Annotated in this window: 57 protein-coding genes, 2 tRNA genes and 1 other RNA gene (2 of these 60 cut by a window edge); 28 read left to right on the top strand and 32 right to left on the bottom strand. The window is 67.7% G+C overall.

Features of this window, described 5'->3' with window-relative positions:
- On the bottom strand, positions 1–950 hold part of the coding region annotated (locus ACWDMM_RS11055) for a DNA polymerase III subunit gamma and tau (RefSeq protein WP_449937112.1) (this coding region is incomplete at its 3' end). 1,072 nt of the annotated region lie to the left of the window's left edge; 950 of 2,022 annotated nt are visible.
- A gap of 453 nt (positions 951–1,403) precedes the next feature.
- On the opposite strand from ACWDMM_RS11055, the gene ACWDMM_RS11050 reads away from it, so the two are divergent.
- The 4 genes from ACWDMM_RS11050 to ACWDMM_RS11035 all read left to right on the top strand — a co-directional run bounded on the left by ACWDMM_RS11050 (position 1,404) and on the right by ACWDMM_RS11035 (position 6,622).
- Positions 1,404–2,222 (top strand): hypothetical protein, encoded by an 819-nt coding sequence (locus ACWDMM_RS11050; protein ID WP_195079904.1) that lies wholly within the window; start codon positions 1,404–1,406, stop codon positions 2,220–2,222.
- A gap of 79 nt (positions 2,223–2,301) precedes the next feature.
- Positions 2,302–4,548, top strand: coding sequence for an MMPL family transporter (locus tag ACWDMM_RS11045; protein ID WP_449937109.1), 2,247 nt, complete (start codon positions 2,302–2,304; stop codon positions 4,546–4,548).
- Positions 4,545–5,234, top strand: coding sequence for a TetR/AcrR family transcriptional regulator (locus tag ACWDMM_RS11040; RefSeq protein ID WP_195079792.1), 690 nt, complete (start codon positions 4,545–4,547; stop codon positions 5,232–5,234). Before ACWDMM_RS11045 ends, ACWDMM_RS11040 begins: the two co-directional genes overlap by 4 nt.
- A gap of 71 nt (positions 5,235–5,305) precedes the next feature.
- Entirely contained in the window at positions 5,306–6,622 is a 1,317-nt protein-coding gene (locus ACWDMM_RS11035; protein ID WP_195079791.1) for an ammonium transporter, read from the top strand.
- 345 nt (positions 6,623–6,967) lie between these two features.
- Here the strand turns inward: ACWDMM_RS11035 and ACWDMM_RS11030 are convergent, their stop codons facing one another.
- Positions 6,968–7,888, bottom strand: a complete 921-nt coding sequence (locus ACWDMM_RS11030) for a neutral zinc metallopeptidase (RefSeq protein WP_195079790.1) — start codon at positions 7,886–7,888, stop codon at positions 6,968–6,970.
- A 286-nt stretch (positions 7,889–8,174) separates the two neighbouring features.
- Between ACWDMM_RS11030 and ACWDMM_RS11025 the strand changes: the two genes are divergently transcribed.
- On the top strand, positions 8,175–9,806 hold the full coding sequence (locus ACWDMM_RS11025; RefSeq protein ID WP_449937107.1) for a DUF2207 family protein: 1,632 nt from the start codon (positions 8,175–8,177) through the stop codon (positions 9,804–9,806).
- Between the two features lie 62 nt (positions 9,807–9,868).
- Here ACWDMM_RS11025 and ACWDMM_RS11020 read toward each other — a convergent pair whose 3' ends face one another.
- From ACWDMM_RS11020 to ACWDMM_RS11010, 3 genes are all read right to left on the bottom strand, one after another.
- The gene (locus tag ACWDMM_RS11020) at positions 9,869–11,143 is read right to left on the bottom strand and encodes an ROK family protein (protein WP_449937105.1); all 1,275 of its coding nucleotides are present in this window, start codon (positions 11,141–11,143) and stop codon (positions 9,869–9,871) included.
- Positions 11,144–11,484: 341 nt separating this feature from the next.
- Positions 11,485–12,195 (bottom strand): hypothetical protein, encoded by a 711-nt coding sequence (locus ACWDMM_RS11015; protein ID WP_195079787.1) that lies wholly within the window; start codon positions 12,193–12,195, stop codon positions 11,485–11,487.
- A 125-nt stretch (positions 12,196–12,320) separates the two neighbouring features.
- Positions 12,321–12,896 carry an HhH-GPD-type base excision DNA repair protein gene (locus tag ACWDMM_RS11010; protein ID WP_195079786.1) on the bottom strand — a complete coding sequence of 192 codons (576 nt, stop codon included), beginning with the start codon at positions 12,894–12,896 and terminating at the stop codon, positions 12,321–12,323.
- 217 nt (positions 12,897–13,113) lie between these two features.
- On the opposite strand from ACWDMM_RS11010, the gene ACWDMM_RS11005 reads away from it, so the two are divergent.
- Positions 13,114–13,920, top strand: a complete 807-nt coding sequence (locus ACWDMM_RS11005; protein ID WP_449937176.1) for a methyltransferase domain-containing protein — start codon at positions 13,114–13,116, stop codon at positions 13,918–13,920.
- 8 nt (positions 13,921–13,928) lie between these two features.
- Complete coding sequence (locus tag ACWDMM_RS11000) at positions 13,929–14,369, top strand: SRPBCC family protein (RefSeq protein WP_195079785.1); 441 nt, start codon at positions 13,929–13,931, stop codon at positions 14,367–14,369.
- A gap of 87 nt (positions 14,370–14,456) precedes the next feature.
- Here ACWDMM_RS11000 and ACWDMM_RS10995 read toward each other — a convergent pair whose 3' ends face one another.
- Positions 14,457–15,746, bottom strand: a complete 1,290-nt coding sequence (locus ACWDMM_RS10995; protein WP_195079784.1) for an aminotransferase class I/II-fold pyridoxal phosphate-dependent enzyme — start codon at positions 15,744–15,746, stop codon at positions 14,457–14,459.
- Between the two features lie 215 nt (positions 15,747–15,961).
- An RNA gene (gene ffs, locus ACWDMM_RS10990) (signal recognition particle sRNA small type) lies at positions 15,962–16,056 on the bottom strand.
- 128 nt (positions 16,057–16,184) lie between these two features.
- Here ffs and ACWDMM_RS10985 point away from each other — a divergent pair.
- A tRNA-Ser gene (locus tag ACWDMM_RS10985) sits at positions 16,185–16,272 on the top strand.
- 304 nt (positions 16,273–16,576) lie between these two features.
- Here the strand turns inward: ACWDMM_RS10985 and ACWDMM_RS10980 are convergent.
- Positions 16,577–16,783 carry a hypothetical protein gene (locus tag ACWDMM_RS10980; protein WP_449937101.1) on the bottom strand — a complete coding sequence of 69 codons (207 nt, stop codon included), beginning with the start codon at positions 16,781–16,783 and terminating at the stop codon, positions 16,577–16,579.
- Positions 16,784–16,946: 163 nt separating this feature from the next.
- Between ACWDMM_RS10980 and ACWDMM_RS10975 the strand changes: the two genes are divergently transcribed.
- Together ACWDMM_RS10975 and ACWDMM_RS10970 are read left to right on the top strand one after the other, a co-directional pair.
- A complete protein-coding gene (locus ACWDMM_RS10975; protein ID WP_449937100.1) occupies positions 16,947–17,426 on the top strand; it encodes a hypothetical protein in 480 nt (159 codons plus the stop codon).
- Positions 17,427–17,525: 99 nt separating this feature from the next.
- Positions 17,526–18,164: a hypothetical protein gene (locus ACWDMM_RS10970; protein WP_195079782.1), complete on the top strand. Its 639-nt coding sequence runs from the start codon at positions 17,526–17,528 to the stop codon at positions 18,162–18,164.
- Positions 18,165–18,176: 12 nt separating this feature from the next.
- Here the strand turns inward: ACWDMM_RS10970 and ACWDMM_RS10965 are convergent, their stop codons facing one another.
- A complete protein-coding gene (locus ACWDMM_RS10965) occupies positions 18,177–19,652 on the bottom strand; it encodes a WS/DGAT domain-containing protein (protein WP_449937173.1) in 1,476 nt (491 codons plus the stop codon).
- 174 nt (positions 19,653–19,826) lie between these two features.
- Here ACWDMM_RS10965 and qcrB point away from each other — a divergent pair, with 174 nt between their 5' ends.
- Entirely contained in the window at positions 19,827–21,470 is a 1,644-nt protein-coding gene (qcrB, locus tag ACWDMM_RS10960) for a cytochrome bc1 complex cytochrome b subunit (protein WP_195079780.1), read from the top strand.
- Positions 21,471–21,578: 108 nt separating this feature from the next.
- On the opposite strand, the gene ACWDMM_RS10955 is transcribed toward qcrB, so the two are convergent.
- A complete protein-coding gene (locus tag ACWDMM_RS10955; protein WP_435406541.1) occupies positions 21,579–21,764 on the bottom strand; it encodes a DUF397 domain-containing protein in 186 nt (61 codons plus the stop codon).
- Between the two features lie 447 nt (positions 21,765–22,211).
- On the opposite strand from ACWDMM_RS10955, the gene ACWDMM_RS10950 reads away from it, so the two are divergent.
- From ACWDMM_RS10950 to ACWDMM_RS10940, 3 genes are read left to right on the top strand one after another with little or no spacing between them, the layout of a single operon-like run.
- Entirely contained in the window at positions 22,212–22,694 is a 483-nt protein-coding gene (locus tag ACWDMM_RS10950) for a DUF309 domain-containing protein (RefSeq protein WP_195079778.1), read from the top strand.
- A 57-nt stretch (positions 22,695–22,751) separates the two neighbouring features.
- Positions 22,752–23,669 (top strand): tRNA glutamyl-Q(34) synthetase GluQRS, encoded by a 918-nt coding sequence (gluQRS, locus tag ACWDMM_RS10945; RefSeq protein ID WP_449937096.1) that lies wholly within the window; start codon positions 22,752–22,754, stop codon positions 23,667–23,669.
- Between the two features lie 46 nt (positions 23,670–23,715).
- Positions 23,716–24,429, top strand: coding sequence for an RDD family protein (locus ACWDMM_RS10940; RefSeq protein WP_357108636.1), 714 nt, complete (start codon positions 23,716–23,718; stop codon positions 24,427–24,429).
- 77 nt (positions 24,430–24,506) lie between these two features.
- On the opposite strand, the gene ACWDMM_RS10935 is transcribed toward ACWDMM_RS10940, so the two are convergent.
- The gene (locus tag ACWDMM_RS10935) at positions 24,507–25,028 is read right to left on the bottom strand and encodes a DUF4190 domain-containing protein (RefSeq protein WP_195079775.1); all 522 of its coding nucleotides are present in this window, start codon (positions 25,026–25,028) and stop codon (positions 24,507–24,509) included.
- Between the two features lie 29 nt (positions 25,029–25,057).
- On the opposite strand from ACWDMM_RS10935, the gene ACWDMM_RS10930 reads away from it, so the two are divergent.
- A complete protein-coding gene (locus tag ACWDMM_RS10930; RefSeq protein ID WP_195079774.1) occupies positions 25,058–25,837 on the top strand; it encodes a queuosine precursor transporter in 780 nt (259 codons plus the stop codon).
- A gap of 54 nt (positions 25,838–25,891) precedes the next feature.
- Here ACWDMM_RS10930 and tgt read toward each other — a convergent pair whose 3' ends face one another.
- Positions 25,892–27,151, bottom strand: a complete 1,260-nt coding sequence (gene tgt, locus ACWDMM_RS10925; protein ID WP_449937093.1) for a tRNA guanosine(34) transglycosylase Tgt — start codon at positions 27,149–27,151, stop codon at positions 25,892–25,894.
- A gap of 60 nt (positions 27,152–27,211) precedes the next feature.
- A complete protein-coding gene (locus tag ACWDMM_RS10920; RefSeq protein ID WP_195079772.1) occupies positions 27,212–27,679 on the bottom strand; it encodes a MarR family winged helix-turn-helix transcriptional regulator in 468 nt (155 codons plus the stop codon).
- Between the two features lie 60 nt (positions 27,680–27,739).
- Between ACWDMM_RS10920 and ACWDMM_RS10915 the strand changes: the two genes are divergently transcribed.
- On the top strand, positions 27,740–28,240 hold the full coding sequence (locus tag ACWDMM_RS10915) for an SgcJ/EcaC family oxidoreductase (RefSeq protein WP_195079771.1): 501 nt from the start codon (positions 27,740–27,742) through the stop codon (positions 28,238–28,240).
- Positions 28,241–28,472: 232 nt separating this feature from the next.
- Here the strand turns inward: ACWDMM_RS10915 and ACWDMM_RS10910 are convergent, their stop codons facing one another.
- From ACWDMM_RS10910 to ACWDMM_RS10895, 4 genes are all read right to left on the bottom strand, one after another.
- Complete coding sequence (locus ACWDMM_RS10910; RefSeq protein WP_195079770.1) at positions 28,473–30,377, bottom strand: ABC transporter ATP-binding protein; 1,905 nt, start codon at positions 30,375–30,377, stop codon at positions 28,473–28,475.
- Entirely contained in the window at positions 30,374–32,107 is a 1,734-nt protein-coding gene (locus tag ACWDMM_RS10905; protein WP_195079769.1) for an ABC transporter ATP-binding protein, read from the bottom strand. Before ACWDMM_RS10905 ends, ACWDMM_RS10910 begins: the two co-directional genes overlap by 4 nt.
- An 87-nt stretch (positions 32,108–32,194) precedes the next feature.
- Positions 32,195–32,698, bottom strand: coding sequence for an RrF2 family transcriptional regulator (locus tag ACWDMM_RS10900; RefSeq protein WP_195079768.1), 504 nt, complete (start codon positions 32,696–32,698; stop codon positions 32,195–32,197).
- A gap of 36 nt (positions 32,699–32,734) precedes the next feature.
- Entirely contained in the window at positions 32,735–33,328 is a 594-nt protein-coding gene (locus tag ACWDMM_RS10895; protein ID WP_195079767.1) for a TetR/AcrR family transcriptional regulator, read from the bottom strand.
- A 203-nt stretch (positions 33,329–33,531) separates the two neighbouring features.
- Between ACWDMM_RS10895 and ACWDMM_RS10890 the strand changes: the two genes are divergently transcribed.
- Positions 33,532–35,826 carry an MMPL family transporter gene (locus ACWDMM_RS10890; RefSeq protein ID WP_449937087.1) on the top strand — a complete coding sequence of 765 codons (2,295 nt, stop codon included), beginning with the start codon at positions 33,532–33,534 and terminating at the stop codon, positions 35,824–35,826.
- Positions 35,827–35,883: 57 nt separating this feature from the next.
- On the opposite strand, the gene ACWDMM_RS10885 is transcribed toward ACWDMM_RS10890, so the two are convergent.
- The gene (locus ACWDMM_RS10885) at positions 35,884–36,159 is read right to left on the bottom strand and encodes a hypothetical protein (RefSeq protein ID WP_323124468.1); all 276 of its coding nucleotides are present in this window, start codon (positions 36,157–36,159) and stop codon (positions 35,884–35,886) included.
- Positions 36,160–36,344: 185 nt separating this feature from the next.
- The gene (locus tag ACWDMM_RS10880) at positions 36,345–36,545 is read right to left on the bottom strand and encodes a hypothetical protein (RefSeq protein WP_039794406.1); all 201 of its coding nucleotides are present in this window, start codon (positions 36,543–36,545) and stop codon (positions 36,345–36,347) included.
- A gap of 169 nt (positions 36,546–36,714) precedes the next feature.
- Here ACWDMM_RS10880 and ACWDMM_RS10875 point away from each other — a divergent pair, with 169 nt between their 5' ends.
- From ACWDMM_RS10875 to ACWDMM_RS10855, 5 genes are all read left to right on the top strand, one after another.
- On the top strand, positions 36,715–37,008 hold the full coding sequence (locus tag ACWDMM_RS10875) for a DUF6191 domain-containing protein (RefSeq protein WP_195079765.1): 294 nt from the start codon (positions 36,715–36,717) through the stop codon (positions 37,006–37,008).
- 63 nt (positions 37,009–37,071) lie between these two features.
- Positions 37,072–37,383 (top strand): carboxymuconolactone decarboxylase family protein, encoded by a 312-nt coding sequence (locus ACWDMM_RS10870; protein ID WP_357108655.1) that lies wholly within the window; start codon positions 37,072–37,074, stop codon positions 37,381–37,383.
- Position 37,384: 1 nt separating this feature from the next.
- Positions 37,385–38,002 (top strand): carboxymuconolactone decarboxylase family protein, encoded by a 618-nt coding sequence (locus ACWDMM_RS10865; RefSeq protein WP_357108658.1) that lies wholly within the window; start codon positions 37,385–37,387, stop codon positions 38,000–38,002.
- Between the two features lie 55 nt (positions 38,003–38,057).
- Positions 38,058–39,461, top strand: a complete 1,404-nt coding sequence (locus ACWDMM_RS10860; RefSeq protein ID WP_195079762.1) for an amidohydrolase family protein — start codon at positions 38,058–38,060, stop codon at positions 39,459–39,461.
- Between the two features lie 115 nt (positions 39,462–39,576).
- Positions 39,577–40,413: an antibiotic biosynthesis monooxygenase gene (locus ACWDMM_RS10855; RefSeq protein WP_357108662.1), complete on the top strand. Its 837-nt coding sequence runs from the start codon at positions 39,577–39,579 to the stop codon at positions 40,411–40,413.
- Here the strand turns inward: ACWDMM_RS10855 and ACWDMM_RS10850 are convergent, their stop codons facing one another.
- The 6 genes from ACWDMM_RS10850 to ACWDMM_RS10825 form a co-directional block, all read right to left on the bottom strand.
- The gene (locus ACWDMM_RS10850; RefSeq protein WP_357108665.1) at positions 40,414–40,869 is read right to left on the bottom strand and encodes a deaminase; all 456 of its coding nucleotides are present in this window, start codon (positions 40,867–40,869) and stop codon (positions 40,414–40,416) included.
- A gap of 403 nt (positions 40,870–41,272) precedes the next feature.
- A complete protein-coding gene (locus ACWDMM_RS10845) occupies positions 41,273–42,082 on the bottom strand; it encodes a hypothetical protein (protein WP_357108669.1) in 810 nt (269 codons plus the stop codon).
- A 50-nt stretch (positions 42,083–42,132) separates the two neighbouring features.
- Positions 42,133–42,699 (bottom strand): hypothetical protein, encoded by a 567-nt coding sequence (locus tag ACWDMM_RS10840; RefSeq protein ID WP_449937082.1) that lies wholly within the window; start codon positions 42,697–42,699, stop codon positions 42,133–42,135.
- 72 nt (positions 42,700–42,771) lie between these two features.
- A complete protein-coding gene (locus ACWDMM_RS10835; RefSeq protein ID WP_195079758.1) occupies positions 42,772–42,981 on the bottom strand; it encodes a hypothetical protein in 210 nt (69 codons plus the stop codon).
- Complete coding sequence (locus ACWDMM_RS10830; protein WP_195079757.1) at positions 42,981–43,250, bottom strand: hypothetical protein; 270 nt, start codon at positions 43,248–43,250, stop codon at positions 42,981–42,983. Before ACWDMM_RS10830 ends, ACWDMM_RS10835 begins: the two co-directional genes overlap by 1 nt.
- Positions 43,237–43,674 (bottom strand): DNA-directed RNA polymerase subunit beta, encoded by a 438-nt coding sequence (locus tag ACWDMM_RS10825; protein WP_323124464.1) that lies wholly within the window; start codon positions 43,672–43,674, stop codon positions 43,237–43,239. Before ACWDMM_RS10825 ends, ACWDMM_RS10830 begins: the two co-directional genes overlap by 14 nt.
- Positions 43,675–44,005: 331 nt before the next feature.
- Between ACWDMM_RS10825 and ACWDMM_RS10820 the strand changes: the two genes are divergently transcribed.
- From ACWDMM_RS10820 to ACWDMM_RS10805, 4 genes are all read left to right on the top strand, one after another.
- Complete coding sequence (locus tag ACWDMM_RS10820; protein ID WP_195079755.1) at positions 44,006–45,187, top strand: helix-turn-helix domain-containing protein; 1,182 nt, start codon at positions 44,006–44,008, stop codon at positions 45,185–45,187.
- 211 nt (positions 45,188–45,398) lie between these two features.
- Entirely contained in the window at positions 45,399–45,869 is a 471-nt protein-coding gene (locus tag ACWDMM_RS10815) for an SAM-dependent methyltransferase (protein ID WP_357108677.1), read from the top strand.
- A 44-nt stretch (positions 45,870–45,913) separates the two neighbouring features.
- On the top strand, positions 45,914–46,678 hold the full coding sequence (locus ACWDMM_RS10810) for a helix-turn-helix domain-containing protein (RefSeq protein WP_357108680.1): 765 nt from the start codon (positions 45,914–45,916) through the stop codon (positions 46,676–46,678).
- Positions 46,679–46,725: 47 nt separating this feature from the next.
- Positions 46,726–47,136, top strand: coding sequence for a VOC family protein (locus tag ACWDMM_RS10805; protein WP_195079752.1), 411 nt, complete (start codon positions 46,726–46,728; stop codon positions 47,134–47,136).
- Between the two features lie 152 nt (positions 47,137–47,288).
- On the opposite strand, the gene ACWDMM_RS10800 is transcribed toward ACWDMM_RS10805, so the two are convergent.
- The 3 genes from ACWDMM_RS10800 to ACWDMM_RS10790 all read right to left on the bottom strand — a co-directional run bounded on the left by ACWDMM_RS10800 (position 47,289) and on the right by ACWDMM_RS10790 (position 48,453).
- Positions 47,289–47,376, bottom strand: a tRNA-Ser gene (locus tag ACWDMM_RS10800).
- A gap of 59 nt (positions 47,377–47,435) precedes the next feature.
- Positions 47,436–47,870 carry a nucleoside deaminase gene (locus tag ACWDMM_RS10795; protein WP_195079899.1) on the bottom strand — a complete coding sequence of 145 codons (435 nt, stop codon included), beginning with the start codon at positions 47,868–47,870 and terminating at the stop codon, positions 47,436–47,438.
- Between the two features lie 43 nt (positions 47,871–47,913).
- On the bottom strand, positions 47,914–48,453 hold the full coding sequence (locus ACWDMM_RS10790; protein ID WP_195079751.1) for a tRNA adenosine deaminase-associated protein: 540 nt from the start codon (positions 48,451–48,453) through the stop codon (positions 47,914–47,916).
- A 58-nt stretch (positions 48,454–48,511) separates the two neighbouring features.
- On the opposite strand from ACWDMM_RS10790, the gene ACWDMM_RS10785 reads away from it, so the two are divergent.
- Positions 48,512–49,462 carry a prephenate dehydrogenase gene (locus ACWDMM_RS10785; protein WP_435406538.1) on the top strand — a complete coding sequence of 317 codons (951 nt, stop codon included), beginning with the start codon at positions 48,512–48,514 and terminating at the stop codon, positions 49,460–49,462.
- Positions 49,463–49,505: 43 nt separating this feature from the next.
- Here ACWDMM_RS10785 and ACWDMM_RS10780 read toward each other — a convergent pair whose 3' ends face one another.
- Genes ACWDMM_RS10780 through ACWDMM_RS10770 form a run of 3 tightly spaced genes read right to left on the bottom strand, consistent with a single transcriptional unit; the run spans position 49,506 to position 54,204 of the window.
- On the bottom strand, positions 49,506–50,120 hold the full coding sequence (locus ACWDMM_RS10780; RefSeq protein ID WP_280516576.1) for a putative glycolipid-binding domain-containing protein: 615 nt from the start codon (positions 50,118–50,120) through the stop codon (positions 49,506–49,508).
- A gap of 50 nt (positions 50,121–50,170) precedes the next feature.
- Complete coding sequence (locus ACWDMM_RS10775; RefSeq protein WP_449937077.1) at positions 50,171–52,390, bottom strand: ABC transporter ATP-binding protein; 2,220 nt, start codon at positions 52,388–52,390, stop codon at positions 50,171–50,173.
- 2 nt (positions 52,391–52,392) lie between these two features.
- A complete protein-coding gene (locus ACWDMM_RS10770) occupies positions 52,393–54,204 on the bottom strand; it encodes an ABC transporter ATP-binding protein (RefSeq protein ID WP_357207052.1) in 1,812 nt (603 codons plus the stop codon).
- 221 nt (positions 54,205–54,425) lie between these two features.
- Here ACWDMM_RS10770 and ACWDMM_RS10765 point away from each other — a divergent pair, with 221 nt between their 5' ends.
- Positions 54,426–54,704 (top strand): putative quinol monooxygenase, encoded by a 279-nt coding sequence (locus tag ACWDMM_RS10765; RefSeq protein ID WP_449937074.1) that lies wholly within the window; start codon positions 54,426–54,428, stop codon positions 54,702–54,704.
- Here ACWDMM_RS10765 and fadD32 read toward each other — a convergent pair.
- On the bottom strand, positions 54,701–55,472 hold the end of the coding sequence (gene fadD32 / locus ACWDMM_RS10760; protein ID WP_195079747.1) for a long-chain-fatty-acid--AMP ligase FadD32. The gene runs 1,157 nt beyond the window's last position; 772 of the gene's 1,929 nt are visible here — the last part of the coding sequence; its start codon lies beyond the right edge, outside the window; it ends in the stop codon at positions 54,701–54,703. The two genes, ACWDMM_RS10765 and fadD32, sit on opposite strands and share 4 nt — an antisense overlap.

Genomic DNA, 55,472 nt, shown 5'->3' with positions numbered 1-55,472 from the left:
ATCCGGTCGAGCACGTCGCCGGGGCCGGTGACCAGGCCGCGTTCGGTGGCGTCGGGCACCGCTCGCAGCAGGATCAGGTCGCGGAAGCGGTCGAGCAGGTCGGCGGCGAAACGGCGCGGATCGTGACCCGCCTCCATCACCCGGTCGACGGTGCCGAACAGCGCGGCGCCGTCGTCGGCGGCCAGCGCCTCGACCGCGTCGTCGATCAGCGCCACGTCGGTGACGCCGAGCAGCGAGACCGCGCGGGCGTACGTGACGCCCTCGGGGCCCGCGCCCGCGAGCAGCTGGTCCAGCACGCTCAGGCTGTCGCGCGGCGAACCGCCGCCCGCGCGAATCACCAAGGGGTACACCGCTTCTTCGACCGGCACGTGCTCCTGCTCGCAGATCCGCCCGAGCAGCCCGCGCATGGTGGCGGGCGGCAGCAGCCGGAACGGATAGTGGTGCGTGCGCGAACGGATGGTCGGCAGCACCTTGTCCGGCTCGGTGGTCGCGAAGATGAAGATCAGGTGGGCCGGCGGCTCCTCGACGATTTTGAGCAGCGCGTTGAATCCCGCCGTGGTCACCATGTGCGCCTCGTCGACGATGAACACGCGGTACCTGGACTCGGCGGGCGCGTAGAAGGCGCGATCGCGCAATTCCCTGGTGTCGTCGACGCCGCCGTGGCTCGCGGCGTCGAGTTCGATGACGTCCAGGTTGCCCGGGCCGCCCGGCCCGAGCGCCACACACGACGGGCAGGTGCCGCACGGCGTCGAAGTGGGCCCATCCACGCAGTTCAACGAGCGGGCGAGAATGCGCGCGGAGGACGTCTTGCCGCAGCCGCGCGGACCGGAGAACAGATAGGCATGACTGATCCGCCCCGTGTCGAGCGCGGTACTCAGCGGGTCGGTGACGTGCTCCTGACCCACCACCTCAGCGAACGTTGCCGGTCGGTACTTCCGGTACAGAGCCACGGCCAGAGGTTACCGGCGACCACCGACAATGCACATTCCCGCCTACCGCCCCGGTCAGCGGCCCACCGGATCCCAGGAATGTGATGCATGTCACAACAGACGCACTGTCTTCTTCAGTGACCGACCGGGATATGCATAACAGCAACCTCAGAGCTATCGCTCATGCTGCACGGGCGAATACCGGACGCACCCGCCGCAGCATCCCGGCTGGGCCGGAAAAGATGGACTCACACCCCGATTTACCTCGACTTTTTGGAAATAACGAAACCGTCACCATGGGTGACATAGACGCAATCGTCTGGCTAACGTGGCAGACGGCAACTTCGGTAGCCAAACCTTCATCAGGTTGGTGACCCCGGCCGGTCCCTCATCCCGACCGGGGCACAACCAACAAAGCTCGGCCCACGGGTGACCAGCGCCAATTCCCCCACTTCCACCGGAGGATTGTCCACCGTGTCGTGTGACGACATCGCCGCTGCCTGGCTGTCCAGCACCGATTTCGCCGGCGACCGCTCCGCCGTCGCCCTCTTGAGCCGCGCCATCAGTCCCCAGGAGTTCGCGATCAAGCGCGACTCGCTGCCGGTAACCGCGGCCGCCGATCCCGCCACCGCCGCCGCCATCCTCGAACTCCTCGAACGCGGCCAAGTGCCCACCATGGCGGCGATCCGCACGCTGACCGCGCAGAACGAGATGCGCCGCGAGGCCGAGCGCATCGAACGTCTCGGCCGCCGCGCCCAGCGCAGCATCGACGACTTCGGCCGGGTGCTCGCCAAACTCGCCGACGCGCACTGGACCGCGCACGGCTACGGCCCCACCCGCCGCGACGTGCTGTGCACCGAGCAGATCATGACGCTGATCCGCACCCGCGTCGGCAATATCGCGCCGTCGGCGGTCAAACACCTCTGGCTCATCGAGCGGGCCCAGCGCGCGGGGTGGATCGCCTCCAACGCCAATCCCCGGTCCCTGTGCGCCGGGCGGCGCTTCTACGCCGCCCAGTACGGCAATCGGGTCTCGCTGCGTCCCGTGAACACCATCGGCACGGCGATCGCCACCTATCTCGCGGACTACCAGGCCGAACACGGCCGTCCGCCGCGCTGGTCGGTGGTCGCCCAAGAACTGCGGGACGACCGGGGCCGCCGGATCTTCCACAACACCGCCGACGCTCGTGCGCAGCAACTGTGGCTGACCACCGCGGAGTGGGTGGAGATGCGCGACGACCTTCCCGTGCCCGGCCGAAGAGGTCTGCGGGCGATCCGCAAGTCCCGCGGCTGACCTCGGGCGCACCGTGGCAGTCGACACCATAGGTTAACGGCGTTACTCTAACGCCGTTAACCTAGCGAGCGGAGCCGCGATGCTGACCCGGATAGCCCGATTCATCACCCGATCTCCGCGCGCCGTGCTGGCCGCCGCGCTCGCCGTCGCCGTGCTGTGCGGCGTCTTCGGCGCCACCGCGCCCGCGCACTTGAAATCCGGCGGGTTCACCTCCGAGGACGCCGAGTCCGCCCGTGTCGCCCGGCTGATCGCGGACAACTTCGCCGGCGCGGCGCCCAACTTCGTCCTGCTGGTCAGCTCGGACGCCGGTGCGGACGATCCGGCCACGAAGGCGGTCGGCGCCGGCCTGGCCGACGCGCTGAAATCCCGCGCGGATGTGCAAGGCGTCCAGTCGTACTGGACCACGCCGCAGCCGCTGGCGAACGCGTTGCGCAGCACCGACGGCAAGAGCGCCCTGGTGGTCGCCTACATCGACGGCGACGAGACCCAGGTGCAACAGACCGCGAGCGAACTGGAACGGCAATTCGCCGGCGACGCGAACGGCATCACGGTGCGGCAGGGCGGCATCGCCGCGATCTATCACGACGTCACCGAGCAGACCACCCGCGACCTCGCCCTCGCCGAGGGCGTCGCGGTGCCGCTGTCGATGATCGTGCTGGTCCTGGTGTTCGGCAGCCTGGTCGCCGCGTCCCTACCGCTGGCCATCGGGGTGTTCGCCATCCTGGCGACGCTGGCGCTGCTGCGCATGTTCACACTGTTCACCGACGTCTCGATCTACGCGCTGAACATGACCACGGCGATGGGCCTCGCGCTGGCCATCGACTCCAGCCTGTTCATCGTCAGCCGCTTCCGGGAGGAACTCGCCAACGGCCTGGATCCGGCCGCGGCCACCGTCCGGTCCGTGCAGACCGCGGGGCGCACCGTGCTGTTCTCCGCGCTCACCGTCGCGCTGTCGATGGCCGTGCTGAGCGTGTTCGACCTGTACTTCCTCAAGAGCTTCGCCTACGCGGGCGTCGCGGTGGTCGCCGCCGCCGCGCTCGCGTCGATCGTGGTGCTGCCCGCGGCGCTGGTGCTGCTCGGCCATCGGGTGAACTCACTCGACCTGCGCGCTCCGTTGCGTCGCCTGTTCGGTCGCGGCGCGCCCGCGCCCGGCCCGCAGGCGCCGGAGGACACCGGCTGGTACCGGCTGGCCGAATGGGTGATGCGGCACGCGGCGCCGGTCGCGGTCGCGATCATCGCGCTGCTGCTCGCGCTCGGCGCGCCGTTCCTTTCGGTGAAGTTCGGCTACCCCGACGACCGGGTGCTGCCGGACTCCGCCGCGAGCCGCCAGGTCGGCGACGCCCTGCGGACCGAGTTCCCGCAGGCCGATCCGGTCGCCAGCACCACGATCGTGCTGGACGGTTATCGCGGCGACAGCGCGGCTCTGGGCGGATACGCCGCGGAACTGTCCAAGGTGCAGGGCGTGCCTGCGGTGCTGTCCGCCGCGGGCGTCTACGTGACCGGCGCGCGAGTCGCGCCGCCGCCGCCCGGAATGAGCAACGACACCGGCACCTACCTGAGCGTCGCGACCAAGCTCGATCCCTTCTCGCCCGCCGGTGACCGGCAGCTGAAAGCGATCCGGGCGATCCCCGCTCCGGGCGAGGCGCTCTACGGCGGCGCCGCGGCCGCCAACGCCGACTCGCTGGAGGCACTGGCCGCCCGGCTACCGCTCGCCGCAGCCTTGATCGCGCTGGCGACGTTCGTCGTGTTGTTCCTGTTCACCGGCAGCGTCGTGCTGCCGATCAAAGCGCTCGTGCTGAACACGCTGTCGCTGGCCGCCGCGTTCGGCGCGATGGTGTGGGTGTTCCAGGAAGGCCACCTGTCCGGCCTGCTGGGCTTCACCGCGGTCGGCTACTTGGTGCCGACCATGCCGATCCTGATGTTCTGCCTGGCCTTCGGCCTGTCCATGGACTACGAGGTGTTCCTGCTGTCGCGGGTGCGCGAGGAGTGGCTGGCCACGCACGACAACACCCGCGCGGTCGCGATCGGCCTTGCCCGCACCGGCCGCATCTTCACCGCCGCCGCCGTGCTGATGGCCATCGTGCTCGGCGCCCTGGTGACGGCGAAGGTGTCGTTCATGCAGCTGCTCGGCCTCGGCCTCACGCTGACCGTGCTGGCCGACGCCACGCTCATCCGCGGCCTGCTCGCGCCCGCGCTCATGCGCCTGCTCGGACCGGCCAACTGGTGGGCGCCCGCCCCGCTGGCCCGGCTGCACGCCAAGATCGGGCTGACCGAAGGCGAGGAGGACGCCGCCGCACGCCCGCTGGAAACCGCGGGCCGCGCATGATCGGTGGCAGGCGACCGCGCTCGCCCCGCGGTTCCGGAGCCCAGCTGCGCGAGGAGATCCTGCGGGCCACCGCCGAGTTGCTCACCAGGACCGGGCACGCCGAAGCCGTCTCGATCCGGGCGGTGAGCAAGCTGGTCGGGGTGAGCGCGCCGTCGATCTACCGGCACTTCGCCGACAAGGACGAGCTCATCGAGGCGGTGGTCGCCCAGGTCTTCGAAGACCTCGCCGACGCGATGCGGGCCGCCACCGACACCTCGACCTCCCCGCTGACCCAGCTGCACGACCAAGGCATGGCGTATATCCGCTTCGCCCTCGAGCATCCCGAGCAGTACCGGCTGGCGACCGCGCCCACCGAGACCGGAGGCGCGGTGGACCAGGTCCTCACCAGCGGGGCTTTCCAGCATTTCGCGGCCACGGTGCGCAAATGCATGGACGAGGGGACGATCGCGCCGCGCGACCCGCTGCCGATCGTGCTGGAACTGTGGTCGGTGGGCCACGGCATCGCCTCCCTGCTGCTCGCCAAACCCTTCCTGCCCTGGGGTGACGCGGAAGCGACCGCGTCACGTGTGATGGGCGCGGCATGCATCGGCTACACCGTGCTCGACCTGGTCGGCGCGGATCCGCCCACACCGGACGCCGTGGCGGCGTGGCTGCGGGGTATTCGCGAGGACCGACCCTCCCCTTGACCGATCGGCCGTCGGCCCGCGAGCGACCATTCGGTAACCTCGCAGCGCACGCGCGCCGAAGGAGTAACCCCGTGTCATCGACCATCGACCCCGCGGCCACCGCCTGGCTGCTGATCAGCACGGCGCTCGTCCTGCTGATGACCCCCGGCCTTGCCATCTTCTACGGCGGGATGGTGCGTTCGACCGGGGTGCTGAACATGCTGATGATGAACTTCATCGCGATTCCGCTGGTCACCGTGATCTGGCTACTTTTCGGCTACAGCCTGGCGTTCGGCGCCGACGCCGGTGGCGGCCTGATCGGCGGCCTCGATCACCTGGGCATGGCGGGCATCGATCCGGGTTCGGTGCACGGCTCGGTACCCGAGCTGTTGTTCGTCACCTTCCAACTCGCCTTCGCCGTCCTGACCGCCGCGCTGATCAGCGGCGCCATCGCCGACCGCGCCAAGTTCTCCGCGTGGATGATCTTCGTACCGGTGTGGGCGCTGGCGGTGTACGCGCCGATCGCCCACTGGGTGTGGGGCCCGGACGGCTGGCTCGCCCGCTTCGGCGCGCTGGACTATGCGGGCGGCCTCGTGGTGGAGATCGCCTCCGGCGCGTCGGCCCTGGCCTTGGCGCTGGTGCTCGGCCCCCGCATCGGGTTCCGCACCGATGCCATGCGTCCGCACAATCTGCCCTTCGTGCTGCTCGGCGCGGGCCTGCTGTGGTTCGGCTGGTTCGGCTTCAACGCCGGTTCGGCGCTGGCGGCCAACGGTCTCGCCGCGGCCGTCTTCCTGAACACACTGGTGGCGGGCTGCCTCGGCATGCTCGGCTGGCTGGCGGTCGAGCAGATCCGCGACGGCAGGCCCACGACCTTCGGCGCCGCCTCCGGCGTGGTGGCCGGGCTGGTCGCCATCACTCCCTCCTGCGGGTCGGTCAACACCCTCGGTGCGGTGCTGGTCGGGCTGGCCGCGGGCGTGGTCTGCTCGTTCGCGGTGGGCTGGAAGTTCAGGGCGGGCTACGACGATTCGCTCGACGTGGTCGGCGTGCACTTCGCCGGTGGTGTGGTCGGCACCGTGCTGATCGGCTTGCTCGCCACCGCGGTGATGACCGGCGGCGTCGACGGCCTGTTCTTCGGCGGTGGACTCGCCCAGCTCGGCAAGCAACTGGTGGCGGTGCTGGTCGTCGCGGCCTACGCCTTCGGCGTCTCGTTCGCGCTCGGCAAGGGCATCGACCGGCTCGTCGGCTTCCGGGTCAGCAAAGAGGACGAGACCGCCGGGATCGACTTCGCCCTGCACGCCGAGACGGCGTACGCCGAAGGAGTGCACGGGCACGCGCCCCGCCGCCTCGGCGAAGGTCACCTCGGGCGTCCGCACACCGATCGCGCGGTGGAGGACGATCCGAAGTCCTGACTGGCGGTCAGTACCCGAACCGGCGGCGCGATCACCTGTTCGCAGTGTGCCGCCTGGTTTCGCCGAAACGGTTGCCGATCCTCACTCGCCGTTGTGGTTTCGTCGATCCGAGATGGTTCGTTCGGCCGCCACGGGCTTCCGCCCTCAGCGAGCCGTAGCGATGGGCGGGGGCGTCGACGTGGGCGCTCTACCGCCTCGGCAAGCCATCACCAGCGTCGATGCTCGCGCTGGAGACCGTCTCCCGGAACGAAGGACGGGTGCGGGTGCGGAATCCTCGCGCCGGGGCAGCAGCAACGGGCTGGCGAGGATCACGGCATGGCCCGGCCGCACACCGCGCGGCCCATGTCAGCTCACCGAACTCGCCGACGCGGTGAACGTATTGCACTGCGCCGCACGGTTCTTGTCCAAGCCCGTCTCGAACCACTGACCGCCGTTCTCGGCGGTCCCGTGGTCGCGCATGTCCCCGGCCTGGTCGCCGCGCCCATAGGCGTCCTTGCGGGCCACGGTGAGCTGCGGATCGGTCAGCGAGCCGCCTCTCGACGACGATGAGAGGTACATGCCGTCGAAACAATTGGCCTGCAATTCGACTCGACGGGACAATTCCAGTCCCTTGGCGGTGCGCGGCCCGGCGTCGGCCCGCTCGCTGTTGGCCTTGCGCAAGATGCCGGACATCGCCTGCACGTGGTGTCCGTACTCGTGCGCGAACACCGAGAGGTAGACCACCCAGTTGTCCTTGAAGTACTCCGTCTGCAACTGGCTGATCGGCATGTAGATGGTCTTGTTCGCCGGGCAGTAGAACGCGGCGAAATTGCTGGTCGAGCCGGTGCACGGTGTGGTGATGCCCGCCGTGGTCGCGCTGACGTTCAGCGCCGGAGGCTGGAACGGCAGGTTCGCCTTGCGCAGCACGGGTTTCCATGCCGACTCCAGGCACGACGCGGCGCTTTCGAAGAACTTGCGGGCGGCGTCGACCTGGGTGCCCCACGGCGAGTAATCGCACCGCGCCGGAACGAGTGTCGCGCTCGGATCGGTGAGCAGCGGGTTGGCACCGGTCTCCGAGGGACCGGTCGCGCCGTCCGGCTGGGCGTCGAACGTGAAGCTCGGACGCGGGCCGGACGCGTCGCTGTCGCCGCGCCCCACCGAGATCGCGTTGCGCACCAGCCCCGCCGCGACCAGGAAAACGACGACGACCAGCAGCGCCACCCATCCGCCGCCACCGCGTTTGCGCTGCGGCGGGTAGGGAGGCCGACCGGGCGGCCCATAGGGCATCGGCGGCGGGACCGGAGGGCTGTAACCGGGTGGCGGACCGTAACCGGGCTGGGCATATCCCGGCGGCGGACGGTAACCGGGAGGCGGGCCGTATCCAGGTGGCGGACCGTAACCGGGACGCGGTCCATGGGGCGCACCGTAGCCGGGCGGCGGAGGAACCGGACGCCCCTGGTGCGGGACCGGTCCGTGTCCGTACGGTGGTTGTGTCACGCCCCCGTACCCCCTCGTCTCAGTGATCGCCGACAGCCGCTGACGCAGGATAGCAAGCTGTCTAGAGTAGGCAGCCATGCTGACTTTTCGGGGGGCCGCCCTAGGCGCGCTGCTTCTCGCCGTCGCGGCAATGTTCGCGGCGGCCCCGGTCGCCGAGGCCGAGCCCGCGCCCGACGGCGTGACCATCACCGCCGATCTGAAGCTGAATCGCGAGGGTGTCCTCGAAGTCGTCGAACAGATCTCGGTGCCGCCGGACGGATCGTTCCGGATGTCGCTTCCACTGCGGCTGAAGGTGAGCGACGACGCCGAGCGCGTCTTCCGGGTCACCGATGTGAACACCGAGGGCGCCGGGACCGCGACCGTCGCGAACGACCAGTTCACCATCGAGGCGCGGCCGGGCGAGTCCACCTTCCAGTACTCCGTGCGGAACACCGTCAGCGACGCGCCGGGCACTCAGGTGTTCCATTGGCTCGGCGTGCTCGGCGCCGACATCGCGTCCATCAGCGCCTCGCTGATCAGCCCGAGCTTCGAAATGGGCATCGTGGACTGCAAACTCGGCCCGCCCGGCAACACCAGGCCGTGTGCCGACGTCAAGATCGAGTCCGACGGCGTCCTCTTCCTCGAGCAGACCGACCTGCACAAGGGCGACGCGATCGACCTGACGCTGCAGCTGCCGCCCGGCACCGTGCCGAGCAACGCCGACGTGCGCGGCGGCGACGACGCGGGCGCGTTCGCGATCACCGCCCCGGTGCTCGTCGCGTTCGGCGTGCTGCTGCTCGCGCTGGCGGGGCTCGTCGCCTTCGCACTGCGCGCCCGCCGCAACGACTCGACCGTGGGCGGTGGTTCGGAGACGATCGACCCGCTGCTGCGCGAAGGCGATCGAGTGCAGTTCACCTCCCCCGATGGGGCGCTGCCCGGCGAGGCCGGTCTGCTGCTGGACGGATTTGTCGATCCGGTCGACATCGCCGCAACGGTGGTGGATCTCGCGGTGCGCCGGTACATCCGGATCGCGCCGCTCAGCGACAGCGACTGGCGGATCACCCGGGTGAATACGCCCGACGATCAGCTGCGCGACTACGAGAAGGCGGTCTACCAGGCCTTGCTGCCCTCCGGCGCCGACGCGGTGACACTGGGCGAGCTACGCAAGCCGGGGCGCGTTGCCTCCGGTCCGGTCCGCGCCGCCATGATCGCCGACGCCGTCGCCCGCGGCAATTTCCTCGATCGCCGCCGTCCCGGGCTCGCGGTGTGGCTCGGTGGGGCGCTGGTGGCCGCCGGCGTCGCGGTGACCGTGGCGCTCGCCCTCACTTCCGGACACGCCTTGGTCGGTGTCGCCATCGCGCTCGGCGGTGTCGCGACCCTGCTCGCACCGAAGTACCTGCCGGTGCGGACGGCCAGAGGCCGGGAACTCGCCCGGCAGATCCGCGCGTTGCAGCGTGGCTTGGAAAACATTCGGCGCGAACAGATCCCGCCGATCGACCAGGAGACGGTGTTCTCCCGCGCCCTGCCGTTCACGGTGCTCGGCGCGCGTGCCGACAATTGGATCCGCGTCTTCCGCGACCTCGATCCCTCGGCCGACGCGCAACCCGGCCTCTACTGGTTCGGCGGCTTCGAACGCGACCGCAACTTGCAACGCTTCGCAAGCCACTTCCCGTTCTTCATCACGGCGTTGGAGGGCCTGTTCGCGACCGCGGGCGACCCGCATCGATAGACGCCGTAGACGCACGAAAAGGGCGACCGGACAGGGTGTCGGCCGCCCTTTCGTCGTATTGCTCAGTCGATCGCCGCGGTGCGCCGGATCGCGGCCAGCGGATCGGCGTAGAGGACGCTGAGCGAGGTCACCACGGCGGCGTATTCCTGAACCTTGCCGCCGAATCCGCTGATCCGGATATCGGTGGGCGGCAGCGTCGAACCCTGGTTGAACGCCCGCGCCACATGCGCGACCGCGGGGCGGTAGCCGGTGAACGCCTGGCCACCGAGGATGACCCGATCGGGGTTGAGCATGTCGCGCACCATCGCCACGGTGTGGCCGAGGATGGTGGCCCGCTCGGCGAGCAGCTCGCGCGCGGATTCCGAACCGGCCTCCGCGGCGCGGTACAGATCCGCGATGGTCGAGCCCGCGGTCCCGTTGTGCGCCGGGATGATGCCGCGGCCGACGGCCCTGGAGTGCAGCGACCGATCACCGACAGTCACCTCCAAGCAGCCACGCCGCCCGCAGGCGCATTCCACGTCCGAACCCGTCGGCAGGTGCGCGATCGAGCCGGGGCCGTTGCTCGGCGTGTGCACGCGACCGTCCAAAGTCACTGCGATACCGGCGGTCTCACGCACGTAGAAGTACAGGCTGCTGCCGCGCTCGACGCGGGCGTGGTCCTTCGGCTCGACTGTGGGCAGCAACAGCTCCGAGCCCGCCATCGCCTCGACGTGCGGCGCCACCGAGACGGGCAACTCCAGCACCTCGCCGAGCACCGAACCGACCTGCGCGCCACGCCATTCCAGCTTCGGGTGGTCGACGACGCCGGTCAGCGGGTCGACCCGGCCACCGATCGCCACGCCGGCCCACAGCGCCTTGCGCCGGTGCCAGCGCTGCAGGAACGCCTTCGCGCTGCGGGCGACGGTGACGGTGGCGAATTCCTGGCCGGTCTGCGGGGTGGCGATGGCAAGGCCGCCGAGGATGCGGCCGCGCAGATCGGCGGCGACGATCTTGGTGACCGCGGCGCCGATGTGGATGCCGATGGTCAGGTACGCCTCGTGATCGATTTCGAAGGGGACGCGGGGGCGTCCTACCGCACCCGAGGCCGTCAGGTCGGGGCGCTCCCGCAGCAGGCCGGCCGCGAGCAGGGCGGAGACCTGGCGGTTGACCGTGGCGATGCTCAAACCCGTTGTGCGGGCGGCGTTGTCGCGGGAGACGGGGCCACCGGTCGCGGCGCGCAGCACCGCGGCCGCCGGGTTGTCGCCGATGCGCAGTTCGGGGGCGACAACGGGGCGCTGGACGCGGGTACGGCTGCCCGCAACCCTGGAGACGGATCGTTCGAGGGTGGGAAGGGACATTGTGCAGATCCTTGCTGAAGTCCCGTAATCGAACGGGACGTGCCTACATGGGCGGCGAGGCAGCAAACGAGCAGGAAAAACAGCTCAGCTGCAGCAAGAGAGACGACACAGTTCGCGTGTCAACGGCAGCCGCAGACCCAGCGCGGCGGTCACGTAAGTGACGCGCAGGAGGTTCGATCGGCCGGCAGACATGTCATTTAAATTAACACCGATATCCATGACACACCAACCCTCGACGCGCCGTTGTGTGCACCCGCACATTGTTTCCCCAGGTCGCGAGCACACAAAAAGACCCCGCTCCCCGGAACCCGGACGGAGCGGAGTCTTTTCACGCGGAAGGATTACTTCGGAGCGACGAACGGCTGATTGATCGTCGCGAAGTACTGGATCGCGGCGGCGACCGCCACCGGAGCGGTGACCAGGATCTGGCCCGCCAGCGTGCCGAGCGCGCCGACGGCGATGATGCCGCCGAGGCAGCCGATGGCCGCGGCAGGGATGAACGCGCCGAACAGTCCGACGATCGCTGCGGAGGCGACGGTCGCGCCCGCGATGCCGCCGAGCACGCAGCCGATGGCGCCGCCGGCCAGGCCGCCGACGAGCGTTCCGATGGTGGCTCCGGCGGAGATCGTGCTGGTCAGGCGAGTCCAAGCGGCGACCTCACGGTCGTACTCGGTCTTCCACGGCGCCTTGTCCTCGTACGGGAGGGCCACCGGCTTGTAGACCGCGTGTTCCCGGTCGAACACGGGCGTCAGCGTGGCGGTGCGGCCGGAAACCGCTGCCGCGATAGGGAATTCGAAGTCCTCGAGCTGAAACCTCAGCGGCTGCGCCGCGAGGACGGTACCGTTGGAGGCCTTGACCTCCAGCACCTCGTTCTCGACCACCAGCGAGCCCGCGTCGATTTCGATGATCGACTGGGTATCGGTCGCGTGCGCGGTGAAATTGATCGCGCTTTCCGTACTTTCTTCCGCCGGGGCAGCGCCGGATGTACCAGCGGCCACTCCGGTCGCAATGGTCACCAGCGCCGCCACCACGGCGAGCTTCCTCATCCTCATGTCCTGCAATCCCTCATCTCAGGTGGAGCCGTACCAGCCAAAAGCATCGGGCAACGGCTCTGCGAGAACGAGGAAAAAACGCAGGGCGATTTCAAATAGGCAACCGGGGAGTTACGAGCACGGAACTACTTCGCTTTGGCCGCCGCTTTCGCCTGCTTCTTGAATTCCCTTACCTGCGCCAGGGATTCGGCGTCGGTGACGTCGGCAACCGAACGGCGCGAGCCCTCGTCGCCGTACGCGCCCGCCGCGGCGCGCCAGCCCTCCGGCCGCACGCCCCGCTGCTTACCCAGGAGGGCCAGGAAGATCTTCGCCTTCTGCTCGCCGTAGCCGGGGAGTTCGCGCAGCCGCCGCAGCACCTCCTTGCCGTCGGGGTCGCCCGCGGTCCAGATGTTCTCGGTCTTGCCGTCGTAGTGCTCGATGACGTAGCGAGCCAGCTCCTGCGCACGCCTGGCCATGGACCGGCCGTAGCGGTGGATCGCGGGCGGGGTCGCGGCGAGTTCCTCGAACTCCTGCGGATCGGCCTCGGCGATGCGCTGGATGTCGAACCCGCCCATCCGGTCGGCGATCTTCTTCGGGCCCCGGAAGGCGTGCTCCATCGGGTACTGCTGATCCAGCAGCATGCCGAGCAGCGTGGCGAAATGGTCCTCGGTCAGTAGCCGGTCCGCTTCGGCGTCCTGCGCCAAGCACAGCGTGCGCGTCATGCCCTACCTCCTGCTCGGTGTGCTGGGACGGGTCGATCATCTCACCGGAGCCGACGGTGCGGCAGCACCCGGGTCGCCGCCGCCGGGCCTGCATAGTGACTCAACTCACAATGCCTACGCGCGGGTAGACGACCTGCCGCGTAGGCTCCAGGCCATGCCTCAGACGACGGCGACCCCCACCAAGACGACGCCAACGGCCAGGGATGGACACGGGCCCATGAACACCTACGCATTGCGCCCCGATCGATTCGACCGAGCAGGTCAGGACCAACTCGTCGACGTGCGCGACCTCCAGGCCGCGCTGCCGGGCATCCGCCGCTTGCGCACCTGGGCGCACGAAGCGCTCGCGCTGCGGCCCGGCGAACACGCCGTCGACATCGGCTCCGGTACCGGATCGGAGGTCATCACCTTCGCCGAGGCGGTCGGCCCGGACGGCAGCGCGGTCGGCGTCGAACCTGACCCGCAGCTGCTGGCCTCCGCCGAGCGCCGCGCCGCCCAGGCCGGCTCCACGGCCAGATTCCACTCCGGAGATGCCTACGGCGTGCCGTTCGGCGCGGACAGCTTCGACGCCGTCCTGTGCGAGCGCGTCTTCCAGCACCTCACCGCCCCGGCCCGCGCGGCCAACGAGATCGCGCGCGTGCTGCGTCCGGGTGGCCGCGTGGTCGTGGTGGACAGCGATTGGGACACCGCGATCGTGCACCCCGGTGACCGGCGGGTCGTCCGCGAGGTGATCGACACGCTCGTGTCGGCCACCACCAATCCGCTGTCGGGCCGTCGTCTGCCCGGTCTGCTCACCAAAGCGGGCTTGGTGGTCGACGACATCGGCTCGGAGGCTCTGGTGCAGGACCGCCGCGTCGGCGCGGGCTCGCTGATCACCAGGATCTCCGCGATGGCGGTCGCGCGCGGCGCGATCACCGAGGCCGAGCGGGAGCAACTGCTCGCCGACCTCGCGGCGGGCGCCGCCAGCGGCGACATCCACCTCTCGGTGACCATGTTCGCCGTCCTCGCGCACAAACCGCGCTGACCCGGCCGATGGCCGTCGATGTGGTGACCGACGTCGTGATCGACCGATCACGCGAGCTGGTCGCCGCGTATTCGGCCGATCCGGCGCACGCGCCCGCGTGGTACTCGCGCATCCACAGCGTCACCTGGGAAACGGAACCTCCGCTGCGCGTCGGCTCGCGGATGACGTTCGTCGCCCACTTCCTGGGCGGCAGGCTGACCTATACCTACGAGGTGGTCGACTACACGCCCTGCGTCCTGCTGGTGATGCGCACCGCACAGGGGCCGTTTCCGATGGAGACGACCTACACCTGGGCCGATACGCCGGAAGGCGGCACCAGGATGACGCTGCGCAACCGCGGCGAGCCGAAGGGTTTCCGGAAGCTGACCGCGCCTGTGCTGGAAGCGGCCATCCGGCGGGCCAACCGCGCGGATCTGGCGCGGCTGAAGGAACTGCTGGAAACCGGATAGGCCGCGTGCCGACGCCGCCACCGGCTTTCGACACAGATGACAGCGCCCGGCACGGAAGCCGTGCCGGGCGGTCAGTCGTTCGCGGTCCTACTTGCCGAGCAGCTTCTCGGTGGCGGCCAGCAGCACGCAGGTGGCCAGGCCGTCCATCGCCTTCTCGAGCTCGGGCAGCTTCGGGAAGCTGGGCGCGATGCGGATGTTCTTGTCCTCCGGATCGTTGCGGTACGGGAAGGCCGAACCGGCCGCGGTGAGCGCGATACCCGCCTCCTTGGCGAGGGCGATCACCCGCGCCGCGGTGCCCTCCAGCACGTCCAGGCTGATGAAATAGCCGCCCTTGGGTTCGGTCCAGGAGGCCACCTTGGACGCGCCGAGGCGGTCCTCGAGGATCTTCAGCACCAAGGCGAACTTCGGCTCCAGGATGGCGCGGTGCTTCTGCATGTGCGCGCGCACGCCGTCGGCATCGCCGAAGAAGCGCAGGTGGCGCAGCTGGTTGATCTTGTCCGGGCCGATGCTCTTCTTCGAGGCGTGGCTCAGATACCAGTCCAGATTCGCGGTGGAACCACCGATGAAGCTCACGCCCGCGCCCGCGAAGGTGATCTTCGAGGTGGAGGCGAACACCAACGGACGGTTCGGGTTTCCGGCGGCGGCGGCCAAGCCGAGCACGTCGATCACCGGGGCCGCCGTGTCGGTGAGCGGATGCACCGCGTACGCGTTGTCCCAGAACAGCCGGAAGTCGGGCGCCGCCGCCGGCATCGAGACGAGTTCGCGGACAACGTCTTCGGAGAAGACGACGCCGGTCGGGTTGGAGTAGTTCGGCACCGCCCACAGGCCCTTGATCTGCGGGTCGCTCGCCAGCAGCTCGGCGATGGCGTGGGTGTCGGGGCCGTCGTGGCGCATCGGGATCGGGATCATCTCGAAGCCGAGCGCCTCGGTGATCGCGAAGTGCCGGTCGTAGCCCGGGGCCGGGCACAGGAACTTCAGAGTGTCCTCGGCGGCCCAGCGACGCTCGGAATCATTGGTGCCGTACAGCATCGCGTAAGTGATCACGTCGTGCATCAGCTCGAGACTGGCGTTGTTGCCCGCGAGCAGATTGTCCACCGGGATGTTGAGCAGCTCGCCGAAGATGGCGCGCAGTTCCGGGAGACCGTGCAGGCCACCGTAGTTACGGCAGTCGGTGCCGGTGCCGTCGCGGAAATCGCCGTCGCCGGGCAGGTTCAGCAGTCCGGCGGACAGGTCGAGTTGCTCCGGCGAAGGTTTCCCCCTGGTCAGGTCCAGCGTGAGCTTCTCGGTCTTGAGCGTCGCGTAGTTCGCGGTCTGGGTGTCGTGCTCGAGCACGAGCTCCTCATGGCTCATCAAACCGATCTGCGTTTGCCGGGGCATCCTGGGCAGCCTTTCAAGCAGCGAAGGGACGATGGGTTGGCCGGACCGATGTGCGGCGGCGACCGAACAGGTTGTCCGTGCAGACGCACGTGCATCCGCGGACGGTGTTCACGTTACCCGTGCGGCGCCCGGAATTGGAGGCGTTATCCGGGGATGGAATGCGGGGACCGCTGCCCCACCGGCTCGACGCAGGCGAGCCGCCCCGCAAGCCCTTCGAAAGGGGACCCCGCGCACCCGGCAGAGCCCGTTGACCCTTGCTGCCTTCCGGCCCTGGGGGGGTTCACAGGATGCGCGCCGCGCGGGATCCGTCGGCCAGTGTAGCGCCTCCGGCCCACAAACCCATCCTCCGGGTCCACCACCCCCGGCCGACCAGGCACTTCACCCACGTCACCCCACCTATTTGGCGACCGGCCGGGGGCTACCGGTATGCTGCTCCACGGAGGATTCGCCTAGTGGCCTATGGCGCTCGCCTGGAACGCGGGTTGGGTTAACGCCCTCAGGGGTTCAAATCCCCTATCCTCCGCCAGAGAAGGGCCTGGTCAGGACGGTTTACCTCGTTCCGACCAGGCCTTTTCTCATCGGGGGCCGAACGCACTGAGAAGATGCCCGGGCGAAGCCCGTTCCCCACCATCCAGGGCCACCGATGCAAGCATCCGTGAGCGCAGCGCCCCAATGGCAACGTCTACGAGCAGGCCGCCACGCTGCATTGTCATCGGTGGGCCGCTGAAGGCCGACATGCGAGGGCCGCGTCCCCCCTGCGCAACAGAAACCAGCGAGTCGACCACGTAGCAGGGCCGCTACTGACAACAAGCAGCTTCATCGGAGCGAACTTAGCACTGGAGTATGGCGGGCCCGCTTTCTTTGCGTCCCTCGCTCGTACCGGTGTCCCAGGTGGCCCGCATGACGATCTTGGCCTGCCACACGCCCGGCAGGCAGTCCAGCGCCATCGCGGCCGTGTGGACGCTGGGGTCGGGGATCTGCGTGACTATGCCGACTCTCCCTTCGGCCGCGGGTTGCTGGTGCCCGACCGATGCCACAGCTGCAACAGTGCCGAGCCTCGACGCGGTTCGGCATCAGCGCCAACCATGTCGCGAGGAGATCAGCGAAGGTATACAACCACACGGGCGGTTCGGCGCGGTCGTCGAACCGCGGAGCGGATGCGCCCGCTGGTTGCCGCGACAGCATAGGAGAGCACATCGCATGGTGCGGATCGGTGTCACCGGGCATATGAACATCACCGCGGCTACTGAACCGTTGGTGTACGACGCGGTGCGTTCGCTGCTGGACAAGCACGATCCGAGCGAGCTGATCGGAGTGAGTTGCCTTGCGCGCGGTGCCGATTCGGTGTTCGCGCGGGCGGTACTCGATGCGGGTGGTCGGCTCGAAGTCGTGTTGCCGTCCCGCGATTACCGGGAGCGGAAGGTGAAGCCGGATCACGCCGAGCTGTTCGACGAGCTGGTGCGGCGCGCGGCCCAGGTGCGGGTGATGGATTTCGACAACGCGGGTCGTGAAGCGTACGAAGCAGCCAACGATGCGGTGGTCGGGTCGGTCGACCGGCTGGTCGCCGTGTGGGATGGCGATGCCGGGCAGAAGGCGGGCACGGGGACGGTGGTGGAACTCGCGCGTCAGCGTGGCGTGCCGGTCGACGTCGTGTGGCCGGACGGCGCCGCGCGCGGCTGACGCCGGTCCACCGTCGGATTTCCTCCCGAGTTGCCGGACGAGCCGGATTCGCCCGATCTGGGCTGTGCGACTTCCCATTCCGATGGAATGATCTTCTCCGTGACTCAGTGGCTTCCGCTCTTCGGTTCTCTCATCGTTGCCATTGCGGCATTGGTCGGCGTGCTGGTCAACAACCGCACGAACCGGGCGGCGCTCACCGCCGCGGACGAGCGGAACCGGGTCACGCTGGACGCGGCGCAGCGCACCGTGGAGGCGACCAACGCGGCGGCCGAGCGGCGTGAGCACGACAAGTGGCGGCGGGAATCGGTGCTGACCGCGGTGTCGTCCGTGCTGTCCATCTCGAGCGATGTCCGCCAGCAGTTGCTGCACTGCGAGCACTGGGAGGCCGACGAACTCGATGACGTCGACGCGGAGATCCGGCAGCTCATCACCGGCTCGCGCGGCTACATCAGCAACCTGCGCGTGCTGTCGCATCGCAAGATCCCCAATCGCTGCGAGGACCTGATGCGCACGCTCACCGCGGCGCTGAACATCAGTTCACAGCGCCGCCGGATCGAACTCGACGGCGAGGCCACCGCCGAAGAGATCACCGAGATCCAGGCGCTGTGGTCGCGGGCGATCGAGAACACTGTCGAGGAAGAACGCTCGGTCATCAACGCCACCCGGCTCGAACTGGACATCAAGATCTCCGCCGAGGTGCACCAGGCCGCGGCGCAGCCCGCCCTCGCCCGTTCCTGACCGGCGGGCTCGTCACACCGATGGCGACGCCGCGACCCGCGTGCGGTGGGCTTCGCGCAGCGCGGCACCGAGGTGGGCGGCGTAGGCGTCCAGGTCGGGCAGCACGGCCGGGTCGGCGTGCAGCGAGATGGTGACGGTGTCGCCGAGGCCGTGCACGCCGTGGGTGAGATGCATGACGGAGCCGAGGGCCGGGAACCCGGCCGTGAAACGCACGGCGCCACCGCCGAAGGACAGATCGGCTGGGCCGCGATCGACGCTGGAGACCACCGTGTGGCCCGCGATCGAGTCGGGGACGGTGTCGAGGGGGTAGCGATCCACGTCCCGCCGCAGCAGCGGGGCCGGCATGGCCGCGGTGACCCGATCCTGCGCGGACAGCAGCGGGTGCAGCGCGCGGACCCGCCGGTCGGCGAGCGCGGCGGCGATCTTGTCGGCGCGCAGGCGCGGATCGGGTTCGTCGACGAAGAGATCGACGCCGAGGCTGCGATAGTTGTTGCGCGGGCGAGCTGCCTCGGGAAGAGCCATCGGCACCTGCGCACCCAGCCGCTCCACCGGCTCGCCACGCTCGGCCAGGTAGCGGGCCAGCGCCAGCGACACCGCGGTCAGGACGACGACCGTGACGGTGCGGCCCGGCACCCGCACGTCGGCGGACGGGAACACCAGCATCCGCGCTTCGTGTCGCGAAATGCCCTGCGGGGAAGATCTGTTCAGCACGGTTGGGAGGAAACCCTCTGCGGGCGGCGGCACTTCGCCCGACGCGGTCAGATCCGCCAGCCGCCGCTGCGCGCGAAACGCCTGGTAGCCGCGCATAGCTGTGACGGCTATCCGAACCGGCGCACGCAGTACGCCGATCGCCGAGTTCACCAGCACCCCGGCCGACGACAGGCTTGACGGCACCGCCTCGCCGATCGCCCGCCCCCGTGCCGCGAAATCTCGCGTGGACGGCCACCACGCGGAACCCCGCCGCCACGATCCCGGCGCGCTCGCGCACTCGTCCGCCGCTTGGACTCCACCGTCGGACACCGGCGGAGCCTCCGTGAACAGCGCCCGCGCGATCGCGGCGGCCCGCCGCCCATCGGCCAGGGCATGGGACATCTGGAGCACCGCCACCAGCGCGGGCTCGCCTTCCAGGCCGGGCGCGTCCTGGATCGCACGGAACACATGCAGCCGCCACGGGTGCACGGCGGCATCGACGCCGGTGCCGAGCAGGTCGCCGAGCGCCTCCAGCAAGCACGACCAATCGCGGTCCGGAAGTTCGTGTTCCATGAATTGCTCGGCGCCGAATTCGCATCGGGTCCAGCGCGGGTAATCGAGGTCGACGGGCAGTTCGCGCAGCCGGACCCGTAGGTCGGCGATGCGCGCGCTGCGTTCTGCGACGGCGGCGCGCAGTTCCTCCGTGGGGAGGCCGCGATCGGCGAAGCAATACAACAGAAAGAGGTCGTTGCGCGTGCGTTCGGACAGCCAATACATCGTCGCGTCCTGCGGTGCCATCGCGCTCACGAGTAAAACGATATCGACTCGGATCCGGTCACGTCCGCGGGGCCGGGCAATGTGAATGATCTTGTTCCACAATTCCGTCCGGAAAATCCCATCGATTCCGGCACGCGGCTCTGCTACCGTCTGTAGTAGGACCCGGATACCACTCACCCAGGCGGGGTGTCGGCCATGGCTATAGATCTAGCTCGCAAAATCGCCAACCAAGCCGATGAGGCGGACGAGCGGTACAAGGCCGCCGCGTTCGTGAAGCGGTCGATCAACAAGGTCTTCCCGACGCATTGGTCGTTCCTGCTCGGCGAGATAGCGCTCTACAGCTTCATCATCCTGCTGCTGTCGGGCGTCTACCTGACCTTGTTCTTCGACCCGTCCATGACGGAGGTCGTCTACAACGGCTCCTACCAGCCGATGCGCGGCGTGACCATGTCGCGGGCGTACGAGACGGCGCTGAACATCTCCTTCGAGGTCCGCGGCGGTCTGTTCGTCCGGCAGGTGCATCACTGGGCGGCGCTGCTGTTCGCGGTGTCGATCATCGTGCATCTGTTCCGGATCTTCTTCACCGGCGCGTTCCGGAAACCGCGTGAGGCGAACTGGGTGATCGGCTCGTTGCTGCTGATCTTGGCGATGTTCGAGGGCTTCTTCGGTTACTCGCTGCCCGACGACCTGCTGTCGGGCACGGGCCTGCGCGCCGCGTTCTCCGGGATCACGATTTCGATTCCGATCATCGGCACGTGGCTGCACTGGCTGATGTTCGGCGGTGACTTCCCCGGCGACATCATCATCCCGCGGCTCTACATCGCGCATGTGCTGTTGTTCCCGGGCATCATCCTGGCGCTGATCGCGGCGCACGTGGCGCTGGTGTGGTATCAGAAGCACACGCAGTTCCCCGGCCCGGGCCGCACGGAGAACAACGTGGTCGGCGCCCGGATCGTGCCGGTGTTCGCCGCCGACCAGGGCGCGTTCTTCGCCTTCACCCTCGGCGTCGTCGGCCTGCTCGGCGGACTCTTCCAGATCAACCCGATCTGGAACCTGGGGCCATACAACCCGTCGCAGGTCTCCGCGGGTTCCCAGCCGGACATGTACATGATGTGGACCGACGGCATGGCGCGCTTGATGCCGCCGTGGGAGCTGTATTTGGGCCGCTACACCGTGCCCGCCGTCTTCTGGGTCGCCATGCTCATGGGTCTGGTGTTCGCCGTCCTCATCGCCTACCCCTGGATCGAGAAACGGCTCACCGGCGACACCGGCGCACACCACAACCTGTTGCAACGCCCCCGTGACGTGCCCGTTCGCACCGCGATCGGCGCGATGGCGATCACCTTCTACGTGGTGCTGACGCTCTCGTGCGTCAACGACATCATCGCCTACAAATTCCAGATCTCGTTGAACGCGACGACCTGGGCAGGCCGCATCGGCATCCTGCTCGCACCGCCGATCGCCTACTTCCTGGCCTACCGCATCTGCCTCGGCCTGCAACGCAGCGACCGCGCGGTGCTCGAGCACGGCGTGGAGACCGGCGTGATCAAGCGCCTGCCGCACGGCGAGTACATCGAGGTGCACCAGCCGCTGGGGCCGGTGGACAAGCACGGCCACCCGGTTCCGCTGGACTACCAGGGCGCCCCCGTGCCGAAGAAGATGAGCAGGCTCGGCGCGGCGGGCAAGCCGGGGACCGGCAGCTTCCTGCGCGCGGATCCGCGCGACGAGAGCGTCAAGCACTTCGAGCTCGAGCACGAAGAGGAACGCAAGCAGCTCGCCGTGCTGCGCAAGGTGCAGGAACGGGCGAACGGAAACGGGAACGGTTCCGGGCACCGATGATCCGGCGGCCACCCGCGCCGGCGCACAATCCGCACAGAAAACCGCGAAGGCCCCGAGTCCATGCGACCCGGGGCCCGCTTTGCCTTGTTCAGGCGATTCCGGCGCGACTCAGCCGCGCCGGAACTCTCCCGTCGAGACCCCCACTAGGAATGCATCCCACTCGCCCGGCGCAAACGCCAAGACCGGGCCACGTCCACTGTCCTTGGTGTCACGAACCGCGACATTGCCGTCGACGAGAAAAGCGACTTCCACGCAGTTCCCATCCGGACCGCTGTATGTGCTCTTGCGCCACACAGCGCCCGTCCAATCAACCTCCACGGCACTAGCTCCTTTGCTGCGTCGAGAGCGAGATTTCTCCTGACATCGTTCCAGCTAGCATGGGTACCCGACTGGAAAGCCGAATCCCGTGGTGCACCCCGTGCCGGAGCGCACTTTCCCGGTGCGTCGATATCGCACATCGAGTTCGAGAGGAAATTAACCTCGCGCGGGGCCTGTCCCCGCGCGGTAACACTAGCAGGTCCTTCGAAAGTTTGCCCGGCTCTTGCCTATTCAATCATCGCAACCACACACGTTTGCGAAGCAACGGAGTTGCGGGAACATTGCCAACTCCCGGCATTCATTCCAAACACTGACGTACCACAATGTTTTTAACGGATGTGATTGCTCTGTTATCGGCCGACAATTCACCTCCCTCCGGAGGCCGCGTCGACGAAGGAGCGGCGGCCGTGCATGATGGAGCCTATGGTCGAACGCGATCGAGACGACGCAGGTCGCGCCCGTAATGCCCGTCCGCGCGACCGCCTCGGGCGTCCACTGCCTGCCGGCAGCACCGGAGTTGCCCGAATTCCGGACGATCTCGATCTTCCACCCCAGCAAACCTTGACCTTCGCCCAGCAACTGCTGGACGAGGGACTTGCATTCAACGCACACGAGGTTTTAGAGGCCGCGTGGAAGAACGGACCGTTCGCCGAGCGGATGCTGTGGCAGGCGCTCGCGCAGTTCGCTGTCGGTCTGACGCACATACAGCGCGGTAATCCGAAGGGAGCGCGTACACTGCTCGCCCGCGCGGTGTCGCGGTTGACGGCATACCGGCCCGAAGGCGAGCGCGCGCCCTACGATATCGACCTGCCCGGATTGGTCGCCCACGCCCGAGCCTTGCTCGCCACGCTGGAGGCGGGCGGCGAACCGGCGGACGACGACCTGCGGCCGCGTCTGCGCGGCTGACCGCCGTGACTTCTACCATGGCCGACGTGCGCATCTCATCGTCCATCAGGCGAGCCCATGAGTGAGCCGGGCGCGGGCCGGTATGCGCCGAGCCCGTCCGGGGACCTGCACCTGGGCAATCTCCGCACCGCACTGCTGGCTTGGGCGTTCGCTCGCTGCACCGGCCGCCGCTTCCTGCTGCGGATCGACGACCTGGACCGAGTGCGTCCCGGCGCCGAGCAGCGGCAGCTGGAGGATCTCGCCGCGATCGGCGTGGATTGGGATGGGCCCGTGGTCCGCCAGTCCGATCGGCTGCCGCAATACGAGTCGGCTATCGAACGCCTCACCGCCGCCGGGCTCACCTACGAATGCTTCTGCACCCGAAGAGAAATTCAGAAAGCCGCGACGGCTCCGCACGGACCGATGGGCGCCTACCCCGGCACCTGCCGCACCTTGCTCCCCGTGGAGCGCGAACGGCTGCGCGCGCAGGGCCGCCCGGCCGCACTGCGCTTGCGCGCCACGATCACCGAGTTCGAAGTGCGCGACGAGCTGCACGGTCGCTACCGTGGCCCGGTCGACGACGTGGTGCTGCGGCGCGGTGACGGCATCCCCGCCTACAACCTCGCCGTCGTGGTGGACGACGCGGCACAGGGCGTCGACCAGGTGGTGCGCGGCGACGACCTGCTGCCGTCGACCCCGCGGCAGGCATACCTCGCGACGCTGCTCGATCTGCCGGTGCCGCACTATGCCCACGTGCCGCTGGTGCTCAACGCGGAAGGGCGGCGACTGGCGAAACGGGATGGGGCGGTGACACTCCGCGAACGATTGGCGCTCGGCAACACGCCGGAGGAAGTAGTGTCGGCACTGGCCGGTTCGCTCGGCTTCACCGCGACATCGTCGTCCGAGCTACTCGAGCGTTTCGACACCGAGCGGCTACCCCGCGAACCGTCGATATTCGACGTGGACGGGTTGTTGCGAAGCAGCCCATGTCCGTAACGTACGCATCGTCCAACTACTGATCAATCGACGAGGACAAACAACTATGACAAGCGGTGGGTACGACCCCAACCAGTATCCGCAGGGCGGGCAGCCGTACGGGCAGCCGTACCCACAGGGGGGCGACCAATACGGGCAGCAGCCGCAGTATGGCCAGCAGCCCCAGTACGGGCAGCAGCCTCAGCACGGCGGCCAGCAGCAGCAATACGGTCAGCAGCCCCAGTACGGGCAGCAGCCCCAGTACGGCCAGCAGCAGCCGCAATACGGGCAGCAGCCGCAGTATGGGCAGGAACCGTACGGCCAGTACCCGCAGCAGCCGGGGTTCAACAACTACGGTGGCCAGCCGGGCGACCTCGGCACCCGGATCGGCGCGCGTGTCATCGACGCGCTCATCCTCTACATCCCGTACCTCATCCTGTACACCCTGTTCAACAACTCGCTGGGCCTGACCATCGGCCTCAGCATCGTGTGGACCTTGGTCCAGCTCGGCTACTTCGTCGGCATGGAGACCTCGCAGGGCACCACGCTCGGTAAGAAGATCCTCGGTCTGAAGGTGCTCGCCCCTGGCGGCGCCGCGAAGATCGAGCCGGCCACCTCGCTGAAGCGCAACATCTTCGTCGCGGCCAACATCATCCCGTGCGTCGGCGGCCTCGTCTCGCTCGGTTTGGCGATCTACATCATGGTCACCATCTCGCAGGACCCGAACAAGCAGGGCTGGCACGACAAGTTCGCCGGCGGCACCCAGGTCGTGAAGGCCTGATCCGCCGCGGCGGGCACGAAAGCGGAAGGGGCGCACCCGAATGAGTGCGCCCCTTCTGCTTTCCGTAACCGGCTGCGCTACGCGCTGGTCGCCCCCGCGATGATCACCACGACGAACCACAGGATGCCGAGCACGATCGCGCCGACCCCGATCCAGATGCCGGCGAGCGCCATGCCGCGCCCCTCCTGGCCGGTCTGCTTGACCTGGTTCAACGCGATCACGCCGAGGATGATGCCGACGATCGACCCCAGTCCGCAGGTGACGAACCCGACCAGCGACGAGATCAGCGCGCCGATCGCCATGCCGTTGGTGCCTTGCGACGGGACTCCGTAGGGCTGGTAGGGCGTCTGGTAGCCGTACTGCGGCTGGGCGTAGGGCTGCGCGGGCGGCTGGTAGGACGGGTACTGCGGCTGCGGAGGCGGCGTCATCGGCTGCGAGGGCGGCTGCACCGGGTACTGCGGCGCCGACGGGTAGCCCGACGGCTGCTGCTGCTCCTGGCTCGGATACTGCGGGACCGAACTCTGCGCCCCGGACTCCGGCGACACGCCTTGGCCGCCGTACTGCTTCCACCATTCGTCGGAGTCCCCGGGATTCGTCATTGCTACAGCGTATTCCACAACCTGGTTTGATGATGCGGGTGAGTGAGTCGAAAACCACGCAAGAGCACGGCGGGCCTGGACGCCCCGCGGACCATGCGGCATTTGCCCAGGTAGCGCGGGGGTACTACGCACCGATCGTGGCCCTGTTCACGGCAACCCTGATCATTTCCAACATCTGCGCCACCAAGGGGGTGGAGTTCTTCGGCGACCGGTCGGTGTCGCTGGGGCCGCTGCAAATCCTTCCGATCGCCACCGACGGCGCCTTCTTCCTGTTCCCGTTGGCCTACATCCTCGGCGATGTGCTCAGCGAGGTGTACGGCTTCCGCGCCACCCGGCGGGCCATCTACTACGGCTTCGCCGCCCTGCTGCTGACGGTCGCCTGTTTCGCCATCGCGATCCGGCTGCCCGCCGCGAGCTTCTACGACAACCAAGAGGCGTTCCGCACCGTCCTGGGGACGACGCCGCGGCTCGTCATCGCGGGCCTGGCCGGGTACTTCGTCGGCCAGTTGCTGAACTCCGCGACGTTGGTGCTGATCAAGGAGCGGACGAAGGAAAAATACCTGTGGGCCAGGCTGATCGGATCGACCATCGTCGGCGAGTTCGCCGACACACTGATCTTCTGCTCGATCGCCGCGGGCGCCATCGGCATCGATACCTGGCAGCAGTTCGTCAACTATGTGATCGTCGGCTTCATCTGGAAGACCCTCTGCGAGGTATTCGTACTCCCGATCACCTACCGGGTGATCGCGTTGCTCAAGAAGCGCGAACCGAGCTACGCACCGACCGAAGCGGATCCGCTGCACACCTGACGAAGTTCCCGGCCACACCACGGAGGGCGCGGGCAACGAGAGCCGATCGGAGAGTCACCGATCCGCCTCACGCCCCGCGCCCTTCTTGCTTTTCCAACGGCCCAGGGTCTCCGTTTTGTGCTCATCGAAGTAGCCGCCCTCGATGCTGTGGCGGATGCGGTCGACCAGGCGGACCGTGAACCGCTCGTTGTGGATCGTGCACAGCGTGGCCGCGAGCATCTCCTTGGCCTTGAACAGGTGATGGATGTAGGCGCGCGTGTAGTTGGCGCAGGTGTAGCAGTCGCAGTTCTCGTCGATCGGGGTGAAGTCGCGGCGAAAGCGGCTGGTGTTGATGTTGAAACGACCGGTGTCGACGTAGATGGCGGCGTTGCGGGCGACCCGCGACGGGTTGACGCAGTCGAAGGTGTCGGCGCCGTTCTCGATGGCGGTGAAGATGTCCTCCGGCTCGCTGATGCCGAGCATGTGGCGTGGCTTGTCTTCGGGCAGCTCGTCACTGCACCACCCGACGATGGCGCCCAGATTGTGCTTCTCCAGCGCGCCGCCGATGCCGTAGCCGTCGAATCCCGTCCCCGCGTTTCCGCGAATCGATTCCAGTCCGCGGCATGCCTTCCTGCGCAGGTCCTCGTACTGCGCGCCCTGGATGACGGCGAACAGCGCTTGGTAGGGACGGTGCGTGCGCGCGGCGGTCAGCCGCTCGTGCTCGTCGATGCAGCGCTGCGCCCACTCGTGCGTGCGCTGCACCGATCGTTCCTGGTAGGCGCGGGTGTTGAGCAATGTAGTGAGTTCGTCGAACGCGAACATGATGTCGGCGCCGAGCTGGTGCTGGATGGTCATCGACACCTCGGGCGTGAAGCGGTGCACGGAGCCGTCGAGGTGGGAACGGAACGTGACGCCGTCGTCGTCAACGGTGGCCAGCCGCTCTTTGCCCGGTGCGATCACGTCGTCGCTGCGCACATCGACCGCCTCCATCGCGAGCACCTTCTTGAAACCGACGCCCAGCGACATCACCTGGAAACCGCCGCTGTCGGTGAAGGTCGGCCCCGGCCAGTTCATGAACGCGCCGAGCCCGCCCGCCTCGTCCACGATGTCGGCACCCGGTTGTAAGTACAGGTGATAGGCGTTCGCGAGCAGCGCTTGGGCGCCGAGTTCCCGCATGGTTTCCGGCAGCACCGCTTTGACCGTCGCCTTGGTCCCCACCGGGATGAAGGCGGGCGTGGCGATCGGCCCGTGCGGCGTGGCGATCACACCGGACCGGCCGTGCCGTCCGTCCAAGCGGGTACCGAGGGTGAAGGAGAAGGATTCGGGACCGGACACCCCGCTATCCTCGCAGTTCGGTGGTCGCCGCCCGAACCAGGCCACTGCTCGTCACAGGCATCAGCATGATTCGCCCGACCGCGAGACACGCTCGGTTTGCTCCTGGTGCACCCGCAGCGCGGTGCGCAGGAAGTCGAGTGCGATGCGCAGTTCGTCGGTGTCGAACCGTGTCAGAGCCTCGGCGCCCGCCTTCCCCACGGGTTCGAAGATCTCTCGCGCCACCTCGGCGGCCCGCGCGGTGGCTTCGATCAGGATCCGCCGCCGATTACCGGGATCTTGTGCGCGCGAGACGAATCCAGCCCGGGTCAACCGGTCGACGACGGTGGTGGTGGCGGCGGGACTCAGTCGCAGCGCGGCGCTGAGCTCCCCCGCCGTCAACGGGCCACGGCCGAGCACGATGTCCAGGCAGCGCAGGTCGGTGCGGTTCAACCCCAGACGAACGGCCGCGGCCTCGTCGAAGGCGTCGAAGCTCTGCTGCAGCGTCCGCAGCTCTTGCGCGATCGCGCCGATCAACTCTTCTTTCGACATTCGAATCTTTCTGTTATCTTATATTTCGATAGTCGAATCTTAACACCGGAAGGCACCACCATGGACGCGACCCTCGACCGCACCGACGACCGCGCGCTGCGCAGCCTGTTCGACGAGCTGATGCGCACCTGGACCGATAACGACGCCGCCGCGTACGCCGCCCTGTTCACCGAGGACTCCGACTACGTCTCCTACGACGGCACCCGAGCCACCGGCCGCGGCGAGCATCAGGCCAACCACGAAAAGCTCTTCCGTGGAGTCCTGGCCGGGTCGGCACTGGTCGGCGATCTGGAGTCGATCCGCTTCGTCACCCCCGACGTGGCGATTGTGCACGGCACGGCATCGGTTCTGATGCCGTGGCGCTCGCGCCTCCCCCAGCGCCGGCTGTCCCGCCAAACGCTGGTGACCGTGCGCACCGACCAGGGCTGGAAGATCACCGCACTACACAACGGCCGCGTCCGCCCGGTACGCATCCCCGGACCGAACTCGTTCCCGTCGAAGATGTCCCAGCTCATGAGCCGCCTGTCCCACCGCCTCGGCCTCGGCCGGAAACGGTCGTGAGTGCGGGCCGACTGAGCGAGCTGTTTCGGCGCCCGTGCGAGCGCACCGAGACAACGATGCCGTGCGCGCGACTCCCCTGACGAGCCCAGCGCCGGCCCACCCACACCTGCGAACGAAGAGCAGCCAGAGCGAGCATCCGCCGGGCTCACGTTCGGTCCGAGCCGACAACGAGCCACTACACCGCGCACCTGGTCGCGAGCTTCGACCACGCCGCGCCGCAGGCGCGGCCGAATCACACAGCTCCAGCGAACTGGGCGTTGTACAACCGGTAATAGGCCCCGCGCTCATCGAGCAGGCGTTCGTGCGAGCCGTGTTCCACGATGCGGCCCGCTTCCATGACGACGATCAGGTCGGCGTCGCGGATGGTGGACAGGCGGTGGGCGATGACGAAACTGGTCCGGTCGCGGCGCAGGGCGGCGGTGGCGTGCTGCACGAGCAGTTCGGTGCGGGTGTCCACCGAGCTGGTCGCCTCGTCCAGGATGAGGATGGACGGCTTGGCGAGGAACGCGCGCGCGATGGTGATCAGCTGCTTCTCGCCCGCGCTGACGCCGGCGCCCTCCTCATCGATGACCGTGTCGTAGCCGTCGGGCAGCGCGTGCACGAAGCGGTCGACGTAGGCGGCGCGGGCCGCGGCGAGGATCTCCTCTTCGCTCGCGTTCGGGTTGCCGTAGGCGATGTTCTCCCGGATGGTGCCCTTGAACAGCCAGGTGTCCTGCAGCACCATGCCGATGCGCGAGCGCAGGTGGTCGCGGGTGATCTCGGTGATGTCGACGCCGTCGATGGTGATGGTGCCCGCGTCCAGTTCGTAGAACCGCATGAGCAGATTCACCAGCGTGGTCTTGCCCGCGCCGGTGGGGCCGACGATCGCGACCACGTGGCCCGGCTCAGCCACCAGCGACAGGCGCTCGATCACCGGCTTGTCGGGTTCGTAGCGGAACGAGACGGCCTCGAACTCCACGCGGCCGCGGTCGACCGGGCGCGCGTCGGCCATCACCGGGTCGGGGCTCTGTTCCTCGGCGTCCAGGATCTCGAAGATCCGCTCGGCGGAGGCGACGCCGGACTGCAGCAGGTTCGCCATCGCGCCGAGCTGGGTCAGCGGCTGGCTGAACTGGCGCGAGTACTGGATGAACGCCTGCACCTCGCCGAGCGAGAGACTGCCCGTGGCCACCTTCAGGCCGCCGACCAGCGCGACCAGCACGAAGTTGACGTTCCCCAGGAACATGATGGCGGGCATGATCAGGCCCGAGATGAACTGCGCTTTGAAGCTGGCCTGGTAGAGCTGCTCGTTGCGCTGGTCGAACTCCTTGCCGACCTCGCGGTTGCGGCCGAACGCGGTGACCACCTCGTGCCCGGTGTATGCCTCCTCGACCTGGGCGTTGACCAGGCCGGTGTACTTCCACTGGTCGACGAAGTGCGGCTTGGACCGCTTCGCGATCTGCGCGGTGACCACGATGGCGGCGGGCACGGTGAGCAGGGCGATCACCGCGAGCTGCCAGGAGATCCAGAACATCATGACCAGGATGCCGAGCACCGAGAACACCGAGACCAGCAGCTGGCTCATGGTCTGTTGCAGGCTCTGGGAGACGTTGTCGACATCGTTGGTCACGCGGCTGAGCACGTCACCGCGCGGCGCGGAGTCGAAGTACCGCAGCGGAAGCCGATGGATCTTGTCCTCGACATCGCTGCGCAGCCGCTTCACCGTGCGGTTGATCACGATGTTGAGCAGGTAGCCCTGCAACCAGCCGAAGACGGCCGCGCCGATGTACAGCGCCAGCACCAGGGCGAGGACCCGCCCGACCGCGCCGAAGTCCACCCCGACGCCCGGGACCACGTTCATCGCGCCGAGCATGTCGGCGAAGGTGTCGTCGCCGTTGGCCCGCAGGGCCTCGATCGCCTGGTCCTTGGACACGCCGGACGGCAGTTGTTTGCCCACCACGCCGTCGAAGACCAGGTTGGTCGCCTTGCCGAGGATGTAGGGGCCGATGGTGTTCAGCACCACGGAGACGATGACGAGCGCGACGATCAGCGCGACCTGCACCCGCTCCGGCGCGAGCCTGCGCAACAGTCGTTTCAGCGAGGGCCCGAACGACTTCGCCTTGGTGCCGGGTGCGCCGGGGGTCGGCATTCCGGGTCTCATCGCGCCTCCTCGGCACTAAGTTGCGACTCGACGATCTCCCGGTACTCCGAACAATCCCGCAGGAGCTGATCGTGGGTGCCGATGCCGGCTATCGCGCCGTCCTCGAGCACCACGATCTGGTCCGCGTCCCGGATGGTGGCGATGCGCTGCGCGACGATGATGACCGAGGCGTCGGCGGTCTCCGGCTTCAGCGCCTCCCGCAGCCTGGCGTCGGTCGCCACGTCCAGCGCGGAGAACGAGTCGTCGAACAGATACACCCTCGGCTTCTTCACCAGCGCGCGGGCGATGGCCAACCGTTGACGCTGACCGCCGGACACGGTGGTGCCGCCCTGGGCCACCGGGGTTTGCAGCCCTTCGGGCATCTCGCGGACGAAATCGGCGGCCTGCGCGATCTCCAGCGCGCGCCACAGCTCCTCGTCGGTGGCCTGCGGGTTGCCGTAGCGCAGGTTGCTCGCGATCGTGCCGGAGAACAGGTACGCCTTCTGCGGGACGAGGCCGATCTGTGAGCGCAATATCTCCAGGTCGATATGGCGCACATCGGTGCCGCCGACATAGACCGCGCCGTCGGTGACGTCCATCAGCCGGGGTACGAGGTTGATCAGCGTGGTCTTTCCCGCGCCGGTGGAGCCGACGATCGCGGTGGTGGCGCCGGGACGTACCTGGAATCGGATGGCCTTCAGCACCGGCTTCTCCGCGCCGGGGAAGGCGAACTCGGCGAACTGGAAGTCGACGACGGCCGGGTCGTCGGTGAACGGCTGCGGCAGGCGCGGCGGGTGCACCGAGGACTCGGTGTCGAGCACCTCGCCGATCCGGTCGGCGGAGACCGCGGCGCGCGGGGCCATCATCGCCAGGAACGAGGCCATCATCACGGCCATCAGGATCTGCATGATGTAGGACAGCATCGCGGTGAGCGAACCGATCTGCATGTGCCCCGCGTCGATCGCGTGCCCGCCGAACCAGATCACTGCCACGGCGGTGACATTGCTGATCAGCATGACCGTGGGGAACATCAGCGCCATCAACCGGCCGACTCGCAGCGCGGTGTCGGTGAGTTCGGTGTTGGCCAGGCCGAACCGCCAGGTCTCCTGGCGTTCCCGCACGAAGGCGCGCACCACCCGGATACCGGTGATCTGTTCGCGCAGAACGCGATTCACCTCGTCGATCCTGGCCTGCATGTCCCGGAAGCCGGGCACCATTCTGGAGATCAGCACGGCCATGGACAGGCCGAGCGCGGGCACCGCGATCAGCAGCAGCCAGGACAGGCCGAGATCCTCGCGCAGCGCCATGATGATGCCGCCGACGCACATGATGGGCGCCATCACCAGGATGGTCGCCGACATCACGATGAGCAGCTGCACCTGCTGAATGTCGTTGGTATTGCGAGTGATGAGCGAGGGCGCGCCGAACATGCCCACTTCGCGCGCGGAGAACGTGCCGACGCGGTGCAGCAGCGCGCCGCGCAGGTCGCGGCCCGCGCCCATCGCCGCCTGCGCGCCGAGATAGACCGAAGTGGCCGACGCGACGATCTGCACACCCGTGACCGCGAGCATCCACAGGCCCGTGGTCCAGATGTAGCCGAGGTCGCCTTTGGTGACGCCGTTGTCGATGAGGTCCGCGTTCAGGCTCGGCAGATACAGCATCGCGATCACGGAAATCAGCTGAAGCGCAACGACCCCCGCCAACTGGGCGCGATAAGGCTGCAGATGCGAGCGGAGCAGTTGGATCAGCATGATGAGTCGCAGGCTACCGGCTGTCGGCGCGATGCGCCCTGATGTTTTCTGACCTGCATGGATGCTCTCCCGTGGTGGTGTGCGGGGCTAGCGGCGCGCCCAGGCGCCCGGATCTTCGGTGAGCGCCCCGACGAATCCGGGCAGCCGGTCGCTCGCGATGTCGGCGATGGTGACGTTCTCCAGCACCGCGCGAATATTGACCCGCAGCGCGATCCACACCCGCTGCAACGGCTCGGCCGCACCGGCGTAGTGAACGTCCTCCGGGCGCGCGCCGCGCACCGACGCCAGCGGGCCCTCGATCGCGCGGATCACGTCGGCGACGGAGATCTCGGCGGCCGGCCTGGCCAGCCAATAGCCGCCGTCCGGCCCGCGCCTGCTGATCACGAGTTCGGCGCGGCGCAGTTCGCCGAGCACCGACTCGAGCACCTTGGGCGGGATCCGCTGGGCGGTGGCGATCGCTTCGGCCTTGACCATCGGCGCGGCCTGCACGGCGGCTGCGCCGAGCCCGACCACGGACCGGTTCAGCCGCGGCGCACTGGCGATTTCGAGCAGCGTCCGCACCGCGTAATCGATCTTCGCGGTGATGTGCACAGCGGCGACTCCTGGCGTCGAGGGGATGGCTCGAATCTACGCGGCGCCGCCGCCAGCGAGCACGCAGGTCGCGGCGTCCAGCAGTGACGATTCCACCAGCGAGTCGTCCGCACCAGGCACGAGTTCCTTGGACACCAGCGCGACACCGATCACCTCCAGCGCGGCGCAGGCGCGCAGATGCGCTTCCTCGGTGGCGTCCGGCCCGGCCAGCCACAAGCGCAGTTCCCGGGTGGTCTCCACCAGATCGGGGTAGCGGTCGGCCATGGCGTTCACGATCGCGACGGTGTCGCGCACGACCAGCGCCCCGGCGTCACGGTGATCGATCAGACCGCGCAGATATGTTCGCAGCACCCGGCGGATGCTCTCGCTGTCGTGCGGGACCTGGTCGAGATCGTTCACCACCGAGCGCATGTGATCGACGATCGGATCAATGATCGCCAGGAGCAGATCGAGTTTCGACGCATAGTGATAGTAGAGCGACGCCTTTGTGATTCCTACCGCATCCGCGACCTCACGCAGGCTCGTCTGCTCGAATCCTTTGGCTCCGAAAAGTTTCACCGCGGCGTCCCGAATCGCGCTTTTGGTGCCTCCACCTGCGGCGACAGCGCCGGGTGTGTCACGCACAGCCATCCGATGATCCTCTCATCACCTTCGCATCGAGCGAATCTCGCCCGCAGAATAGAGGTTGTACCTCCGCTTATCCGCTGGGTAGTCTACCTACCGCACGGTAGGCAGAAAGCGTCAGTGGAGGCGGAGGCAGGCAGGGCACCTCCGCGAGTGCTGTCTACACGCAGAACCAGCACGATCCCAGTCATCGCTAGGAGTAACCACTCGTGTCCGTTTTTCTGTACAGATGGGGGAAGTTCGCCTTCCGCCGGAAATGGATAGTGCTTCCCGTCTGGCTCGTCTTGTTCGTACTCCTCGGTGGCCTGGGCGCGCAGCTCAGCAAGCCGATGAGCGACGACTTCAGCATGCCCAACCTGCCCTCGGAGCGTGCCAACGAAATCCTCGACAAGCACTTCCCCGGCGCCTCCGCCGCGTTCCAGCTGGACGCGGTCACCGGCACCTACGTCGCCGCCGCGCCGGAGGGACAGACGCTGACCGATCCGGCGAACCGTGCGGCGCTGGACGCGTTCATCGCCAAGCTCGGCCAGCTCGACATCGTCGACCACAGCAAGCCCATCGCCAACCCGGTCGAAGCGGCCGAGAAGATGGGCTGCCTGAGCAACCCCGATCCCGCGCAGTGCAGTGGCGCCCCGCTGAACGTGCTCAGCAAGACCGCGCCCGCGACCGTGGCCGTGATCAATGTCCCGTTCACGATCGCGAAGGTCACCGACGTCACCGACGCCAACCGGGAAGCGGCCTACGACATCGCCGCCGACGCCCGCAACGCCGGGCTGACGGTGGAGATGAGCGGCTCGATCGCGCAGAAGCAGGAAGCGCCGAGCGGCAAGTCCGAGATGATCGGCATGGCGGTCGCGCTGGTCGTGATGGTCGTGGCGTTCGGCGCCATCGTCGCGGCGTTCGTGCCGATCGTCACCGCGATCATCGGTCTCGGCGCGGCCACCTCTTTGATCATGCTCGGCACCTCGGTGATCGAGATCCCCAGCTTCACCACCTTCCTCGCCTCGATGATCGGCATCGCGCTGTCCATCGACTACGCGCTGTTCATCGTGTCCAGGTACAAGCACGAACTGGCGGTGCAGGATTCGCCGGAGGAGGCCGCGGGCACCGCGCTCGGCACGGCCGGTTCCGCCGTGGTGTTCGCCGGCCTGACCGTCATCATCGCGCTCGCTGGTCTGAGCATCGTCGGTGTCCAGTTCATGACGTTCATGGGTCTGGGCGGCGCGATCGCCGCCGGTTTCGCCGTGCTCACCGCGATCACGCTGATGCCTGCGCTGCTCGGCGCGTTCGGCCGGTTCCTGTTCAAGCCGAAGCTGCCGGTGGTCGCCCAGCACGATCCCGAGGACGAGAACTCGGTCACCAACGGCATGCGTTTCGGCCGCCTGATCGGCCGCGCGCCGTGGGTCGCGCTGATCCTGAGCGTCGTGGTGCTCGGCGCGCTCGCCGCCCCCGCCGCCGGCCTGAACCTGGGCCTGCCGGGCGAGGACAGCATGCCGAAGACCTCCACCATCAGGAAGGCCTACGAGCTGCGGACCGAAGGCTTCGGCGAAGGCAGCAACGGCGTGCTGAACGTGGTCGCCGACCTGAGCGCCGTCCCCGCCGAGAACCGGGACGCCGCGGTGAAGGCGCTGCGCGACAAGCTCGCGTCCTACCCCGACATGGACTACGTGACCGAGCCGCAGTTCAGCCAGGACCAGCAGGGCGCGATGCTGAACGGCGTGCCGAAGTCCGGGCCCAACAACCAGGCCACCAAGGATCTCGTGCGCGACGCCAGGGAGGCCGAAGGCCAGCTGAACGCCGAGTACGGCATCGAGTACGGCATCACCGGCACCACCGCGATCTACGCCGACGTGGACCACGTGCTGCTCAGCAAGATCGTGCCCTACCTGGCGATCGTGGCGGGCGCGGCGTTCGTGCTGCTGATCCTGGTGTTCCGGTCGATCCTGGTGCCGCTCACCGCGGCGCTCGGGTTCCTGCTGTCGATGGCCGCGACCTTCGGCGCGACCGTGCTGATCTTCCAGGAGGGCAAGCTCGGCCTGATCGAGGACCCGCATCCGCTGGTCAGCTTCATGCCGATCATGCTGATCGGCCTGGTGTTCGGCCTCGCGATGGACTACCAGGTCTTCCTGGTGACCCGGATGCGCGAGGAGTTCGTGCACGGCAAGTCGGCCAAGGACGCGGTGGTCGCCGGTTACCACCACGGCGCGCGTGTGGTGACCTCGGCGGCGATCATCATGATCTCGGTGTTCGGTTCGTTCCTGCTGGAGACCGACGTGACGGCGAAGTCGTTCGGCTTCGCCCTGGCGGCGGGCGTGCTGCTGGACGCGTTCATCGTCCGCATGGTGCTGATTCCGTCGCTGCTGGTGCTGATGGGCAAGTGGTCGTGGTGGATGCCGAAGTGGCTCGACCGCATCCTGCCCGACATCGACGTCGAGGGCACGAAGCTGCGTGAGTTGCAGCAACGTACCGCCGAGACGGCGAAGGTGCCGGTCGGCGTGAGCTGATCCGGAGAGCATCACCGGGCCCCGTATCCGTACTGCGGATACGGGGCCCGGTGCGTTTCACCCGCTCGGTTGGGGCAGCTCGCAGCCACCGACCTTGGGATTCACCCCGGCGTAGTTCAGCGGACCCGCGAGGGCGGTGAGACCGATCGTGCCCCAACCGGCGCAGTTGATCGGGGGGCCGCTGTCGAAATAATGCCGTTGACCGGCCGCGAGCAAACCGACCGCCAGCCAAGCCAGCAGCAGGAACCCGAATACCCGGGAGCCTGTGCCTGAGCCGCGCCCGGCACGCGCACGACGTTCGTAATCACGCCCCCGGCGTCCGTAATCACGCATCTCATCGGTCCCTTCCGTGCTCCCCGTCGAGCGGGGATACCCGGACACACCGACAGTTACCCAACAAATCCGAGGTACAGGCGACTCTTCGCGAGTTGGCAAATATCTAGTTCAAGTCTCGCGCGGACGAAAAGCGGACGGCCGGGTGGCATACCCACCCGGCCGTCCGCGGTCACTCGATCGAATTACGGGCTCGGTTGCGGGACATTGCAATCCGCGACCTTCGGATTGACGCCCATGTAGTTGAGCGGTCCGGCGATCACCGTGACGGCGATGGTGCCGAAACCGGCGCAGTTGACCGGCCCACTGTCGAAATAATGGCGTTGTGCTGCGGCTACCACGCCGATCAGCAACCAGATCAAGACGATTACACTTCCGATTCTCATGTTTCTCTCGCGCATCGCTCCCGCGCGGATCGTCCGACGGCGCATGTGGCATCGCGTCCTTCCCGCACTTTCCGTATCGGGCGTATACCCGCGATCGCCTCGGTTACCCGTCGCGAAGCGGGCAATTTTCACCCGGTTCGGCGGAAGCGCCTGCTGGTAGCTTCGTGGCATGGCAGCGCTGTTCCAGTGGTCGATCCCCGGCTGGGTGATCCTGCTCGTGCTGGTGGCCGTCTACGAGATGACCGTGAACAAACGCCGCAGGCGCCGCCGCACCCCGATCTCCGGCACGTTCACCGACGAGTTCACGGCGCTGTTCTACGCGACCAAGCGCATGGAGCTGGACCACCGTGAATCGGTGTCGATGTTGCGGGACGAGCAGGGCCAGGGCGCGCCGCCGCTGGCCGCGGTCGATCTGGACGACCGGAAGGTCGTGCTGCGCAGGGCGAAGGACGACAACCCGTAGCGCTGCGCCGATTCTCAGCGCGGGCGGTCGGCGTCGGACAGAATGAGGCCCATGCGTGGCTCGATGAGTGAGAAGTGGCAGCGGTTCGGCGAACACCTCGAGTCCGCGCCGGGGCGGTTGCCGAGCCGGGTCCGCCGGGCGCTGAAAGCCGGGGCCGCCGGGACGACCGAGTCCGGCCAGGACGTGCCGGCGGAACTCGCCGCCTTCGCCGACCTGGTGGCCGAACGGTCCTACCGGGTCACCGAGCAGCAGATCGCGGCGCTGAAAGCGGCCGGGCACAGTGACGACGAGATCTTCGAGGCGACCGCGGTCGTCGCCTACGGCGCCGCCGACCGGCGCCTGCGCGCCGCGCGCCTGGCTTGGGAGGGGAACTGAGATGTGGCTCGAGGCAGTGCGATCCGGTCACGACCGGCCGACCAAACTCGTGTTGTGGACCATGCGGCGGTTCAGCGGCGTCGAGGTTCCCGCCGTGCTCAAAGTGCTGTTCTACCGGCACCGGTTCTTCGGTTCGCCGTTGTCGGAGCTGATTCAGGACATCATGCGCGGACCGTCGTACTGGACCGTCGCCGAGCGGGAGATCTTCGCGACGCACACCTCGCAGGCCAACGAGTGCCCGTTCTGCGCCACCTCCCACGAGGCGATCGCGGGCGCCTACATCGATGCCGATGTGGTGACCCGGGCACTGGCCGGCGGCACGGACTCCCCGCTGCGCCCGGAAGCGCGGGTCATGCTCGATTTCCTGGCCAAGATGGCTCGTGACCCCGACGGGTTGACCGCAGAGGACGCCGCGGTGGTCCGGCTGGCGGGCGTCTCCCGGGAGGCGTTCGACGAGGCCGTCTGGGTGGGCACCTGCTTCAACGTGATCAACCGGATGATGAACACGGTCGGAGCGGGTCCACTGGAGGATCGGCAGCGCGGCGTGAGCGCCCGATTCATCAAACTCGCCGGTTACCGTATGCCGTCTCCGGTGACATTGTTCTCGCGCGGCGTCTGAGCGCATTTCACCTGATCCGCTCGCGCGCCGGATCGATGTGTGTTTTGCTCGAACGGTGAGCCAAGTCCACTTGGGGCACATTTTCCACATCGCCGGAAGTCCCGCTTCCGGCGATGCGGCCGACGCTTTGACCGACGTGCCGGACGGGGCTCTGGTGATCGACGAGAGCGGCCGGGTCGCATTCTGCGGACCGCGCTCCGATATCCCGGCCGAACACCATTCCGAAAAAGTGTTCGATCACCGTCCAGGGTTCTTGCTTCCCGGGTTCGTCGACACACATATTCACTTCCCGCAGACCTTCGCGGGCGATGCCTACGGCGGCGGCCAGCTGCTGGAATGGCTTGAATTGTGCATCTATCCCGCGGAATCCCGCTACGGCGACCCGGAATTCGCGCGCTCGGCGGCCACCGAATTCTGTGCGCGACGCATCGCCGCGGGCACCACGGCGGCGATGGTCTTCGGCTCGGCGTTCCCGCACGCGCAGGACGCATTGTTCAGCGAGACCCGGCGGCGAGGTCTACGCATGGTCGCGGGGCGTGGCATCCAAACGACCGGAGCGGACGCGGCGGCCGCACTGATGACCACCGAGGCCGATGCCATCCGATTGACCAGCGAAGAGATCGCCAAGTGGCACGCCGCCGACACCGGTGACGTGGACACGGCGCTACTGCACGTGGCGATCGTGCCGCGATTCTCGTTGGCGGTCACTCGCCAGACGCTGAAGAACCTGGGTGATCTCTACGATTCGGTGCGCGAACGCGGCGTCTATTTCCACAGTCACCTCAACGAGAACAACCGTCCCGGGACCGGCGAAGTCGACACCACCAAGCAGGCGTACGACGTCGCGACCTACCTCGACACCTACGACGGAAAGTTCCTGCCGGGATCGGCCGTTGGCGGCAAGAGCCTGCTCGGCAGGCGCAGCATCCTCGCGCACTGCGTGCACTGCCAGGACGTCGAGCTGCGGCGGATGGCCGAAACCGGCACGTCGGTGGCGCACTGTCCGGTCTCGCAGCAGTTCCTCGGCTCCGGCACGATGCCGTGGAAGCGGACGCTCGCCTCGGGTGTCACGGTGGCCGCGGGCACCGATTACGGCGGAGGCGACGAGTGGCTGATTCCGCAGGTGCTGTCGGCCGCGTTCAAGGTGCACATCTCCGAACCGGGCGAGCAAGGTGTGTCGATGCATCCGGCCGAAATGCTGTTCACCGGTACGCTGGCCGGTGCGCGCGCCTTGGATATGGAGAATCGTTTCGGCAACTTCGACGTCGGTAAGGAAGCCGATTTCATCGTGATCGATCCGGCGCGGGTCCCGGCGCTGGAAAGCTCGCTGGCATACGGCATTCGTTCCGACGACCCGGTACTGGCTCGGGATCAGACCCTGTTCGCGCTGCTGATGGGTATTCGCGAACCCGCGATCACCGAGGTCTATGTGCGGGGCCGTCGCCTCGACGTCACATAGCCCGATGAATGCCGCGGCTACCGTCGTAACGGTCTTTCATCGACCGGCACACGAAGCGGCATTCCGGGATTGGCTCGATGGACTGCGCCGAATCGCCTGCCGAATGCAAGGATTCATGCATTCCTCGGTCGCGGTGACCGGAAGCCGGATGCTCGAAGCGGGATTCAGCGTCACGTTCCGATCCGAGTCATCGCTCCACGAATTCCTGGACTCGGCCGAACGGGCGGCCCTCGTGTCCGAGGGCGAATCTCGCGGCTTCCATTGCAAGAGTTCGGATCTGATCTTCGTGGCAGGCGAGGCCGCCCCGCCAGGCGTCTGCGTATTCCGGCACAGCGTCGCGCACGACAAGGAGGACGAATTCCAGGCGACCGAAGCGCAGCTCGTGGCGGCGAGTTCGCGATTCCCCGGGTTCGAAGGAGCCGCGCTTTTCCCCGTGGACGGCGGGCGCTGGTTCTCGGTGCTCAGATTCCGCACCCAACGGCAGCTGACCGACTGGCTGGGCTCGGACGAACGCGCCGCCGCCTTACCGGAATTGCGCGCGAAGCTGACCGAGGACTTCACCGTGGACGCGCACACCACACCGTTCGGCTCCACCGTGCGCACGGTCGACGGCGAAACCAGGATGACCCCCGCCTGGAAGACCGCCATGCTGGTGTTGCTGGTGCTGTATCCGACGGTGATGGTGCTGTCCCGATTCCTCGGCCCGGTGCTCGACCGGCTCGGCGCGCAGCCGTGGCTGGCGCTGTGGCTCAGCCAGATCGTGAGCGTGGGTTTGATGAGCTATTTCCTCTCGCCCGCCGTCGCTCGCTGGTTTCGCCGGTGGCTGGACCCGGTCGACGGCGCGAGCCCGCGCATCAGCGTCGCCGGGGCGGCGGTGGTCGTCGTGCTCTACGCGCTGACGCTGCTGCTGTTCGCGTCCGTGCGCTGGCTGCAGTACTGGGACTACGACTGATCAGGACAGGTCGAGGTGGCGGTTCATCGACATCGCCGCCTCGGCCAGGTCGGCGAGTTCGACCACATCGACACCCGCCCGCTGAAGCTTCTCCACGCCGACGCAGTTCGCCACGAACGTCGACGGCTCGCGCCACGCGATCACCACGACCGGAATACCTGACCGCAGTATCCGGTCGGTGCACGGCAGCCGGTCCTTCGTCCCCCGCTCCGAACAGGGTTCCAGCGTGCTGTAGATCGTCGCGCGCGCCAGCCGGGGATCGGCCGGATCGAGCTTGCGAAGCGCGGCCTCCTCGGCGTGTTCCTTGGGATCGGACTCTCGTGAATAACCGGTCGCGATCTCCGCCCCGTCGGCGACGATGACCGCACCCACCGAGAACGCACCCTCGGCCACCGGGCACAGACGCGCGAGCTCGATAGCGCGGTTCATCCAGTAGTGATGGTCGGGCTCACCCACCGGATCGACCTCCTTCGACTCGTCCTGCTGATCCACTCACCTCTCGGGCCTGAGACTAGCGCCACGCCATCCGGCCGCGCGGAGACCGCCGTGTCGAAGTCGGCAAGACGATTCACCGGCCTCGCTCGATTGCCCGACTCCGGTCCTGACTGTGCCAATAACCACGCTGCACCCGCGGCGCCGTGCCCGGAGGTTCCCGCACCGCCGCCGACGGCGGTTCCGCTTGACCGATCTGAAGAAGCTGCACCACCTCCGGCGGAATCCCCCGCGCCCGCAACCGCGCCCGTTCTTCCGCGCGTTCCTTCTCCGCCGCCTCACGCGCCTTGAAAGCAGCCTCTCGTTCCTTCTCGGCTGCCGCGCGGGCCTCGGCTGCCGAACGGTCGGCATCGGCAGCCTCAGCCCCTTATCTCGCCGCCTGCTGCGCCGTGTCAACGGCTTCGCGTTCCTGGTACTGGCTGGGCGCCGGGAATTCCTGCGCCACCCGTTCGGCAGCCGCCCGTTCCATCCGTGCACGCTCATCGGTTACCCGTGCTCGCCTGGCTCGCTCGGCTTCTTCTCTGGCCTGCCGATCACGTTCGATTTTCTGCGGGGCTTCCGCACGGCCACGTGTCGCTCCGTCGCGAAACCTCAGCATGTTCCGGAACTTTTCGGCTCGCCCACGCGCCCGCGCGAGCTCGGCGATTCTATCTTTCCACTTCTGTAGCTCCTGAACCTTTCCCTGCCGAGCCTTTTCACGAACACCCGGCAATTCGAGCTGCTGCCCTTTACCGCGTTCCACCTCGAGACCTCGCGCCCAGATCTCGCGGGCATCGGCTCGCGCTATGATTTGGTGCGTGAACTGGTCCGGGAAGTCTTGGATCAGTCCGGCAATGAGTTCCTGCGCTTCTTTCGATATCGACTCACCCGCGACGGACCGCAGGATATGCTGATGTTTCTCATCCTCCCGGAGAAGTTCACGCACCGCCCTCAACTGCTTGAGGTCTTTATCACTCCTGATGACCCCTGATTTTTCCTCGATGGTGAAGGTTCGATCCCGATCCAACTTGATCTTGTCGAATTGAATCCTGTCTTTCCCCGCTTCATATGTCCGCGAGTGGACGGCGTATCCGTTCGCACGGTCCCGGAAAAATCGATCGCAACCATTCTCGAATATACGTCCACGCTCATTGCTGTCGAATCCCCTACGATCACTGTCGTAACCGTCACCAGGCATGATGCCCGCCCCCCGGATCGGAAGTCTACAAAATCGCCATCATTCTTCAGTCACAGGAAAGGAGGATGATCAGAAAGATTCGCGCTCAACTCGGAAAACAGTGGGCCGTCATCTTTGCGCAGCCTCCAGAAGGCCACGGAAACCAGCTCCATCAGAGCGATGAATTCCTGCTCGACAACGAATTTTACGAGCAGTTCCGCAGTGCAGGTCTTCCAGTCCGGGAACCGGAAAGCCATACCGGGCCTGATGTCGTCGTATATGAGTATGCCCGCGAAGTCGTTGTACCCAGGGGGCATATCGGTCAGGTCGATCCATCGCGCATCGAGATAGCGAATAAAACACTCTCCGATGAAGCACACCAATTGGTCGGTGACATCCGCATTTTCGGGAAGTTTCACACTCTCCATATTCGGGAATATCTCCACGATCATGTCACTGATCTGAATTGCCTCGCGAGATTCGAAGTCCCATGGTTCTGGCGGCAAAGCGGAGAATCCGGCCCGCTCCAGAAATTTCCGTACCTGCGCCGCCCGCCGGTCAGGGTCGACCCATTTCCCCCATTCGGTTCGCTCGACGGGTACGCCGAGATCGATGGTCAGCTGCTCGTCGTTCCCCACGCCTAGCTCCTTCTCGTCATGTCCGAACAGGTCAGTGTCGCGCGTGCAGGGGCACCGGGCAAGGAAACTCCATCATCGCTCGATATACAGCCGTTCACACGGCAATCTGGGCCACCCTTCAGCACTATCGGCCAGCACGTGCACGGCGTCGACGTAATGCCGTTTCCGGTGCTCTCGTACGAACAGCACAGCGGCGGTGAAGCAGGCGGCGAAGTCGAACCGCGCGCCGTGCAGGAACACCGACAAGTGCACATCCGGTTCGTGCGGTAGCGGGGATGTCATCACATGCCCCGTTCCCGGAACCATCGGTAGCCGTCGCGGGTCACGATCACCGCCGTGACCCGCGTCGAACAACCCAACGGATCGCAACCCCCGTGCGCGTCCAGCGCCTTGTCCGCGGCGTCGCGGCTCATCAACGGCAAGGTCGGGTTGCTGTGTGAAGTCAACCGGGCATGCAACCGCGCCAACGCTGCCTCGACATCGAACCTGCCCGACTTGCCGCCTTGGAGCAGTCGCAGGGCAGGACGCTCGGGTTCGTCACTGTCCGGCATAAGCCAGTACCCGTCGACGCTGCGCCCGCTTCGCTTCCGCGATGTCCCGTATCGCCCGCACTATCAGCCACCCCGAAGGGCGAACATGGCTGTCCGGACGCACAATCCACGCCCGAAACGCGGTTCCGCGATCGGCTGGACTCGGCAACCCGATCGTTCCGCCGTCGCGCACGATCGAGACGTTGAACCGGAACATCTCAGCGAACAACCGCACATCGTCCGGCACATCCGGCCGGATGATGAACGTCCAACGCTGCGACCGTGGATGCGACAGGATCGGTCCCGGCTTGTAACCCTGGTTCTGCATCCACACCTTCACGTCGTGCCCCAGCACGGCGGGCATGGTGATCGCCCACACCGAGCCGCAACGGGCCACGATCCGGCCGACATGCGGAGGATCGACCCTCGCGGGTATGTCGCACACATTCCGGTAATAGGCACATCGGGACATCGGCGTATCCCCAAACGCTATGTGGCCCACACAGACCTCTACTCGTATCGGAGGGGCATCGAGGTGCGCCCGGTCCTCGACAACCCCCTGACCGGTACCCGAGGACGGAAGCGGATGCCTTGTGCCGCTTGCGGTTCCGCACTCCCTGCCGGGCGCACATCAACATCAGCACGGGCGAGTGCATCTGTGCAGGACTAAGCTGTTTTCAAAGCGACAGGTCCACATTTGAAAACACACGGGTGGGTGTGAGATGCCGTCAGCCGAGCAACAATTGTGCGGGATGGAATCGGACAGGACCGGCCGCATGCTGAGGCAGTTGCGGACCACACGCGGACTCACCCTGCGCGAACTTGCAGGGGCAACGTTTTGCGATTATTCCCAGCTCGCGAACATCGAAGCGGGCCGTCGCTGGCCGAAAGATCGCGGATGGGCCGAACGCGTAGACCGTGCGCTCAACGCAGGAGGCGCATTGATCTCGGCGTGGGATGCGGACCAAGCCGAGCACGCACGACGCAATGACACGTTGCGAATGCTCGACCAGGCGCGGCGAGAGTCCGAAGCGCTTTTAGCCCAACCGGACGCGTTGCCGCTGGACGATATGCAATCCGGCATCATCGACGTGGCGCGCAACGCCAGGTTCGAGTCATACGACCGCACCCTGAGTCGAGCGATGGACATCCGCGCGGAGTTGATGCGGCGTATCAAGTTGGGCGCCTACCGACCGGACGAGATAAGGGAATTGTATGTAGCGCTTGGCCGGGTGTGTGGAGTGTTGTCGTACCTGACGCTCGACCTCGGACAGGCGGACACGGCACGCGTTCACGCACAGGCATCGTTTCAACTGGGTGACCGGGCGGGCCACGACCAGTTGAGAGCCTGGGCGCGCGGCACACAAGCGTTGGCGTTCCGGTTCGTGAAGGATTTCGAGCGCGCACGAGACGCGGCAACGGATGGACTGAGGTACGTCACGCACTCGACCGGGACCGCCGAACCCCGACTCTTGTGTGGTTTGGCCGCATCGGTCGCGAACCTTGGCGACTCGGCGCGTGCGCTCGAACTGCTCGACCAAGCCGAACGTGCACGCGACGCAGCGGGACCCGACGAGATACCCGGTCTGTTCACCTTCACGCCAGCGAAACAGATCTACTACCGGGGGTTCTCGCTCATGTGGGCAGACGATGAGAAGACGCTCCGCAAGTCCGTGAAAGCGTCCGAGGAAGCGATCGACGCGTGGCAAGTGCAGCGATCGCCCGGTGACGAGATGTTGTCTCAGATCTACTTGGCGTCCGCGAGCGCACGTCTCGGAGACTTGGACGGCAGTATCGCCGCAGTATCGCCGGTTCTGGAGAACCCGATCAGCGCCCATTTCTCATGGGTGCGCAAGCGTCTCAACCAGCTGGAAAAGCTACTGGCAGAGAACTTCCCGGATTCCTCTGTCGCGGGCGACATGCGGGAAACCTTGGTGAGCTACGTACACTCGAACTAGCCCTCGTCGCTGCCGAGCGCAAACGCCGTTACGAAACGCGGAAAGCCCTTGCTGCTTCACTGGGGCGAGGATGGCGGGCTTGCGTGTTGTCGGCACGATGCGGCGTCGGGCGGGACGACTCCCCTGCCCCGCCGGTGACTGGCCTCCCCGCCGCGAGTGTGGGGCAGGTAGACGTAGTTGTCAGCGGCTCCCACCAGCAAGGGAAGGTCGTATGGCTGACGAAGTGTTCGAAGTAGTGCCGGTTGCGCACGTCGTAGGTGGCCGGCGCGAACCGACCGATGATCACTGGGGTGGCACCGAGGCGATCATCCGCGTCGACGACCCCCGGTTCACCGAAGAGTCGGTGCAGGGTTTGGAGGAGTTCAGCCACCTGGAGATCGTGTTCCGGTTCCACCTCACCGACCCGACAGACCTGCATTTCGGTGCCCGTAGCGCCCGCGACAATCCCGAATGGCCGAAGGTCGGCATCTTCGGGCACAGGAACATGCGGCGCGTCAACTGGCTCGGCGTCTCGCGATGCCGACTGCCCCGAGTAGACGGCCGCGACCTGCACGTCGCCGAGCTCGACGCCGTCGACGGCACACCCGTGCTGGACATCAAACCCTGGTTCGCGGAGTTCGGCCCGCGCGGAGACGTCCGGCAAGCTGCGTGGTCCACGGAGATGCTCAAAGACTATTTCTAGTGACAGGCCGCTGACTGGCCGGGCACGGCGCTACGATGCCGGGCGTGGCGCTCGAACGGCTCGAGGGCATTTCAGGGCTGGAGTACCGATTGTCGGACTCGCCCTATGTCGAGGGCGTTTACCGGGTGGCGCCGATCGGTGCGCATGGTGTCTTCGCACCGGAGCGCATGGTGTCGGTCGCGAACTCGAACTGGGAACTGCTGGTGTGGGCGTCGGATGGCGTCACCACCGTTTCGGTACGCGGTCCCGAGACCCGACCCACCGTGGTGCCGTTGGGTGGCGGGCTGGGCTGCACCTTCGGCGTGATCTTCCGGCACGGTGCCTTTCTCCGGAATCTGCCCGTGAGCGGACTTGTGGACGGCAGCGTGTCGAGCCCGTACACGACGCCGCGCTCCTTTGTGCTGCAGGGGAGCGAGTGGGAGATCCCCACCTACGAGAACGCGGAGACGTTCGTGGAGCGCCTGGTCCGGGCAGGGTTGCTGGTGCGGGACCCGTTGGTGACCGACGTCGTCGCGGGGGAGCGGCCGGTGCTGGTAACTCCGCGCTCGGTGCAGCGCCGGGTCGCCGCCGCGACGGGTCTGACTCAGGGCATGATCCGGCGGATCGAGCGGGCTCGGCAGGCCACGATGCTGCTGCGGCAGGGCGTGGCCGCGACAGATGTCGTCCATCTGGTCGGGTATCACGACCAGCCGCATCTGGCGCGGTCGCTGACCCGGTTCGTCGGCTTGACGGCGACACAGCTGCGGCGGCCCGCCGCTGCCGAGATCCTGTCGCTGCTGTACAAGACCGAGGCCGAGGTACGGCCATAGGTTCGAAGTCAGCCGGACGGCCCGGCGACAAGAACCGAGGAATACCAATGGCTTTCACACAGATCTATGTCAACCTGCCGGTCACCGACCTGGAGGCGAGCACATCGTTCTACCTGGCGCTGGGTGGTGTGCTCAACCCGCAGTTCACCGACGAGACTTCCGCACAGGTCGCCCTCGGCGAAGTGGTGACCGTGCAGCTCATGACGCACGAGCAGTTCGCCGGATTCACCTCGCGGCCCATCGCCTCCGGTGCGATCGAGTCGATCCTCGCGCTGCCCGCCGAGTCGAAGGAGGACGTCGATCGGCTGGCCGACGCCGCCGTGAAGGCGGGCGGATCCGAGCCGCGCCCACCTCAGGACATGGGCTGGCTCTACAACCGTGCTGTGGACGACCCGGACGGCCACAGCTGGGAGCTGCTCTCGTTCGACGCGTCCGCGATGCCCGGCACGCCGGAATGATGAAGGCGCGGGCGGTTGATTCCCACCGCCCGCGCCGCGCCCGGCTAGCAGTGCGTTGTTCGGCGTGACGGCGATGTGTTCTGCTGGTGACCAGGCCGCTGACTGAGCAAAGGAAAAGCCCTTCACCTGGGCTAACAGGTGAAGGGCTGGAGCGGTGGCGGAGGGATTTGAACCCTCGGAGGGGGGTTACCCCTCACACGCTTTCGAGGCGTGCTCCTTAGGCCGCTCGGACACGCCACCGCCGACAACCATACCGGACCGGCGCCGGATCGTTAAATCGCCTGTTGACCAGGGGTGGGTCAGCGCTGGGTGCGGAAGAACTCGTCGAGCAACGCCGCGCATTCGTCGGCGAGCACCCCGCCGCGCACCTCGGGCCGGTGGTTGAGACGACGGTCACGAACCACATCCCACAAGGAGCCGACGGCGCCGGTCTTCGGCTCCCAGGCGCCGAAGACCAGGCGGCCCACCCGCGCGAGCACCAGCGCGCCCGCGCACATGGTGCACGGCTCCAGCGTCACGGCGAGCGTGGCGCCCTCGAGCCGCCATCCGTCACCGTGGACGGCGGCGGCACGGCGCAGCGCCAGGATTTCCGCGTGCGCGGTCGGATCGCCCAGTGCTTCGCGCGCGTTCGCGGCGCGGGCGAGTTCTCTTCCGGCCGAGTCGAATACCACCGCGCCGACGGGTACGTCCCGCTCCCCCGCCGCCGCGGCGGCATCGATGGCCGCGCGCACCATGGCGGCATCCGAGGAGAACGGGTCGTCCGGCAGAACGCCCACGTCAGCGCGGCAGCTTGTCCAGCACCGCGGCGAATTCGCCGGCGAAGCCGAGGCGCTGGGCGATCATGCCCAGTTGCTCGTCCGGATAGAGATCGGTCTCGGCGAGGATGACGCTGAGCACAGGTTCGGGCAGGCCGAGATCGGCGAGCACGCCGAGGTCGCCCTCCTCCCACGGCTCCACGTCGTCCAGTTCGTCCGGATCGATATCGGGGATTTCCACGTTCAGGGCCTCCAGGACGTCCGCGGCGATGTCGTAATCGATCGCGGCCGTGGCGTCCGAGACGAGCATCCGGGTCCCGCTCGGCGCGGGCCGGAGCACGATGAAGAACTCGTCGTCGATGTCGAGTAATCCGAACACCGCTCCGGAGCTGCGCAAAGCCTTCAGTTCGTTTTCCGCGGCGGACAAATCGGTGAGCGCGTCCCGGCTCAGCGGACTGCACCGCCATTTGCCTTCTTCGCGGACAACCGCCACTGCGAACCCTTCCACGTCGTCGTAATCGTCCGACGCCGCCCTGTTCGTGCCCGAGCGCTGTGCTGCCATGGCCGCAACGGTAGTCTGCTCGAGCGGAAATGTTGAAGTCGTATGCGAATCTGTTCCGGTGACTTCGGCGAAGAAAGCACCCGTATGCGTCCTCGGGACCGGTTTGATCGGCGGGTCGCTATTACGCGCGGCCGTCGCCGCGGGCTACGACGCCTGGGGATACAACCGCTCGCCGGTGGGCGCGCGGGCCGCCCGTGCGGACGGGTTCGACGTCACCGAAGACCTACCGGCCGCGCTGCGGCGCGCTGCGGAGAATGACGCGCTGATCGTCGTCGCGGTGCCGATGCCAGCGGTAGATCACATGCTTTCGGCGATCGCCGACTACGCGCCGGAGTGCGCGCTCACCGATGTGGTGAGCGTGAAGGGACCGGTCGCGGCGGCCGTACGCGAGCACGGTCTCGCCGCGCGGTACGTCGGCGGGCACCCGATGGCCGGTACGTCCGAATCCGGCTGGGCCGCCACCGATCCCGCGTTGTTCCGCGACGCGGTGTGGGCGGTCGGCGTCGACCAGGGCACGCGGGCCGACCCGTGGACGCGCGTGGTGCGACTGGCGCTGGACTGCGGCTCGGTGGTGGTGCCGGTGGCGGCCGCGGAACACGATCGCGCGGTGGCCCGCATCTCCCACCTGCCGCATGTGCTCGCCGAGGCACTGGCCGCGGCGGGCGCCATCGGAGGCGATCTCGCGCTGGGGCTCGCGGCCGGGTCGTTCCGGGACGGCACCCGCGTCGCGGGCACGGCGCCCGATCTGGTTCGCGCGATCTGCGAACCGAATTCGGCGGCGCTACTGGAAGTTCTGGACGAAACACTCACCGTGCTCAGCGCGGCGCGCGACAGCCTGCGCGACAAGCAGTCCCTCGCGGACCTGGTCGAAGCCGGACACGACGCGCGACAACGCTACGAATCCGCGCGACGCTGGGAGATCACCGGCATCCGTCCTGGCGACCACGAATGGCTGGAAGACCTGCGGACGGCGGGCGAGCGCGGCGGGGTCATCACCCGGCTGGACTGACCGCGCACCACGACGCTGTCGCCGGACTCCGATGAACGCGGTTTCAGATCCGTTCGGCCAGGCCCGGGTAATCCAGCAGGAAGCCGTCGGCGTCCACCGTGACCGTCGCGCTGGAGACCGGCGACAGCACGCTGATGCCGTCGGCGGCGCTGCTGTAGATCAGCGTGGCCTCCTGGACGAGCAGGTCGGGAAGGCGCACGTAGACCACCGGGACCTGCACGTCCTCGACCGCGTGTTGCAGGTCGTAGCGGCGGATCGGCAGGGTGTTGAAGAACGGGCTGAGCACCACGTCCACGTCGAGCGCTCCGGCGAAGGTAGAGCGCACGTGGTTGCCGCCCGCGTCGATGAGCCAGTAGTTCTCCTCGTCGCGGGCGATGGAGGCGTGCCGCTCCCCGGCGGCGGTCGCGGTGCGCACCGACAACCGCTTCGTCACGCCGTTCTCATCGGTGACCAGGTCGTATGACGCGCTGAACGCGGGATGGTCCGCGCTCGCGCCGCCGATCATGCGCCCGGCGGCGCGGATGCGGTTGCCGTTGAGCTGCACCCGCACCGACTCCATCCGGGTCGCGTCGTGGGCGCGCCAGGTGAGGATCGCCGGCCACCGGGATTCCTGCGTGCTCGCGGCGGGGCTCTCGGGGTCGGAGGATGGGGTCGTCACGTATCTACCGTAAGCGACATCCACCTCCGGCCCGTAGAACCCACCGCTCATCACACGAGCGACTCCCGCCACGCCGCGTGCAGGTCGGCGAACCGGCCGGTCCCTGCGATCAGGGCATCCGGCGCGCCGTCCTCGACGATCCGGCCGGACTCGAGCACCAGCACCCGATCGGCGATCGCCACCGTGGACAGCCGGTGCGCGATGATCACCGCCGTGCGCCCGTGCAACACGGTCTCCAGCGCCCGCTGCACCAGCCGTTCGCTGGGGATGTCCAAGCTCGAGGTCGCCTCGTCCAGCACGATCACGGCCGGGTCGGCCAGGAACACCCGCGCGAACGCGACCAGCTGCCGCTGCCCGGCCGAGAGCCTGCCGCCGCGCTTGCGCACGTCGGTGGCGAAACCCTCGGGCAACGCCTGCACGAAGTCGTACAGACCCACCGCGCGCGCCGCCGCGAACACCTCCGCGTCGGTGGCTTCCGGCCTGCCCAGCCGGATGTTGTCGGCCACCGAACCGGAGAACAGGTAGGACTCCTGGGTGACCATCACCACGTTGCGGCGCAGGTCGGCGTCGGAGAGTTCGCGCAGGTCGATGCCGTCCAAGGTCACCACGCCGCCGGACGGGTCGTAGAACCGGGTCAGCAGCTTCGCCAGCGTCGACTTGCCCGCGCCGGTCGCACCGACCAGCGCGATGACCTGCCCGGCCGGGATGTCCAGGGTGAACTCCGGCAGCACCGGTCGCGTCCGGCGATCCGACCGCACTGGCGAGTCCGCGGACTGTATCGGCAGGGCGTCGGCAGGCGCGGCCGGTTCCGCCGCGACGGCGCTGCTCGTGGAGCGCTCGGCCACACCCGTGGACGCACCGGGCAAGGCATGCGAAGCGGCAAGCGGCTTGTCGGTCGGGGCGTCAGCCGGGCTACGCACATCCGACAGGCCGCCCGACCCGTCACCGGTCGCGGCGTCGGCCTCGGCCGGGCTTCGCACCTCCGACGTCCCATCCGGTCGGACCGCCGAATCACTCACCGCACCGGCATGACGGCCGCCGTCCTCCAGCTGGGCACCATCCGACTTCGCCGATGCGCCGCCGCTGTCGGCCGAGTAGCCGAACCACACCTTCTCCATCCGCACCGCGCCGGTCGCCTTCTCCAGCGCGACCGGTCGCGCCGGCTCCGGCACCGACGGCTCCTCCTCGAGCACGCCGGAGATCTTCTCCAGCGCGGCCGCAGCGGACTGGTAGGCGTTGAAGACCTGCGCCAGTTCGTCCAACGGCCCGTAGAACTCGTTGAGGTACAGCAGGTAGGCCGCGAGCACGCCGACCGCGAGGTCACCCTCGATCACCCGCCAGGCGCCGACCACGATGATGATCACCGTGGTCAGGTTGCCGAGCAGTTTGGTCAGGCCCGAGTAGTCGCCCATCCCGCGCATGGCCGCGATGGTCGCGCGGCGGTATTCGGAGTCCTCGACCGCGAGCACCGACTCGTTGCGCTGCTCTCGGCGGAACGCCTGCACCGCCCGCATGCCGCCCATCGACTCGACGAACTGCACGACCACCTTGGCGATCGCGGCGCGCGTGCGCCGGTAGCCCGCCCGCTGCCTGCGCTGGGCCCAGCGGGTGACCAGCACCAGCGGGACGAACCCGGCCAGCACGATCGCGGCCAGCACCTGGTCCAGGTAGATCAGCAGCGCCGCGATGGTCAGCACCGACAGGATCGCGCTCAGCGCCTGGTTGAGCGCGCTCTCCAGCAATTCCTGCAACGTCTCGATGTCGCCGGTGAGCCGCGCCACCACCTTGCCCGAGGTGTACTTCTCGTGGAACGCGACGCTGAGCCGCTGCACGTGCGTGAACGCGCGCACGCGCAGGTCGAACAACACGCTCTGGCTGAGCCTGCCGGTCACCCGCAGGAACGTGTACGTGCAGATCAGGCCGAGCAGGATCGAGCCGACGTATCCGGCCACGGTCCTGGTCAGCGGCGCCCAGTCGCCCGCGATCCCGCGTGCGATGCCGGCGTCCAGCGCGTGCGCGACGAACAGCGGCGCGGACACCTTCGCGACGTTGTCCAGCACGATGAGCGCCAGCGCGAGGCCGGTGAGTTTCCGGTAGGGCTTGACCAGGTCGAGCAGCAGCCGCCGGGAACGTCCGGCCAGCACCAAGTTGCCGGTCTCGGTGACCTCCTTGTCCTCGCCCGCGATGCCGCGCCAGTCGGCCGCGGCTTCCGGGAGGGTCGAATCACCCTCCTGCGCTTCGTCTTTCGAGGTAATGGTCGTGGTGCTCACAGCTACTCACCTCCCATCAGTTCGCGGTAGGTCCTGCTGGTGCGCAGCAGTTGATCGTGGGTGCCCTCCGCGACGATCCGTCCGTCGGCGAGCACCGCCACCCGGTCGGCCAGCGCGGCCGTGGACGGACGGTGCGCGACCAGCAGCGTCGTCGCGTCGGCCAGCACGGTGCGCAGGCGTTCCTGCACCCGCTCCTCGGTCTCCACGTCGAGCGCGGACAGCGGGTCGTCGAGCACCATGATCCGGCTGCGCCTGCCTTCGCCCGCGCCGGTGAGCACCGCGCGGGCCAGCGCGAGTCGCTGCCGCTGGCCGCCGGACAAGCTCAGACCCTGTTCGCCGATCCTGGTGTCCAAACCCCACGGCAGGTCGTCGACGAACTCGGTGGCCTGCGCGACCTCGAGTGCGCGGCGCACATCTGCGTCGGTGGCGGACGGGTCGCCGAGCGCGACGTTCTCCCGCACACTCGCCGAGAACAACACCGGGTCCTCGAACGCGACCGACACCAGCGACCGCAGGTCGGCGAGCCGCATCGCCGCGATGTCGATGCCGTCGATGGTGATCGCGCCGCCGGTCACGTCGTACAAGCGCGGGATCAGGTTGAGCAGTGCGGTCTTGCCGCTGCCCGTCGCGCCGACCAGCGCCACCGTCTCACCGGGGCGCACCCGCAACGACACTTCGCGCAGCACCTCGTGCTCGGCGTCGGGGAACGCGAAACTCACCTGCTCCAGCCGTAATTCGCCGCGGATGCGGTCCGGCAGGAGCACCGGCTCGGCCGGATCGGTGATGTCGACGGGGGTGTCGATGATCTCCCAGTACCGGTCGGCCGCGGTGCGCGCGTCGTTCAGCTCCGCGAGCAGGAAGCCGGTCCAGATGATCGGCCACTGCAGGAAGGTCGCGAGCGTGATGGCCGCGATCAACGTGCCGAGCGTCATCGTGCCGTGCGCCACCGCGTAACCGCCGTAGCCGAGCGCGAACGCGATCGCCAGTTGCGGGATGCTCAACATGCTCGACCACAACGTCGCGTCCAAGCGCGCTTTCAGCAGCTCGGTCTGCCGCAGCTGCTGCGCCTGCGCGGTGAAGCGGCGGCCGAAGAACACGCCCCGACCGAACGCCTTGAGCACCCGCACGCCCTGCGCGGACTCCTCGGCCGTGGTGGCCAGGTCTCCGGACTGGTCCTGCGAACGCCGCGACGCCACCGCGTACCGGCGCTCGAAACGAATGCAGATGAACACCAGCGGAATGGCGATCACCGCGAAGATCAGGCCGATCTGCGGGCTCAGCCCGATCAGCACGAGCAGGCCGATCGGGATGATCACGCAGTGGATCAGCAGGAACGGCCCCGCGAAGGCGACGAACCGGCGCATGGTGGCCAGGTCGTCGATCGCGCGGGACAGCAACTGGCCCGACTCCCACGCGTCGTGCCTGCCGATCGACAACGCCTGCAGCTTGCGAAAGATTTTGGCGCGCAGTGTGATCTCGATACGCGTCGCGGGTGCGGCGATCAGCCAGCGGCGTCCCCACACGCCACCGGCCTCCACCAGGCCCAGCGCCAGGACCACGGCCACCGGCCCGAGCGCTCCCGCGAGATCGCGGCGGGCTATCGGACCGTCGATGATCCGCGCGATCATCAGCGGAATGACGACGGCCGTCAGGCCGGACAGCAGCGCCAGCCCGCTCGCGGCGAGCAGAATGCGGACGTGCGGACGCAGGTACGGCCAAAATCGGCGCAGGGAATGCAAGCGGCCCGTGGCGGCGGGCCGCTCCGATATATCGGCCTCCGATTCGGCCGACGACACGTCCACTGTGACAGACAAGACTCCCCCTCTGGTTGCTGGCGGCGGAGAACGGGACCCACGGTGATGTTCGCAGCGGGGTCCGACATCTCAGGGTCGCACCGCAACGCGCGCCGACCAACCGATTTTCCGGCGACCGCCGGGCATCACGGCTCGTCGCTGCGACGGATGCGGCACCCATCAGCCCAGTCCACAACCTCTAGCGGACTCGAGGTCAAGCCGCGCGGATCTAGACTCCGGACATGCTGATCGTCGCCGGATACCTGCGCGTCACCGATCGCGACCGCTACCTCGACCGCTGCCGGGAAGTCGTGGCGCTCGCCCGCGCCTGTGAAGACTGCCTCGACTTCAGCCTGGGCGCGGACCTGCTCGAACCCGATCGGGTCAACGTCTACGAGCGCTGGACGACCCGTGCCGCGGTGGAACGCTTCCGCGGCACGGGCACCTCCGGCGACCTCGACACCCAGATCGTGGGCGCCGAGGTGCGGGAATTCGAGTACGAGACCGAGACCAGGCTCTAACCGACGCCCGCGGTCTCTTCCTCCCACTCCTGCGGCGCGTCCGGGAAAGCCTGTTGCTGGTGGCCGCCGCGCAGCGTGCCCTCCAGATAGGCCGCACGGCAGGCGCGACGGGCGATCTTGCCGCTGGATGTGCGCGGGATCGACCCCGCGGGCACCAACAGCACGTCGCGAACCGTGACGCCGTGGCGCTGGGAGATCGCCGCGCGCACCGCGTCGGCGATCGGCTGCGGCTCCAGCTTGCCCGCGCGGGCATTGCGCTCCGCGACGATTACCAACTGCTCGGAGGTGTCCTCGGCGTCGAACGTCAGCCCGGAGCGGCTGCCCCGCTCGAAGACCAGTGCGGGCAGTTCGTTGGCCGGCACCGAGAACGCCGCGACGAAGCCGGGACGCAGCGCCGTGCTCGATTCCTGGGCCGAGAACTCCAGATCCTGCGGATAGTGATTGCGGCCGTCGACGATGACCAGGTCCTTCACCCGTCCGGTGATGTACAGCTCGCCGTCGAGATACGCGCCGAAGTCACCGGTGCGCATCCAGTGGGCATCCGGCGGCGTGCCCTCCGCGTGGCTGCCCTCGGGCAATCGAGCGGTCAGGTGGGCGCGGAAGGTGGCCTCGGTCTCCTCGGCACGGCCCCAATATCCGATGCCCATGTTCTCGCCGTGCAACCAGATCTCGCCGACCTCGCCGTCGCGCCGCTCGGTGCCGTGTTCGGGGTCCACGATCACCGCCCACTGCGATCGCGCGACGTATCCGCAGGAAACCTGCGCGATC

The sequence above is a fragment of the Nocardia sp. NPDC003726 genome, from assembly GCF_053586955.1.
The sequence above is the reverse complement of the archived record's forward strand: the minus strand, read 5'-3'. Positions and strand labels throughout refer to the sequence as shown.

Bases quoted from the DNA above. Each gene is read 5' to 3' on its own strand.
- ACWDMM_RS10910 (WP_195079770.1), bottom strand. From the start codon at position 30,377: ATGAGACCCGGAATGCCGACCCCCGGCGCACCCGGCACCAAGGCGAAG.
- ACWDMM_RS10950 (WP_195079778.1), top strand. From the start codon at position 22,212: ATGGTCGAACGCGATCGAGACGACGCAGGTCGCGCCCGTAATGCCCGT.
- ACWDMM_RS10865 (WP_357108658.1), top strand. From the start codon at position 37,385: ATGTGGCTCGAGGCAGTGCGATCCGGTCACGACCGGCCGACCAAACTC.
- ACWDMM_RS11025 (WP_449937107.1), top strand. From the start codon at position 8,175: ATGCTGACTTTTCGGGGGGCCGCCCTAGGCGCGCTGCTTCTCGCCGTC.
- ACWDMM_RS10870 (WP_357108655.1), top strand. From the start codon at position 37,072: ATGAGTGAGAAGTGGCAGCGGTTCGGCGAACACCTCGAGTCCGCGCCG.
- ACWDMM_RS10935 (WP_195079775.1), bottom strand. From the start codon at position 25,028: ATGACGAATCCCGGGGACTCCGACGAATGGTGGAAGCAGTACGGCGGC.
- ACWDMM_RS10940 (WP_357108636.1), top strand. From the start codon at position 23,716: ATGACAAGCGGTGGGTACGACCCCAACCAGTATCCGCAGGGCGGGCAG.
- ACWDMM_RS10920 (WP_195079772.1), bottom strand. From the start codon at position 27,679: ATGTCGAAAGAAGAGTTGATCGGCGCGATCGCGCAAGAGCTGCGGACG.
- ACWDMM_RS10830 (WP_195079757.1), bottom strand. From the start codon at position 43,250: ATGCCGGACAGTGACGAACCCGAGCGTCCTGCCCTGCGACTGCTCCAA.
- ACWDMM_RS10845 (WP_357108669.1), bottom strand. From the start codon at position 42,082: ATGCCTGGTGACGGTTACGACAGTGATCGTAGGGGATTCGACAGCAAT.
- ACWDMM_RS11040 (WP_195079792.1), top strand. From the start codon at position 4,545: ATGATCGGTGGCAGGCGACCGCGCTCGCCCCGCGGTTCCGGAGCCCAG.
- ACWDMM_RS10895 (WP_195079767.1), bottom strand. From the start codon at position 33,328: ATGGCTGTGCGTGACACACCCGGCGCTGTCGCCGCAGGTGGAGGCACC.
- ACWDMM_RS10875 (WP_195079765.1), top strand. From the start codon at position 36,715: ATGGCAGCGCTGTTCCAGTGGTCGATCCCCGGCTGGGTGATCCTGCTC.
- gluQRS (WP_449937096.1), top strand. From the start codon at position 22,752: ATGAGTGAGCCGGGCGCGGGCCGGTATGCGCCGAGCCCGTCCGGGGAC.
- ACWDMM_RS10965 (WP_449937173.1), bottom strand. From the start codon at position 19,652: ATGGCACCGCAGGACGCGACGATGTATTGGCTGTCCGAACGCACGCGC.
- ACWDMM_RS10880 (WP_039794406.1), bottom strand. From the start codon at position 36,545: ATGAGAATCGGAAGTGTAATCGTCTTGATCTGGTTGCTGATCGGCGTG.
- ACWDMM_RS10855 (WP_357108662.1), top strand. From the start codon at position 39,577: ATGCATTCCTCGGTCGCGGTGACCGGAAGCCGGATGCTCGAAGCGGGA.
- ACWDMM_RS11015 (WP_195079787.1), bottom strand. From the start codon at position 12,195: ATGAGGATGAGGAAGCTCGCCGTGGTGGCGGCGCTGGTGACCATTGCG.
- ACWDMM_RS10795 (WP_195079899.1), bottom strand. From the start codon at position 47,870: ATGGTGCGCGCGGCCATCGATGCCGCCGCGGCGGCGGGGGAGCGGGAC.
- ACWDMM_RS11010 (WP_195079786.1), bottom strand. From the start codon at position 12,896: ATGACGCGCACGCTGTGCTTGGCGCAGGACGCCGAAGCGGACCGGCTA.
- ACWDMM_RS10790 (WP_195079751.1), bottom strand. From the start codon at position 48,453: ATGGCAGCACAGCGCTCGGGCACGAACAGGGCGGCGTCGGACGATTAC.
- ACWDMM_RS11020 (WP_449937105.1), bottom strand. From the start codon at position 11,143: ATGTCCCTTCCCACCCTCGAACGATCCGTCTCCAGGGTTGCGGGCAGC.
- ACWDMM_RS10815 (WP_357108677.1), top strand. From the start codon at position 45,399: ATGGCTGACGAAGTGTTCGAAGTAGTGCCGGTTGCGCACGTCGTAGGT.
- ACWDMM_RS11045 (WP_449937109.1), top strand. From the start codon at position 2,302: ATGCTGACCCGGATAGCCCGATTCATCACCCGATCTCCGCGCGCCGTG.
- ACWDMM_RS10975 (WP_449937100.1), top strand. From the start codon at position 16,947: ATGGTGCGGATCGGTGTCACCGGGCATATGAACATCACCGCGGCTACT.
- qcrB (WP_195079780.1), top strand. From the start codon at position 19,827: ATGGCTATAGATCTAGCTCGCAAAATCGCCAACCAAGCCGATGAGGCG.
- ACWDMM_RS10930 (WP_195079774.1), top strand. From the start codon at position 25,058: ATGATGCGGGTGAGTGAGTCGAAAACCACGCAAGAGCACGGCGGGCCT.
- ACWDMM_RS10765 (WP_449937074.1), top strand. From the start codon at position 54,426: ATGCTGATCGTCGCCGGATACCTGCGCGTCACCGATCGCGACCGCTAC.
- ACWDMM_RS11005 (WP_449937176.1), top strand. From the start codon at position 13,114: ATGAACACCTACGCATTGCGCCCCGATCGATTCGACCGAGCAGGTCAG.
- ACWDMM_RS10995 (WP_195079784.1), bottom strand. From the start codon at position 15,746: ATGCCCCGGCAAACGCAGATCGGTTTGATGAGCCATGAGGAGCTCGTG.
- ACWDMM_RS10905 (WP_195079769.1), bottom strand. From the start codon at position 32,107: ATGCTGATCCAACTGCTCCGCTCGCATCTGCAGCCTTATCGCGCCCAG.
- ACWDMM_RS10805 (WP_195079752.1), top strand. From the start codon at position 46,726: ATGGCTTTCACACAGATCTATGTCAACCTGCCGGTCACCGACCTGGAG.
- ACWDMM_RS10915 (WP_195079771.1), top strand. From the start codon at position 27,740: ATGGACGCGACCCTCGACCGCACCGACGACCGCGCGCTGCGCAGCCTG.
- ACWDMM_RS11000 (WP_195079785.1), top strand. From the start codon at position 13,929: ATGGCCGTCGATGTGGTGACCGACGTCGTGATCGACCGATCACGCGAG.
- ACWDMM_RS10835 (WP_195079758.1), bottom strand. From the start codon at position 42,981: ATGACATCCCCGCTACCGCACGAACCGGATGTGCACTTGTCGGTGTTC.
- ACWDMM_RS10820 (WP_195079755.1), top strand. From the start codon at position 44,006: ATGCTGAGGCAGTTGCGGACCACACGCGGACTCACCCTGCGCGAACTT.
- ACWDMM_RS10885 (WP_323124468.1), bottom strand. From the start codon at position 36,159: ATGCGTGATTACGGACGCCGGGGGCGTGATTACGAACGTCGTGCGCGT.
- ACWDMM_RS11030 (WP_195079790.1), bottom strand. From the start codon at position 7,888: ATGCCCTATGGGCCGCCCGGTCGGCCTCCCTACCCGCCGCAGCGCAAA.